Annotated in this window: 63 protein-coding genes; 4 read left to right on the top strand and 59 right to left on the bottom strand. The window is 53.8% G+C overall.

The window, feature by feature from the left end; translation table 11 throughout:
• Positions 1-16: 16 nt before the first annotated feature.
• The 4 genes from G482_RS17925 to G482_RS20295 form a co-directional block, all read right to left on the bottom strand.
• Complete coding sequence (locus G482_RS17925; protein ID WP_034619334.1) at positions 17-361, bottom strand: type II toxin-antitoxin system PemK/MazF family toxin; 345 nt, start codon at positions 359-361, stop codon at positions 17-19.
• A gap of 67 nt (positions 362-428) precedes the next feature.
• Positions 429-812 (bottom strand): AbrB/MazE/SpoVT family DNA-binding domain-containing protein, encoded by a 384-nt coding sequence (locus G482_RS0108795; protein WP_028449729.1) that lies wholly within the window; start codon positions 810-812, stop codon positions 429-431.
• 982 nt (positions 813-1,794) lie between these two features.
• Positions 1,795-2,127, bottom strand: a complete 333-nt coding sequence (locus G482_RS17930) for a DUF7717 family protein (RefSeq protein ID WP_034619335.1) — start codon at positions 2,125-2,127, stop codon at positions 1,795-1,797.
• A 365-nt stretch (positions 2,128-2,492) separates the two neighbouring features.
• Positions 2,493-2,729: a hypothetical protein gene (locus G482_RS20295; RefSeq protein WP_028449730.1), complete on the bottom strand. Its 237-nt coding sequence runs from the start codon at positions 2,727-2,729 to the stop codon at positions 2,493-2,495.
• A 583-nt stretch (positions 2,730-3,312) separates the two neighbouring features.
• Here G482_RS20295 and G482_RS19560 point away from each other — a divergent pair.
• Complete coding sequence (locus tag G482_RS19560; protein WP_051258869.1) at positions 3,313-3,954, top strand: DUF4136 domain-containing protein; 642 nt, start codon at positions 3,313-3,315, stop codon at positions 3,952-3,954.
• A gap of 60 nt (positions 3,955-4,014) precedes the next feature.
• On the opposite strand, the gene G482_RS0108820 is transcribed toward G482_RS19560, so the two are convergent.
• The 30 genes from G482_RS0108820 to G482_RS0108970 form a co-directional block, all read right to left on the bottom strand.
• Complete coding sequence (locus G482_RS0108820; protein ID WP_028449731.1) at positions 4,015-5,355, bottom strand: hypothetical protein; 1,341 nt, start codon at positions 5,353-5,355, stop codon at positions 4,015-4,017.
• Between the two features lie 33 nt (positions 5,356-5,388).
• Positions 5,389-5,685 (bottom strand): hypothetical protein, encoded by a 297-nt coding sequence (locus tag G482_RS0108825; protein ID WP_028449732.1) that lies wholly within the window; start codon positions 5,683-5,685, stop codon positions 5,389-5,391.
• A gap of 10 nt (positions 5,686-5,695) precedes the next feature.
• Positions 5,696-7,120: a hypothetical protein gene (locus tag G482_RS0108830; RefSeq protein WP_028449733.1), complete on the bottom strand. Its 1,425-nt coding sequence runs from the start codon at positions 7,118-7,120 to the stop codon at positions 5,696-5,698.
• A 13-nt stretch (positions 7,121-7,133) separates the two neighbouring features.
• On the bottom strand, positions 7,134-7,658 hold the full coding sequence (locus G482_RS0108835; protein WP_028449734.1) for a hypothetical protein: 525 nt from the start codon (positions 7,656-7,658) through the stop codon (positions 7,134-7,136).
• Positions 7,648-7,890, bottom strand: a complete 243-nt coding sequence (locus G482_RS0108840) for a hypothetical protein (protein WP_028449735.1) — start codon at positions 7,888-7,890, stop codon at positions 7,648-7,650. Before G482_RS0108840 ends, G482_RS0108835 begins: the two co-directional genes overlap by 11 nt.
• Positions 7,891-7,892: 2 nt before the next feature.
• On the bottom strand, positions 7,893-8,300 hold the full coding sequence (locus G482_RS0108845; protein ID WP_028449736.1) for a hypothetical protein: 408 nt from the start codon (positions 8,298-8,300) through the stop codon (positions 7,893-7,895).
• Between the two features lie 135 nt (positions 8,301-8,435).
• A complete protein-coding gene (locus G482_RS0108850; RefSeq protein ID WP_034619336.1) occupies positions 8,436-9,278 on the bottom strand; it encodes a hypothetical protein in 843 nt (280 codons plus the stop codon).
• A gap of 18 nt (positions 9,279-9,296) precedes the next feature.
• Positions 9,297-9,836: a hypothetical protein gene (locus G482_RS0108855; protein ID WP_028449738.1), complete on the bottom strand. Its 540-nt coding sequence runs from the start codon at positions 9,834-9,836 to the stop codon at positions 9,297-9,299.
• Positions 9,837-10,066: 230 nt separating this feature from the next.
• Positions 10,067-10,864: a hypothetical protein gene (locus G482_RS0108860; protein WP_028449739.1), complete on the bottom strand. Its 798-nt coding sequence runs from the start codon at positions 10,862-10,864 to the stop codon at positions 10,067-10,069.
• Between the two features lie 61 nt (positions 10,865-10,925).
• Entirely contained in the window at positions 10,926-11,303 is a 378-nt protein-coding gene (locus tag G482_RS0108865) for a hypothetical protein (RefSeq protein ID WP_156905377.1), read from the bottom strand.
• Between the two features lie 5 nt (positions 11,304-11,308).
• Complete coding sequence (locus G482_RS0108870) at positions 11,309-11,512, bottom strand: hypothetical protein (RefSeq protein WP_028449741.1); 204 nt, start codon at positions 11,510-11,512, stop codon at positions 11,309-11,311.
• Positions 11,513-12,117: 605 nt separating this feature from the next.
• Positions 12,118-12,507 carry a hypothetical protein gene (locus tag G482_RS0108880; protein ID WP_028449742.1) on the bottom strand — a complete coding sequence of 130 codons (390 nt, stop codon included), beginning with the start codon at positions 12,505-12,507 and terminating at the stop codon, positions 12,118-12,120.
• 2 nt (positions 12,508-12,509) lie between these two features.
• Positions 12,510-12,935: a hypothetical protein gene (locus tag G482_RS20495; RefSeq protein ID WP_034619338.1), complete on the bottom strand. Its 426-nt coding sequence runs from the start codon at positions 12,933-12,935 to the stop codon at positions 12,510-12,512.
• Between the two features lie 3 nt (positions 12,936-12,938).
• Positions 12,939-13,391 (bottom strand): DUF6573 family protein, encoded by a 453-nt coding sequence (locus G482_RS0108890; protein ID WP_028449743.1) that lies wholly within the window; start codon positions 13,389-13,391, stop codon positions 12,939-12,941.
• Positions 13,392-13,455: 64 nt separating this feature from the next.
• Positions 13,456-13,719 (bottom strand): hypothetical protein, encoded by a 264-nt coding sequence (locus tag G482_RS0108895; protein WP_028449744.1) that lies wholly within the window; start codon positions 13,717-13,719, stop codon positions 13,456-13,458.
• A gap of 137 nt (positions 13,720-13,856) precedes the next feature.
• Entirely contained in the window at positions 13,857-14,231 is a 375-nt protein-coding gene (locus G482_RS0108900; protein ID WP_028449745.1) for a hypothetical protein, read from the bottom strand.
• Positions 14,232-14,395: 164 nt separating this feature from the next.
• Positions 14,396-14,893: a hypothetical protein gene (locus tag G482_RS20305; protein ID WP_156905378.1), complete on the bottom strand. Its 498-nt coding sequence runs from the start codon at positions 14,891-14,893 to the stop codon at positions 14,396-14,398.
• Positions 14,890-15,201, bottom strand: a complete 312-nt coding sequence (locus G482_RS0108905) for a hypothetical protein (RefSeq protein WP_028449746.1) — start codon at positions 15,199-15,201, stop codon at positions 14,890-14,892. Before G482_RS0108905 ends, G482_RS20305 begins: the two co-directional genes overlap by 4 nt.
• Before the next feature lie 207 nt (positions 15,202-15,408).
• A complete protein-coding gene (locus tag G482_RS0108910; protein ID WP_028449747.1) occupies positions 15,409-15,717 on the bottom strand; it encodes a hypothetical protein in 309 nt (102 codons plus the stop codon).
• Complete coding sequence (locus G482_RS0108915) at positions 15,714-16,271, bottom strand: 3'-5' exonuclease (RefSeq protein ID WP_028449748.1); 558 nt, start codon at positions 16,269-16,271, stop codon at positions 15,714-15,716. The genes G482_RS0108910 and G482_RS0108915 overlap by 4 nt, the downstream gene beginning before the upstream one ends.
• Positions 16,272-16,273: 2 nt before the next feature.
• Complete coding sequence (locus G482_RS0108920; RefSeq protein WP_028449749.1) at positions 16,274-16,750, bottom strand: hypothetical protein; 477 nt, start codon at positions 16,748-16,750, stop codon at positions 16,274-16,276.
• Between the two features lie 36 nt (positions 16,751-16,786).
• Positions 16,787-17,434: an AAA family ATPase gene (locus G482_RS0108925; RefSeq protein WP_028449750.1), complete on the bottom strand. Its 648-nt coding sequence runs from the start codon at positions 17,432-17,434 to the stop codon at positions 16,787-16,789.
• A gap of 83 nt (positions 17,435-17,517) precedes the next feature.
• The gene (locus G482_RS19565) at positions 17,518-18,312 is read right to left on the bottom strand and encodes an SPFH domain-containing protein (protein WP_051258870.1); all 795 of its coding nucleotides are present in this window, start codon (positions 18,310-18,312) and stop codon (positions 17,518-17,520) included.
• Between the two features lie 219 nt (positions 18,313-18,531).
• Entirely contained in the window at positions 18,532-18,813 is a 282-nt protein-coding gene (locus G482_RS0108940) for a hypothetical protein (RefSeq protein ID WP_028449752.1), read from the bottom strand.
• Between the two features lie 51 nt (positions 18,814-18,864).
• The gene (locus tag G482_RS0108945; RefSeq protein WP_028449753.1) at positions 18,865-19,515 is read right to left on the bottom strand and encodes a hypothetical protein; all 651 of its coding nucleotides are present in this window, start codon (positions 19,513-19,515) and stop codon (positions 18,865-18,867) included.
• Between the two features lie 148 nt (positions 19,516-19,663).
• Complete coding sequence (gene thyX, locus G482_RS0108950; RefSeq protein ID WP_084414563.1) at positions 19,664-20,587, bottom strand: FAD-dependent thymidylate synthase; 924 nt, start codon at positions 20,585-20,587, stop codon at positions 19,664-19,666.
• 80 nt (positions 20,588-20,667) lie between these two features.
• Positions 20,668-20,940: an HU family DNA-binding protein gene (locus G482_RS0108955; RefSeq protein WP_028449755.1), complete on the bottom strand. Its 273-nt coding sequence runs from the start codon at positions 20,938-20,940 to the stop codon at positions 20,668-20,670.
• Complete coding sequence (locus G482_RS0108960) at positions 20,937-21,149, bottom strand: hypothetical protein (RefSeq protein WP_028449756.1); 213 nt, start codon at positions 21,147-21,149, stop codon at positions 20,937-20,939. The genes G482_RS0108955 and G482_RS0108960 overlap by 4 nt, the downstream gene beginning before the upstream one ends.
• 101 nt (positions 21,150-21,250) lie before the next feature.
• The gene (locus G482_RS17955; protein ID WP_051258872.1) at positions 21,251-21,589 is read right to left on the bottom strand and encodes a thioredoxin family protein; all 339 of its coding nucleotides are present in this window, start codon (positions 21,587-21,589) and stop codon (positions 21,251-21,253) included.
• A 53-nt stretch (positions 21,590-21,642) separates the two neighbouring features.
• A complete protein-coding gene (locus G482_RS0108970) occupies positions 21,643-22,653 on the bottom strand; it encodes a ribonucleotide-diphosphate reductase subunit beta (protein ID WP_034619340.1) in 1,011 nt (336 codons plus the stop codon).
• Between the two features lie 157 nt (positions 22,654-22,810).
• On the opposite strand from G482_RS0108970, the gene G482_RS19570 reads away from it, so the two are divergent.
• Positions 22,811-23,599, top strand: a complete 789-nt coding sequence (locus G482_RS19570; protein WP_169721064.1) for an Xre family toxin-antitoxin system antitoxin — start codon at positions 22,811-22,813, stop codon at positions 23,597-23,599.
• Positions 23,596-24,030 (top strand): RES family NAD+ phosphorylase, encoded by a 435-nt coding sequence (locus G482_RS0108980; RefSeq protein ID WP_028449759.1) that lies wholly within the window; start codon positions 23,596-23,598, stop codon positions 24,028-24,030. Before G482_RS19570 ends, G482_RS0108980 begins: the two co-directional genes overlap by 4 nt.
• A 27-nt stretch (positions 24,031-24,057) precedes the next feature.
• Here the strand turns inward: G482_RS0108980 and G482_RS0108985 are convergent, their stop codons facing one another.
• The 14 genes from G482_RS0108985 to G482_RS0109055 form a co-directional block, all read right to left on the bottom strand.
• The gene (locus tag G482_RS0108985) at positions 24,058-24,282 is read right to left on the bottom strand and encodes a hypothetical protein (protein WP_156905379.1); all 225 of its coding nucleotides are present in this window, start codon (positions 24,280-24,282) and stop codon (positions 24,058-24,060) included.
• Between the two features lie 132 nt (positions 24,283-24,414).
• Entirely contained in the window at positions 24,415-26,739 is a 2,325-nt protein-coding gene (locus G482_RS0108990) for a ribonucleoside-diphosphate reductase subunit alpha (RefSeq protein WP_028449761.1), read from the bottom strand.
• Positions 26,740-26,777: 38 nt separating this feature from the next.
• Positions 26,778-27,362 carry a RuvC family protein gene (locus tag G482_RS17960; RefSeq protein ID WP_051258874.1) on the bottom strand — a complete coding sequence of 195 codons (585 nt, stop codon included), beginning with the start codon at positions 27,360-27,362 and terminating at the stop codon, positions 26,778-26,780.
• Positions 27,363-27,750: 388 nt separating this feature from the next.
• Positions 27,751-28,398, bottom strand: coding sequence for a hypothetical protein (locus tag G482_RS0109000; protein WP_028449762.1), 648 nt, complete (start codon positions 28,396-28,398; stop codon positions 27,751-27,753).
• Positions 28,398-28,910 carry a hypothetical protein gene (locus G482_RS0109005; RefSeq protein WP_028449763.1) on the bottom strand — a complete coding sequence of 171 codons (513 nt, stop codon included), beginning with the start codon at positions 28,908-28,910 and terminating at the stop codon, positions 28,398-28,400. Before G482_RS0109005 ends, G482_RS0109000 begins: the two co-directional genes overlap by 1 nt.
• A gap of 3 nt (positions 28,911-28,913) precedes the next feature.
• Positions 28,914-30,953, bottom strand: coding sequence for an AAA family ATPase (locus G482_RS0109010; RefSeq protein ID WP_028449764.1), 2,040 nt, complete (start codon positions 30,951-30,953; stop codon positions 28,914-28,916).
• On the bottom strand, positions 30,950-32,014 hold the full coding sequence (locus G482_RS17965; RefSeq protein WP_051258875.1) for a metallophosphoesterase: 1,065 nt from the start codon (positions 32,012-32,014) through the stop codon (positions 30,950-30,952). Before G482_RS17965 ends, G482_RS0109010 begins: the two co-directional genes overlap by 4 nt.
• Positions 32,015-32,016: 2 nt before the next feature.
• Positions 32,017-32,436: a cell wall hydrolase gene (locus G482_RS0109020; RefSeq protein WP_028449765.1), complete on the bottom strand. Its 420-nt coding sequence runs from the start codon at positions 32,434-32,436 to the stop codon at positions 32,017-32,019.
• An 86-nt stretch (positions 32,437-32,522) separates the two neighbouring features.
• Complete coding sequence (locus G482_RS20310; protein WP_156905380.1) at positions 32,523-32,690, bottom strand: hypothetical protein; 168 nt, start codon at positions 32,688-32,690, stop codon at positions 32,523-32,525.
• The gene (locus G482_RS19575) at positions 32,668-33,279 is read right to left on the bottom strand and encodes a MazG nucleotide pyrophosphohydrolase domain-containing protein (protein ID WP_051258877.1); all 612 of its coding nucleotides are present in this window, start codon (positions 33,277-33,279) and stop codon (positions 32,668-32,670) included. The genes G482_RS20310 and G482_RS19575 overlap by 23 nt, the downstream gene beginning before the upstream one ends.
• Positions 33,280-33,374: 95 nt before the next feature.
• Positions 33,375-33,677, bottom strand: a complete 303-nt coding sequence (locus G482_RS0109040; protein WP_028449766.1) for a hypothetical protein — start codon at positions 33,675-33,677, stop codon at positions 33,375-33,377.
• 34 nt (positions 33,678-33,711) lie between these two features.
• Positions 33,712-34,200: a lysozyme gene (locus G482_RS0109045; protein WP_028449767.1), complete on the bottom strand. Its 489-nt coding sequence runs from the start codon at positions 34,198-34,200 to the stop codon at positions 33,712-33,714.
• Positions 34,201-34,260: 60 nt separating this feature from the next.
• Positions 34,261-34,695 carry a hypothetical protein gene (locus G482_RS0109050; RefSeq protein ID WP_028449768.1) on the bottom strand — a complete coding sequence of 145 codons (435 nt, stop codon included), beginning with the start codon at positions 34,693-34,695 and terminating at the stop codon, positions 34,261-34,263.
• Positions 34,692-35,075: a hypothetical protein gene (locus G482_RS0109055; RefSeq protein WP_156905381.1), complete on the bottom strand. Its 384-nt coding sequence runs from the start codon at positions 35,073-35,075 to the stop codon at positions 34,692-34,694. The genes G482_RS0109050 and G482_RS0109055 overlap by 4 nt, the downstream gene beginning before the upstream one ends.
• A gap of 535 nt (positions 35,076-35,610) precedes the next feature.
• Between G482_RS0109055 and G482_RS0109060 the strand changes: the two genes are divergently transcribed.
• Complete coding sequence (locus G482_RS0109060; RefSeq protein WP_028449770.1) at positions 35,611-36,285, top strand: GNAT family N-acetyltransferase; 675 nt, start codon at positions 35,611-35,613, stop codon at positions 36,283-36,285.
• Here G482_RS0109060 and G482_RS0109065 read toward each other — a convergent pair.
• From G482_RS0109065 to G482_RS17980, 11 genes are all read right to left on the bottom strand, one after another.
• Positions 36,278-36,790 (bottom strand): hypothetical protein, encoded by a 513-nt coding sequence (locus G482_RS0109065; RefSeq protein WP_028449771.1) that lies wholly within the window; start codon positions 36,788-36,790, stop codon positions 36,278-36,280. The genes G482_RS0109060 and G482_RS0109065 overlap by 8 nt on opposite strands.
• 128 nt (positions 36,791-36,918) lie before the next feature.
• Complete coding sequence (locus G482_RS0109070) at positions 36,919-37,914, bottom strand: P-loop NTPase family protein (protein ID WP_028449772.1); 996 nt, start codon at positions 37,912-37,914, stop codon at positions 36,919-36,921.
• A 10-nt stretch (positions 37,915-37,924) separates the two neighbouring features.
• Complete coding sequence (locus G482_RS17975) at positions 37,925-38,839, bottom strand: 5'-3' exonuclease (protein WP_051258878.1); 915 nt, start codon at positions 38,837-38,839, stop codon at positions 37,925-37,927.
• 67 nt (positions 38,840-38,906) lie between these two features.
• Positions 38,907-39,860 carry a T4-gp32 family ssDNA-binding protein gene (locus tag G482_RS0109080; RefSeq protein ID WP_028449773.1) on the bottom strand — a complete coding sequence of 318 codons (954 nt, stop codon included), beginning with the start codon at positions 39,858-39,860 and terminating at the stop codon, positions 38,907-38,909.
• Between the two features lie 83 nt (positions 39,861-39,943).
• On the bottom strand, positions 39,944-40,522 hold the full coding sequence (locus G482_RS0109085; protein WP_028449774.1) for a hypothetical protein: 579 nt from the start codon (positions 40,520-40,522) through the stop codon (positions 39,944-39,946).
• An 8-nt stretch (positions 40,523-40,530) separates the two neighbouring features.
• Positions 40,531-41,766: a uracil-DNA glycosylase family protein gene (locus G482_RS0109090; RefSeq protein ID WP_034619342.1), complete on the bottom strand. Its 1,236-nt coding sequence runs from the start codon at positions 41,764-41,766 to the stop codon at positions 40,531-40,533.
• A gap of 2 nt (positions 41,767-41,768) precedes the next feature.
• Positions 41,769-41,939 (bottom strand): hypothetical protein, encoded by a 171-nt coding sequence (locus tag G482_RS20315; protein ID WP_156905382.1) that lies wholly within the window; start codon positions 41,937-41,939, stop codon positions 41,769-41,771.
• 114 nt (positions 41,940-42,053) lie between these two features.
• Positions 42,054-44,420: a DNA polymerase III subunit alpha gene (gene dnaE / locus G482_RS0109100; RefSeq protein WP_028449776.1), complete on the bottom strand. Its 2,367-nt coding sequence runs from the start codon at positions 44,418-44,420 to the stop codon at positions 42,054-42,056.
• Positions 44,417-45,019, bottom strand: a complete 603-nt coding sequence (locus tag G482_RS0109105; protein WP_028449777.1) for a hypothetical protein — start codon at positions 45,017-45,019, stop codon at positions 44,417-44,419. The genes dnaE and G482_RS0109105 overlap by 4 nt, the downstream gene beginning before the upstream one ends.
• 25 nt (positions 45,020-45,044) lie before the next feature.
• Entirely contained in the window at positions 45,045-46,313 is a 1,269-nt protein-coding gene (locus G482_RS0109110; protein WP_034619344.1) for an AAA family ATPase, read from the bottom strand.
• A gap of 107 nt (positions 46,314-46,420) precedes the next feature.
• A partial coding sequence (locus G482_RS17980; protein ID WP_028449779.1) for a cobaltochelatase CobT-related protein occupies positions 46,421-47,764 on the bottom strand: 1,344 nt, incomplete at its 5' end.

A 47,764-nucleotide genomic window follows, 5' to 3' on the forward strand; every position in this document is an offset into this window, starting at 1 on the left:
GCACTGGCCATTGAACTCAAGCGATCAGCATTTTGACGCGGCGGGAGATCTCATTGAATACAGAATTGCCAAGCGTGGCCACTTTCACGCCATTGCGCGCCACAATATCAATCGTGCGGATTTGCAGCGGGTCGATGTAGCCGGAAACTGGCATACCGACAGGGAGTGGAATATCTGTTTTTTGCGGACCATTATTGCGTGTCGTGATGGGAATAACGATCGCATAGTTGGTCGCTTTGAATTCAGGTATGGAAATAATCAGGACTTTGCGCGCGTTCTTGTAGTCCATTTCGCGGCCTAATGAACCAGCATCAGGATGTTGCAGCTCGACAATATCGCCAGGATTGAATGAATGGGACATTCCGGTATTCCTCGTCTTGATGACGATGTTATTATGCGCGCTCCATTGCGGGGCGCGCAGGGGTTGATCAAATCACCACTTCCTCGCCTACAGGTCCGCCAAAGTCAGCGAGCGTGTAGTCAGCCGAGAGTTGGGACAGGCCGGCGAGAAAATCGTCTTGCGCGATACTGGGCAGATTAAAGTTGATGATCGGCGTATTGTCGGCGCCTTGCAGTACCCGAGCCTCACCTTGATCGACCTGCTTGCGGACCAGGAAGAAGGTTTCGCCTTCGATTTCAACCTCATGCCACTCGACCGCATCACCGCGCTCCAGATGCAGGCGTTTACGCACCGGCGCACTGACGATGGCCGAGAGTGAGTTGCCGACGGCGGCGATTTTAGTGGTAGCGAAGGCTGCGGCTTCGCCGCTCACGATTTGGTGGCCGAGCTCTTCGAGTGTGGCGGTTTGCATGTTCGTGTCCTCAGTACGTTATAACGTGATGTTATCACATAAATTTACGCACGCAAGATGGCACTCTGATACAGCCCTGCACCCGCGGCCAGCAGCACGCTAACCGATTATGCTGCCCCGAGCTGAAAAGACAATAGCGATTCCCGACGCAGAAACCCATCAAATTTCGATTTTCTACCCCTCGGGTATATCACGACTCATCTGAGACGGGAAAATCGCTTAAATCGGGTTTATGCGGATTTCTCGGGCAGGCGGTCCAAATTGAGCACCACGGCACCCCTACACAACCACCTCTGCCCTCTCCCTCGACCAGTGACCCGCGCGGCGCATCCCACGGCCAAGCCAACCTCCTGCCTGGGAGTGGACTGCGCGCGCCGGTACCCTATATTGGCCGCCCGCCCCGAAATTTCCGGACAGCCTGGGCGCTGATATTGGCCACCCCGAGCCACCCGCAGTCAGCCTTGGTCAACCACGGCGAGACTGATCTGCCGAGAGTGAGGATGACCAGGCTGCGGGACAGGCCGGATACCCGAGGGCGAGTACCGGAGAGACTGGCGTGCCTAGAGTGGGGATGGCTCGTTCCTGAGCCGTGGGTGGCCGCGGCCAGGCTTTCACTCCCAATCCGGAAGTGGCGGACTGCCTGCGGCTCGTAATCCGGAGGGTGGAGCAACTCGTCTGCTGAGTGGTTGGGAAGTTGGGAAGGTCAGAGTTGGGAAAAAGTGCTCGTCCCAATAGTTTTTATATTAACTACAGTGGATATATTAAATATTGGTGTGAGGAAAAATTCCCAACTTTTAGGCTCTCTCCGGATTACTCAAGAAAATCAATGGTTTGAGACTGGTTTGCCTAGAGTGAGGATGAGGCACTCCGGAAGTGCGTCAAACTGCCATTTTCCCAACTCCAAGGCGCCTCATTCCCAACTGCCTCTGTCATACCCTTCCGACCCATACACGCGCACAGGCCGGGACTCGGGAAAGGCCTTTTAGTGGATGCTGTACTGCCACTGCAGCACGCGCGTCTGGTCCATCAGATCGCCAATCAGTCCGCGCGACGCATTCTTCGCCGGAGACTTCCAAGACGCTGCCTTCCACAAGGTCAGGTCAGACAAACGCACAAACCCCCAAGCGGAACGCGAGTAGATATTGCCGGTCTCACGATCACGACGCACCATCACCAGGCGGGCATAGACCTTGCCATACTCCGCTTCGATGGTCAGCTCTTCATGCTTGTGCAGGCTCGGGTATTCCTTGGCCATGCGCTCACGCAAGATCTCAGTGGCACGAGTGATGGCATTCTGGATGGCTGTTGATGACATGAGGCATTCCTCCGTGTTGTTGACGGACTCATGTTCATGTCTGCCTAGTGGCGCGTGCGCGGTAATCCGGAGTAGCCCGCGGCGAGAGACTGGTGTGACCAGAGTGAGGATGGGCAGGACGTGCCAAGGTAGGGAGAGGAAAGGCACAGCCGAGGGAGCCGGCCCCACTCCCCGCCTCCTGTCCTTCGCCTCTGCGTCCTGTCGCTTGATCTATCTTCCTTACCTGTGTCCTACCCTTAGCCCCTACGTGTCCTACTACTTGCGCCCCTATACCCTACCTGCGCGTCTACTTACCCCTCTCTACCTAACCCTACTCTCTCTCGTACCTGTCTGATCTGTCTCTACCCTATCCGGAGTGTCTGTGTTTACGGGCGATGCTTGTTAGATGAGGTGGTTGCTAGAGGTGTGTATTTGCCTTGTCGTAAATCCATTTTAGAGAGCAGTTCGAGTAGCTCTGGTGTGACTTGGATGACGTACCACACTCCCCCGATGAGCAGATAGCAATTAGGGTATTGCAGATCGTAGGCATCAATCTGTGTGTCGGAAGTGATGGTGATTTCTTCTGTTGAGTTTGGGTCTGTTGATTTGGCGATGAGGGGCATGGATAGGTTCTCTTTGTGAAAATGGATGGCGTACCTCAGTCTGGATGAGGCCTGTCTGTGTGGAAGTATTCTGCCTGAATTGGATGGCGTTTTCTGGTTTGGCCTGTCTCTCTGTCTGTTTCTCTTCCTATCTATCTATCGCTCTATCTCTCTGTCTAGCGGGAATGACGTTTCCCTGCGCTCTGCTGCGTTTTCGTGTGTCCGGATGAGTCGTGATATGTCCGGAGCTTGCCCGCGCGCTCTGTGTGCGATTGTGCGGATTTGTCTGGATGGATGACGAATGTGAGGGAGGATGAATTACCGGAGCAGGCTGATCATGTGTTTTTTGCTGCATTGATGCTGCATTTCTTCGCGAAGGCTTGAAATTATTGGCATTTTGAATAGGCGGAAATCGAAAGCCTATTTGCATTAAACCATTGTGAATACGACATACGAGCGTTGATTTGCGGCAGGATTGCGTCACTTTTACAGCAAACAGCGCTGGTTGAATCTTGGAATGCAGATATATTTGGAGGCATGAATAATTAGGTCTTACCATATTGCCCATATACACACTTAATCATCTACCATTTGGGAGAATCTCATGCGTGGTTTATTGGCAACCCTGGTATTTACGCTCCTGACCGGCTGCGGCACTTTTGTCCGCACTAATGTATCGGTGTTTCACGAGCTGGACTCATCGCTATCTGGTGTCACTTACACGATTGTCCCTTCCAATGAGCAAAAAGAAAGCCTCGAGTTCCGGTCATACGCCAAGCTGATTAAAAACCAGCTGCAAACACGCGGCATGTCGGAGGTTCCATACAAAGAGGCCAAATACGCCATCTTGATGCAGTATGGAATCGATAATGGCCAAGAGGTTGTATCGACCTATCCTATTTTTGGCCAGACAGGGGTTAGCAGCACCTACACAACCGGTTCCGTGAACGTGTACGGCAATACTGCCACCTATAACGAGAGCACCTATGTCACTCCGACCTTCGGAGTTGTTGGTACCGGAACCTCATCAGACACGGTGTTTACCCGCTACTTGAACCTAGACATTGTGGACATTGCGAATTCTGGCGATGGAAAGGTGAGAAAGGTCTACGAAGGCAAGGCGATCAGTAAAGGCTCTAGCAGCCAGCTCGCTCCAGTGATGCCATATATGGTGAAGAGCGTCTTTGAGGACTTCCCTGGCACTAGCGGTTCAACCAAGACGATTGAGTTGCCATTGCAAAAATAAGCTGACGTAAAATTTAGCCAAATAATAAAGGGTGGATTTTCCACCCTTTTATTTTGAGGTTTAGCAGTAGGCAAGCAGCTCGATGAGTGAGTTTGCGATTGCCTCATCTTCAAGCTGCCAACATTCTTTGGCGAGATTAGTGACGATACTTGCCAACTTGAAGTTATCAGGCGATCGCTCCTTGAGCAGTTGAGGCTGTGTGTAAAAGAGCACCAACGCCCAGCGATACAATCCTGCGCTCTTGAGCAAGTGGTTAATCTTGCGCTCTTCTTGAGGCACAGCTGCTGCAGAACAGACGATTTCCTTATAGGGCGCCGTCAGAGGATTAGGCCATGCGCGCTCTTCCGCCACTTTCCACTTGCAAGCATTACCCCAATAGAGCGCGGTAAACACATGATTCGCGCAGCTCAGCGGTCGGCTTTTTGAGTAGGGCTGATAAGGCACTTTGGTCAGCAAGGCAACAATTGCATCACGGTTGACGAGTCCTGCCTCAAATGCACTCACTAGCCTGGCCGTATGATCATCATTTGCTTGATCGGGGAAGAGCGAGCTGATCGTATCGCCGGTCTCTATGAGATAACCCATGTCACACATGCCAAGCTCAGCGAGCTTTTGCATTACATACATGCCGTTTTCGGCGTAATTGCACAGGTAGATACCCATAGCTCGCTTGAGAGAATAGCGAGTTTTTTGGCATCGATAGTCAAACAGCGCAGCCTGCTCTGCCGATAGTTGATACCGGCAATCCTCAAAGAAAACCTCCATGTAATGCCGGAATGCTTGGAAAAGCTGGGCATTTGTCCAATTGGATTGGACAGCGCCGCTGGCCATGAAATCAACCATCTTGGCGTCAAAGACGTAATCAATGCAGCCATAGTCGAGCTCTTCGGCAGACAGCACATTGCCTTTGAGCAGGTTCTCACGCATCGAGTTATGAGTGGTTTCAATGTAATGCCAGGCACTCCCCGGCGATTGCTTAATTGGCCATTCGGTTTCGCCTGCAAACCCTTCCATCTTCATCTGCTGAGCAAAGTCAGTCATGCCATCAGGTGAAAAGAGTCCCGCATTCAGATAGTCAAAAATGATGCGTAGCTTTCCGAGCCTTCTGTAATGGCTGGGGTAAAAAGGGGCGACCGAGTGCGGATTATTGAAAGGGCTGGAGCCATTTTTGATACTGGCGCTCAAGTGCTGCACGATGGCTTTTCCGTTGGGCGCCACTTTCCAAAGATACTCGTTAGCAAGGGTCGTGAATTGTTTTTCTAGCTTTTGAGCTCTCCCCTTTGTCGTACCCAAAAGCTTAGCGATTTCTTCGATGCTAATTTCAGAGTCTTTCGCCGCGACAGCGCGAGCCGCGTCAAAGTAGGATTTGAAGGTGATGTGATCGTTTGTAGAAGCGGCCATATCGGTCTACCTAAAGTCATACGAGATTTAAGGTTATTCAGCTAGCTGCAGATCTTCGGCAAAAGCCGTCATCGAGTCGATGATGTCGCCATTGGCATCAACCAGGTCGGTGATCACGCCTTCACTGGTGTAATTCACGCAGGTTGAGCCCCAATCTTTCCGGCCGACTACAACACGGTCGTCGTGATTGGGCGCGATCTCGATGTTGACATTCTCGCCGTAGCGAATGGCGACCGGTTCGATGATGCGCTGGCGCAGGATTTCGATGATCATCTCGACCTTTTCGGCCAGTTTTTCGTTTTGCTCTTGTATGAGTGTTTCGCGGTTCATTGTTGAATCCTTATCGGTAGTACATCAGTGCTGCCAGCTTGTCGGCGATTTCACAGTCATCCATTTTCCAATGCTCGCTCAGGATTTCCTTGACCAAAGCAGCCAGCTTAAAGTTTTCCGGTGATTGCTTTTCGAGGAACTCGGGCTCGGCGCAGTAAAGCGTCAGCGCCCACTGATGCAATCCGGTGCGAGATAGCAGCTCGGAAATGGTGCGATCTTCTCCTTCCAACTCGAGGGCGAGCTTGATCATTTCCGACTTAGGTGTATTGAGCGGCTCAGGCCAGTTCAGCGGCTTCTGAATCTCCCAGTCGCTATAGTTCGCCCAGTAATGCGCTCTAAAAACAAGTGCGGCGCAATCCAGAGGTCGCTCGATACTCACATGCTCACTGCATTCTTCGGCGATGGCCATTTTGATCATGTTTTCGCGGTCAATGAGTCCGGCTGTGAAAACATCGGCGAGTCGTGCGAGTGCGCCTTCTTTTTTCAAATTGGTAAACAGAGACGTTTGCGGATTGCCATATCGCGGCAGCAAATCAGCGTCGCATAGACCAAGTTCAATCAGCGTTTCCATAACCTTCGTGCCACCGGCTTTGTAATGGCAAAGGAATCTAGCCATTCGCTCTTTGAGGTCGATCAGGGTGGCGTAGCAGCGTTGAGATAGGGCTCGGAGCTCCTCTTCTGGCAGCTCATATTGGCATTTTTCATAAAAATCGATCATGTACTGGCGGAAGCTCTCAGTCAGCTTGTCATCGTGCCAAGAGCTTTGAACGAGACCGCTCGCCATAAAGTCGATGACCTTTGCCTCAAAGGTATAGCGATTGTGAGCAAAGGCGGCTTCATCGGCAGAAAGAACAGCACCTTTGAGCAGATGATCGCGTATCGAGCTGTTCATGCTATCCAAGTAATGCCAGGCGCTCCCTTCATGTTTCTCGATTGGCCATTCTTCTTCACCATCAAAACCGTCACACCTTATTTGTTCCGCGAAATCGAGCATCAGGTCGTGCGAAAACAGACCGGCATCCAGATATTCAAAAATCGTCCGTAACTTAGTCAGCCGATTATTTTTGGGGTAGGGCAACGAAGAAATCCAATGCCTTTTGAAAAAATCAGCTCGAGGCTTTTTGAGGATGCTCAGCAGATGTTCAATAATCTCTTTGCCATTTGGTGCCACTTTCCACAGGTACTCGCCAGCTAGGAAGATGAATTGCTTTTCTTTCTTTTTGGCGCGTCTGACTGTGGTACCCATGATCGCGGCAATTTCATCGATGCTGATATTCTGGTCTTTGGCCGCGACAGTTCGAGCGGCATCAAAGTAGTCTTGGTAGCTCAAACCTTTGCTGCCGATACCGATTCGATTTAGTGCATGTATCGCCTTCTCTTCATTCAAACCAGATTCGATAAGGATTTTCAAAGATTGCTCGTATCGAGTTCCCATTTTTCTCTCCTATTCAACGCATTTGAGGCTTTCTAGCGCTCTCGACAGAATTATTTTGCTGCACTTGATCTGGCATATTCAGGCGCTCTTGCTCGATCTGCTGGATTCCCGCATCGACCAGGCCGATCAGCTCTTCCTCAGTGGCGCCACACTCAAATCCATCCAGAAGCCGGCAGATTAGGCTGGCCAGCTTTGGACTGCGGGCGGTACCGGTGGTGTGACCAATTAGCGCTCGCCAGCGCATTGCATCGGCAGCAAGGTCGCTCACCTTCGGGTCACGCTCTACCTGTAAATGCCAGTCCAGCAATTGAGACACGGCCTCACGCGGCGAGCTGAACGAGTCGGCTGTTGCACCAATTGTCACCAGCTGCTCGTCAACCGCATTGCGCCAGGCGTCCTCTTGGCAGTGTGCGCATTGGAATGGCTCGTACCAGCGCTTGATTGACGGCGACTGCGCCTCGTATTGCTGCTGGGTCATGAATCGCTTGAGGCCTGTCACGCCGATGGTGCGCCAGGCTATTTTGTTTTCAGATGCCATATTTCGCTTTCGCCCTCATCATGCTTGAGAAATCGACGTAGCTTTGCCAGCTGTCGTACCAGAATCGCCACCGGTTATAAGCGTGTGAGGTGTAGGTCCAAGGTTGAACTTCTGGATTTTCCACCTCGATGTAGCGCTTGCTTGGAGGCAGAAAGTCACCGCCAAACTCATTCAGTGGTTTCCTTCTGCGCTCCATTTCAGCAGGGTCTCGGCCAGTCAGATGCAACCCCATACTCACACCTCCCGGGCGATGACCTGATATGCCTGCCAGCACTGCTCGCGCATATCCGGCGTAACCAACATCCGGTCGAGGGTCTGCAGGTATTCTTCCTGTGTTGCGAACTTCGCCGGTCGGAGATCTTCGCGGCCACTGCAGAAGCCCAGCCAGTCGAGCACATGAGCCTTCAAATTGGGCTTATGGACACGCCAGTTTTTCAGGTCGTACCGACCAACATAGGGCTCGGCCTCTGTGAAGCCAGCCTGCTCATGCACGATCTTAAAATCGCACTTGTCGTAGCCGCCGTGCTCGGGTGCGGTACGGCTCCAGCTGGAAAGTAGCTCATCGGCGTGGCCAAAAGTATTGAACTCAGCCGGCTTGGTTGGGGCGCCCTGCCCTTCTGCTCTGATTAAGGTGATTTTCATGGCGTCACTCCTTCGTTTCGATGGAGTAATTGTCACGCTCGCCTACTGGTGCGTGATTGGTGAGTTTGAGCTGGCCTTGGGATTTTCTGGCGCTAAAAATACCCACATTGCTGCGGGTATCTCTGGCGCTATCGCTTATGCTTCGGACGCGGATTTACTCACGCGATTAAGCAGATCTTCGGCAATACGCTCTGCCGACTCCACACCGCGCTGTTCAACGATTCCGATGCGATTTGTGTCATTCAGCAAATCAGCCACCTTTTCCGACCATTCGCGCGTTACCGCAGCCATTTGATCAACAAAGGCGTTCTTGTCAATTTTGCCTTCTGAGGTCGTCTGAGCAATGCAGGCGTCGCGGAAAGTGGCCAGATGCGCTTCAAACATATTCATCAGGCCAATGCACGGCGTCGGTGCGTCGGCATACTCAGCGCTAATACCGTACTGCTCTAGCACCTGAGTTTCATCAGTAATGGTGATGCCGGTCATCGCGCAAGACAGGATGCTCAGTTTTGGGCCAGCAATCCATTTCTGGATTTCGCTCAAGATTTCCGCCAGCTCAGCCAATTCATCAATTGCCTGCTTGTTTTCAGGGTCGATGTTCTTGCGGGCGTTGATTAGCAGCTTGTCACATTCAGCCTTGAATTCATCTTCGACAGCGAGGATGGGGTCGTATTCGGTGGCCAGCGAACTATTTGCAAGGGTCAGACGTGCGTACATTGTGACCGAGCCAAGCATGTCTCCATACGTGGCCTTGTTCATTGCGCCCAAGAAACCTTTGGCGATCGCTTCCGGCAGCTCATTTGCTTTCGCTTTCAAGCCTTCGATCATATCCGCCTTTTGGTTTTGCTCACGAATCGCCAGGAATAACGAACCGAAAGCCGCACTCATATTGGCGTTCATGAGATCGGGAACGTGATGCAAGGCGCGCGATACGCTTTTTTGCTGTTTCATGATTTGATCAGGTGTGAAGGTAGACATTTTTATTCCTTTTGAGGTTTACCAGGTGGCGTAACCTGTATCGGTTACTGCCGATTGAGACGAGAAACGGAAGTTCCGAATTTCGCCAAATGACTCGGCCTCTTTTGGGCGCGGGTCAAATTCTTTTACTGAGCCGAAGTACCACTCGGAAGTCTGATACTCGTAGCGCTTCTCTTTGTGGTTCATGAAAGGCGTGAGCTCATACAGACCGATCTCGATCTCCGGCTCTTCTCGATCACTAACCGCAGGCTTTAGCTGAATGTGCAGCTTCATGGTCATCGCCTCCGCACCGGTCGATAAGCCAACGGAGCAATCCGCTGGCAGCTCGATCTGTTTGATCAGCCAAAAGATCGCTTGGTCATCCGACTGAACGAACAAATCGTCCGGTAGGTCATTCATTTCGATCTTGCTCAGCCCGCCATCTTCGTTGCGGTACCGTGTGACAAACAAATCACTAACCGACTCGCAAATGGCAAAGAGATCGCCGGCTACTTGCAGTGTTACGGGGTGATCGCCAACTGCGATGCTGAGATCAACCAAATGCGCGTTTTCATTCATGACTGGTTACTTCGCGTGAAACTCGATGCGTGTATTGTGCAACTCAATTCGCGGCAAATAATAAGTCAGCGCGGACTGATTAACAAGCCCCAATTTATGCCCTTGGCACTAGGAAAAACCTGAATAAATAGAAAGGCAGAAAGAAAGATAGATAGATAAATGGATAGATAGAAAGAAGGCTAAAAAGATAGGCTGGAGCTATCTATCTCCAGCCTTCCTTGTTTCAGGCATTACGCGGTTTCTTTCTTGTATTTCGCTACGATGGTTGAGTTTTCGAGCAGACGCAAACCACTACGACCGGAACGCTCAGCGATTTTCATTGCAGGGAATAACTGCATAATCTGACCAGTCTGAGAGTTGATTGTGCCTGACTTATAGCCTGCAGCTTCCATTGCGGAACGGATAACGCTTGAATCGCATTCGCCGGTTGCAACCAACTTATCCAGCGCAATCTTGGTATAAACCGAGATAGCCACATCGTCTTGCAGGTAAGCAAAGAGGTTCTTAGCCTTCTCTTTCACCTTGACCGCGAGTTGATCGATGATCGCTGCAGTTTCAGTTGGTCCCTCGCCAGCACTGAGCTCGACAGTGGCAGCGACTTCACGCGCAGCCCGACCCTTACCCGCTGTCGCTTTTGGCGCTTCTTCGTTTGCACTTGCCTTCTTACCGGCAGCGCGGCTGCGAGTGCTGGCTTTCTCGGATGGTGTGGCAGAGGCCTTCTCTTCATCCGGAGCGGCCGACTCTTGCTCGGCGTAGATTTTTTCCCGAGCCTCAATCGAATTGATCACCGCCTCTTCATCTTCGATGGAGACTGACGCAGCAACCGCTTCGGCTTCCGGCTCAACTTCGACTTCACGCTCGTCACTGGCGCTCAGCGCTGTTGGTTCAAGACTGCCGATCAGCGCATCGAGCTCGGCATCAGAAACGATTTGGTTTTCGCCGGCTGCAGCGGTAACTGATGATTCATCCAGACCTTGCAGCAGAGCGTCCAGATCGGCAGAGGTAGCTTGGTTGATTTCTTGACTCATGATTTCATTCCTTGTCGGTTCGTTTTGATGTGTTGTCGCTATCGACAGGACGAATCATCAGTCATGACCTGTGGGAGAGGTCAGGCGCTTTTTCTTGCCCCAAAGCCTCGCCCTTCGCTTCCGCCCGCGCTGCAATTTGGGCTTTTAGCTCTTCGATGTACTTTAAAACCGCGCGCTGGGTGCCCTCCATTGCTTCGGCCATATAGGGTTTGCCAGCCTTGCGGTATGCAGCAATTCTGGCGCCGATGCGCTGGTAATCTAGCTCCACGATTTCCAGCTGGATGGCGAGCGGTCGGTTGTACCAAATGTTGGGTACCAGGTAATACTCGCCAGTGGCAGGGTCGTGATACCGCAAATGAGGATAAAGCCGCGTGTCCGGCGTGAGCAGTACCAGATCATCTGCCGGCTTTGGCAGTGTTTGGCGGAACTCGGGGTTCATGCACGTCACCATGTTTCATACCCCTGTTTGTTGTGGAGACTGACCATTACCTTCACGTCGCCATCAGTCTTGAATTCAACCAGCTGCGCGATCGCCTTGAGCATCGGTAGCATGGCCAGCGCGCCCGCCTCACCGTTGTTGCGAATGAACAGATCGAGCTGCTCTTTGGCCTGCCGCGCGACGGCTGGAAATTCTTGGTTTGTGATCATTGCGCAGTAATTCCTCTGAATCTTGTTTGGTCATGAAGATATGCTCGATGCCACTCCAGACCATGAAGTAGCACGGCACACCCATAAACTTGCCCTTGTGATAGGTCACGCACCGGTCTTGCAGCAGGTGAAGGCCTTTTGCGTGCCGGCCGAATGCGTACCCGAGCATGGAAGAGACCATCTTTAGCGACACCTTCCGGAAGAAGGTCTTGGCCGATATGCCTCTGGCGTTGTCCGTCATGCTGTCGAGCGCCTCGATAGCCCACCACCGCGTAGGCAGATCGCAACAGCGGGTATGCAATACGAGCCTCATTTGCGCTTCTCCCGACATGATGTGCAGTAGCCGTCGTACTCACTGGCGTAACCCTTGCCGCAGCGACAAATCAAGCTGCCTGTGCGTGTGCTGCGCACAATTCGACGCCGATCTGCAGGCGGCACAATTCGATCGCCAGTTCGATCTGAGTACCGCTTGGCCTGCATTTCGTCCTCGAACAGTATTGAGCTCGCCATCCGGCCAGGCTTATCCGAGACGCACTTCCACTTGTAGGGATGCGGCACCCATAAGTCATTCAGCGATGACTGATTTTGCTGTTGATGCCAAGTGCTCATTCATGCACCCCCACTACCACCTCAGTCGCGGGCTGGCCGGTCACTTCATAACCGTGCAGATTGCCCAGCTCGTACAGCTGATCGTCACTGCCCTCTCCCCAAATGTGAGAGCGGCCGCCGTCGCTCATGTAGACCGTCACTGGCTTGATCGGGTTGAGCATGAAGAACCAGCACGTCCAGCCTGATTCGTCACGCTGGCGCATGATCTGCCGGCCAACGTCCGAGCGCGTGAACTTGTAATCACTGTGCCGGAAGCCTTGATAGTGAGCTCGGGTCACGCCAACGTCGGCTTCCTCGATCTCGAAAACCTGCTCGGTGCCTGGTCGCCCGTCATAGTGGGGAACCAAGCTGCCGAGCCGAACCTTCTTCTCTCTCAGCAGCTTCATGGTCAGTCCTCGATCTGGCGCGATTCGGATTCTTCGGACGTGTGCGGCGAAATGTGGCGTGCGCCGCAGCTCGGGCAATCGTCATCCACCTGGCAGCTCCATTCGTCCTGCCATTTGTGGCCGCAGCTCGGGCAATGGTAGTGGTTGATGAACCACGATTCGTCGCTGTCGTTGTGCCAGAGCACGTCCGGCGTCTCGGCGGTGTGCGGCACTTCGGTCATGACGTATTGCATCCGGTTTACCCAATGCAGACCAGGCGTGATGATCATGTTGCCGTCGTTGTCGAGCAGCGTCCAAAGCCGGTTCTCGCGCAGCGCAGCCTCATAGTCGTCAGAGGCAGGGTGAATCTCGCGGAGCGTGCCGTCGTCACGCAGCGCCGGCCGGAAGTTGGCCAAAAATTCATCATCGGTCATCATCTTTACGGTCATGGCTCAATCCTCTGTGTGGTCCATAACAGTCAAAACAGGCTCGAGGTTATCGCCCGGGCCACACACCATTTTCAGCACGGTGCCGGCCAGCTTTTGCTGCTCGACCCATTCCCAGGTGCGGCCGACATGCACCTTATAATCGCCGTTCTCTTCGCGCTCGAGACGGTAATACAGCGTGGTCTCATCACCGGTTGCAGTCTTTTTCGATTCGACGATGCCGTTGCGCAAGGCGATGGCCAAGCAAATCATGTTGCGGTTCTTCTCGCTCTCGCTCAGTTGCGGGTCGTATGCGGCAAAGCCAGGCTTCACGCCGTCGATAAACTCGCTCCAAACGGATGGCGTTACAGCCAAAGGCATGTTGAAGCCGATGTAGCCAGCAATGTGAGAGAGATCTAACAAAACACCATCTTCGATCGCCTGCTTGCGGCTGTATCCATAAACTTCTTCATCGAACATTGCGGTTCCTCCTGTTGTGTTCGTGAGTTGATTTTGCGTGCTCGCCTACGGGGAAATCTGGCGCTCAGTGAACGACCGCATAAGCTTTCCGGACGGCCATGATTTGCCCTTTGCAGGCGGATACGATCAGGTCATCACCAATCAAGACGCTCATGCCTTCGTATTCGTTGGCGATCTCTCGCGCATAGTCTTGGTCGGCAGCCTCAAGGGTCTTGTCCGGCGAGGATTCCATCAGATCAACGATCTTGAGCCGGAACATGACTTCGCGGCTCTTAGCCGGGTCATGTGGCAGGACGTAGGTTCCATATTTCAGGGTGTCGAATTTCATGGTTTATTCCTTGTTCTTTTCGATGATTCAGTGTCCATCGAGCCATAAGGGCGTGCATTCATTGTGAGAAGCACGCCCTTATCTGGCTTTCTTGCTGTCTTTCTATCTATCTATCGCTCTTTCTAGTAAGCGATCTATCAAGGGGTGGATTTCACCGTTACAACTGCCGCGAAGGTCACTCTCTGCTCGCAGCTATCCTCCGGAAGCACAGCGGGCAGGCCGTTGAGGTCATAGCCTTTGTGGTAGTGGTCGTTGAGATCGATGCCGGTGATCATCTGATACAGGTCTCGCACATCGTCCTCGGTGCCGTCGAAGAAGGCCTGCGCAATACCCTCTTCATCCACGCCGTACAGCGTCCAGAAGGTTGAGAGGTATCCATCCAGCAGATGCGGGTCGGCGAGCACCGTTTTGTCGTCGGCATAGAGCGCCAGCGGCTCGACAAAAGGCTCTTGGTTTTCATCGAGCAGCTCAACGCAACGGCGAATGTCATAACTGGTGAAGCGCTTAGTCATGATCGTTCGTCTCCGCGGGCAACCAGGCATTTGGGTTAGTGACGGTTTGCCACCAGCTGACCCACGCATAAAGTGCTAGCTGGCCATAAAGCGGGACACCCCAAGCAGAATGAGGAAATAGGAACATAGCTATCTACCTTTCTATCTATCTATCAATCTGGTTATCAATCGATGGTGTAGCTGGTACTAGAATCGCCAAAGCTGTACTCAACACCGCCAGCAGATCGCGTAGGCTCGTCATGCGCGCTGCTAGAACTCCAGGCGCTTGAGGCAACGGTAGGGCTGGGAGAGAGCCCGCTTAATACGTGCCGGTCTGTGGTTTCACGCTCTGACGAGCGATCAAGGGCATCGGTCTTGTCGAGCAGATCAATTGCCGCTGCGATGGCTGTGAAAGTCACTGCCGGTTCGTCGGTATCCGGCTTGGTCTGGGCAAACCCAAATGAGGTTGATCGACTCGAAACTGTCGGCCGCGGAGTAGGCCGATCAAGGATTTCCAGTAACGCTTTATGCTCGGCATCCGAATCGACCAGTGCTCGGGTTGTGGCTACAGCCGGTTGGCTAGGTCGAGGTGTGGTCGCACGCTTGGGCGGCTGGGTGGCGATCGGCAAATCTGCTTTACGACGGAACAGCCGCTTGAAGAACGCTTTGATTGACAGTCTCATGCCGCCACCCCGCTCACTGAGTCAGGCACCCGCATCCAGCATTGAATCCAGACCGCATCATGGGCTTCACTCACAACGGCATCGTCATCGACGGCGATATGATCTTCTGCCATCAAACGACCGATTTTGATTTCCTTCTCGGTAGCCTGGCGCCGGCCAACTTGGGCGTTGTGTATCTTCACGATATGAATTGCATCGTCGAGGTCCATCGGGCCAGCAACAAGACAACCTTCTTCATCCAGCACAACGCCACGCTTGAAGGGCTCGCCGGTTTTGATTTCGTCATAAGACCAACGTGATTCGTTCATAACTCACCTATTACTAACTTTGGTTAATGGGAAATAGGGCGATATTGGCTGTCTATCTATCTATCGCTCTATCTGTGATTGATATTCTCTAGCTGCTTTTCTGGCTATCGATGGGAGATAGATAGAAAGCCATGCCTATCACCAAGCCAAAAAGAGAGGCTGGGGAACAGCCTCTTAAATCACCACAAGGAAAAATGGTTTGGGCGCTTAATTGCGCAGAGAAAGATGGCCAAATAGGCCGAGCACCGGCAAGAACACAGTGACGGTGACTATGCCGAGTAAGGCACGATATATGCCGTAGCCAAGCAAAGCTGCGCCACCCAAGATTTCACGATGCTGGATAGCGAGCGCAAAGCTCAACAGGCCTGCGGCCACATTCAAAATGACCAGGCGATACAAAGACTCTGGCAAATAGACCAGGTTGAGAAAAATGCCGATGTGCAAACTGCGCGGCCAATTTGTCCGATTGCGCTCCCGATAGGACAGGAATCGGATACGAGACACAAATGGGGTCATACCTTCTTCTCCAAACGAAATGCACCAAGATCAATGCCCTTAAAGAAAGCCTGCATCATCACTTCCACGTCATAGAGCGCGGAGTGGGCCTTGCTCGGGTCATAATCCACGTTCAGGGCATAGCAGAGCTCGCCCAAGTTCGGGTTCTTGCCGGTGGGTGTCGCCCAGCGACCGTTTTCCATCGTGCAGAACACCTCAATGTCCGGCTTGATCGATTGCCCCACACGCAGCAACTCATGCGCGAGGAAGGGCGCATCGAAGTTGGCGTTGTGGATGATTAGCCAGTCGCAGGCGTTGACGATCTTCCCGATCTTTGGCGCCACATCCTCCCAAACCGGCTTGTCGCGCAGGTCATCCAGGCTGATGCCATGAACGCGCTGAGCGTCGGCATCAATGTTGCGCATCGGGTTGATGCGCTGGACGAAGTGACCGCGCGCCTTGCGAGTGTTCGCCACAGGGTCAACGTCATAGAGTAGGGCGGCCACTTCAATGATGCGGTGGCCTTTTTCGTAATCGAGACCGGTGGTTTCGGTATCCAGTCCAGCGATGATCATGGTCAGATCTCCTTGTAACCAGACTCTTTCAGCCGATTGCAGACGCTATCGAATTTGGTTTTGGCGGCTGCGGCCGGCGCCGAGTCACTCGAGGTATCCAGCTGCTTGACGTTTGCCCATTCACCTTCTTTCAGGCCGGTGCAAACCGATACGACGGGCTCGCCGTAATTCCAGCGCACACAGACCAGCGAGTTGTCAGGCTTGGAGAAGAAGCGCACGATTTTCTCGGGCGGGCGCTTGGAGCCGGACTGATCTTGAACCGCCTTAGTCAGCTCATCGATCTTGTCGGCAACCGACATAGGAACGATGCCGCAGATTACGCGAAAGAGCGCCTGTAATGCGGCATAGGTTTGGGCGTCACCGCGATGAGCGCTGTCATACAGCGTGGCGATTTCGATTAAGGCCTGCTCGGTCTTTTCAAGCAGCTGCTCATAAACCTCATTTACTTCCGGATTTGCGGCTTCTGATTGGGTACTCATTGTTCGGCATCCTGTTTGTGTTGCGACAGAAAGAGCTTAATGAAGCTGCAGCGGGGTGCTGTCGGCGCTGTTGAGCATTGCCTGCTCATCCAGCCGGTAGATGAGGCTGCGAACCAGCTGCACGCGCTCATTCAAATCAACCACGTCGGCAGGAATAACGACGCAACGCGGGCCATAGGAATGGGAGTGCCGCAAGGACGCCATCAAACCGTGCAGGATGAGGGTCATGTGATTCATGAACAGCGGGTTGTAGGCCGCAGAGCCTTCGGCTTCCGAATATGGAATGCCCGGCTGCACCAAAAAGCCCAGCGTGAAGTAGCGTCTGAAAACTTCCACGCACTCACTCAGGTACGCTTGTGTTTTGCTCTGCAGCTCATGGGATTGCGCTGTCTCGCGCTGAATATCTGCAATTGTGTATGCGTACAAATCCAAAGGGGTGCGATCTACCAGACAATCTGAGCGGCTCGATACCGGCAGGCTGTCATACAGTTGAATCAGATAGGCCAAGATGTGCTGCTGAACCAGTAGGCGCTGGTCAAACGTCAGCTCTTCCTTTGGAGAAACGCCGAGGTCTTTGAATACTGACGAAACATCGGTCTTGATGAATTTGAAGCCATGCCGCTCCGCAAGGGTGCTGGCCAGAGTCGTTTTGCCTACGCGCTGTGCGCCGCAAAAGCCAATCATGTTGCTCTCCTGTTTGTGAGTCTTTCGATGATGTGAGAGGAACAAAGGGGCGACGAGCGCCCCTTCTTCATTGACGCGGGGCGTTACTTGGCCGGTACGTTGACCATGCCTTTAAAATCAGCCGGCAGGATGATCACGGACGAGCCATCCTTGCGCTCGGCGAACTTATTCAGTGCCTTCACGTATTCCATCTGCAGCAGGTTCGGGGTCAGGGACTTCGCCAGCTGCTCGTTGGCCAGCGCTTGCTCGCGGGCAATATCGACGCGCTTCTGAGCCAGTTCGAGGTCTTTCTGCGCAGCTACAGCTTTGCGGTTCGCGTCCTCGATGGATTGGTCAGTCAGCATGGTGCTGATGACGATTTCCTTGATCTGGAAGGTGTCGGGGTCGCGGGCATTCAGCTCAGCCTGCAGCTTCTCCTGAATGGCTTTGCGGATTTCGTCACGCTTTTGATGTGCGGTCAGCGAGTCGAAGCGCGAAACCACATCCATCGCAGCGGTGCTGGCCAGTCGAGCAACCAGTTTTGAGCCAGGGATGCACTCGCCATCCACGCAGTCATATTGGTTGCGGTACTTCACCTTGAGCTCGGCAATCGTCTCCGGCTTCACCGAGTAGATCACGGCAATGTCGAAGTCCTTGAAGGCCAGCTTGTCGCTACCCTGCACCTTGAGGTCAGGCAGTTCGAGGGTCACGTCCTTCGCCGTGAACTTCTCCACGTCATTGAACGGCTCGAAGTACATGCCGACCGGCATTTCAGCCATGACGACGTTACCGTTGAAGGAGTTGGTTTTTACACCGACCTCACCGGTCGAGATCTTGCCGCAGGCCGTTAAGGCAACTGCGAAGCAGATGGTGAGCAAGCTGGTGATGATGCGTTTCATACTTAAAGTACCCATGTGAAGGTTTTGAACAAATCGATAGCGACAATGAGCGCTATCACTACAGCGGCAGTCGCCAGTAGAGCCAGAGCTAGGTTTTTCAGGACACTCAGGCTCTTATTGGCCACGCCTTTGCGCTTAAAGCTGCTGGCGACAATCCAGCCCAGGCTCAAAAGCACAATGAGAACGAGGAAGCCTCTAATCATGTCATCACTGACTTACTTATGCGGCGATGCTTTCAGACTTCTTTTTCGGGCCGCGCGGCGCACCAAAAGTCACTTTCAGCGCTTCCTGCAGCTCGTCGCCAATGGCAGCGAGACGAGTGGCCAACACTTCCGGAGTGATTGCGCCTGTGTCAGAGTCGGCAAACACCTTTTCAGCCAGTAGGCCTTGCAGGTTTTCAGTGCGCTTCACCTTCTTGCTGTGCTTCACAGCTTCGGCATGTGATGGGTGGTGTGAGCCATCGATGGCTTTGAACATTTGAACTTTAGCGATACCGGTCATGGTTTACTCCATAGGTTGATAAAGCCGGCCGAAGCCGGCGACAGGTTGAAATCAAGCAGGCTGAGCCAGCTTGGAAAAGAAATCTGTTACTTCTGCAGGTTTGATGGCGGGCAGGTTGGATACTGCAACCACTTCTTTTGGCACGTACTTGAGAACGTCCGGCCAGAGTTCCGCGGCACGCTCGACCGTTGGCATGGCCAGTACGGAATGCAACATTTCATGTGTTTCCGCCCATAGCGTGATCAAGCCTTCCTCGCGGGCGTACAGATCGCCATAGAGCGCCAGCTCTTCGTCGCTGATTGGGTTGTCGCTGATTGCAACGCTGTGGTGCGGGATGTAGGCAGTGCTGCACTCGCAGCGAATCAGGCTGGTACCGGCTTCAACGTGCTCGGCGTTGCGTTTGCCGCTGAATGTGTCGTAGGACGACCAGTTCTTCGGAGTGACGAAGGTTAGGCCGCAGAGGTTGGTCAGCGATTGGCCGTCGTACCCCTTGCAAAAGCCGGTGCGGTAGCAAGTCTGGAAATACTTGGCGTGACCGTTCTTGTAGAGCGACAGAATCTCAGCCGGCAGGTGAGATTCGTGAATTTTGAGGTTCAAGGCCAATCGTTCTTCGATCAACGCATTCAGTTTCGGTAACAGCAATTGCACCAAAACATTCTTGCGAGTTTCAGCAGCGACGCCTTTAGTGAGTTTGCGAGCCATCTTTTCAGTTCCTTGTTTGAGTTAGTCAGTAATTAGATGATGCGTTTTATTGTCCGGCGTATGTCATCTATGACTTACTTATTGACGGGCTACCATGCAGCCAGCCATAACTTGATCGGCTGCATGGTAATTCAGTTATGACTTACTATCAAGAGGCAAATAAAAGCGCATCGATAATTTCTTTGCGCTCGCGTTTGCCCAAGCCATTGTCGGCCAATCGAGCCTCGAGCATTTCGTAAAGGTCGTTCTCGGCCAAAATTTCGTGCAGGGTATTCCGCGCGGTACGCGACAGCTGAATCGAGTGCAGGCGGTATTCCTCGAAGGCCGCATAGGTCTCCGGTACCCACAGCTTCACGAAGTCGGCAATGGCGTTCGCATAGACGCGCACCTCGTATTGAGCGTGCGAGTGCATCCGGAGGCGCAGGAAGTGCAGCAGGTTGTGCAGATCGCACTTCCAGTACCATTCCGTGTAAATGTTGATTGGCAGAACGGTACGAGCCAATTCACGCGCCACGCCGTCGGCAAGCGTTTTCTCATAAGCCTGGTAGGCCTCGTCGCTCAGGTGCGCCGCAACTTGCAGGAACTCGTGCGCCTTTTCCAGCGGCAGGCTGTCACCGCGACCCTGCTTGTTGTCGGTGGACTGCAGGCAGATCTGCTCCGGCTCGGGCAGGTAGAACTCGTCACGCAGGACGGAGTAGCGGGCGCTGTATTCATTCAGGCTGGCAGTGCGATGCCGGATGACCTGGCGTGCAACGAAGATCGGCAGCTTCATGTGCAGCTTGATTTCGCAGCCCTCGAAAGGCGAGGTGTGGGCATGGCGCATCAGGTAGCGCAGCAAGTTCCGGTCGTCATTCACAGCTTTCGTGCCTTCACCGTAACTGGTCCGCGCCATCTGGACGACAGAGGCATCGTTACCCATGTAGTCGATCACGCGCACGAAGCCTTTATCGAGGCACCGCGTCGGCGTCAGCAGTACGTCCTCCAGCGCCGGCACGGTCGGGCGAAGCGTCGGTGATGTGGGGGCTTGGCGAGCTGCAAGGATTTGAGCAGTCTGTTCGGGAGTCATAAACATGATGAGGTTCTCGATGGTTGAATAAAAAGGGCGACCTAAGCCGCCCCGTATGAAAGTGCAGAAAGCACTTTGGCCAGAAATTAAGCAGGCAGCTTCTTGATCGAAGGCACTGGCTTAAATTTGAAGGCGCGGTGAGCTGGAATGTTCACATTTTCACCATTCGCAGGATTGCGCTTCACAGCTGCCGCCTTATCAACCGCTTGGAAAGTACCGAAGTCAGCGATAGTCACTTTATCGCCGGCTTTGACCTGGGCAGCGATGGTATCGAACAGGTCTTTGACGATCTGTTCTGCTAAGGCTTTGGTGATGTTATGGTCAGCTGCGATCTTTGCAGCCAGCTCTTTACGAGTCATACGACAAGCTCCTTTTTAGAGGTTGAATTGTGAGACGTTGGTGCTTTTGCGCCGGTCTCGGAATTGATTTCTGCAAGCACTTCGCCTGCCAGTACATGCCCAATCATCGCTACCATATCTGCTGCCCCAAGATAGCCAGCAGCACGAAGCTCTGCTGAGAATTTTGAGGCGATGCGCATGGATAACTCTTCTGCCGATAAGATGCTCATATCTGCTCCTTGATTGATAACACTGACAGGATAAAGCGCATTCAGTGGGCATTATGTCAGCCGTGACTTAATAACACAATGCCCACAAAATTGCCCAATGATTAGCCGATAGCGTCGAAAATGGCGTCACGTACTAGCTGCCCCAACTGAGGCGCCGCAACGATGCCCGTCCGGCGTTCGGTCTCTTGGCCGTCGGCATAAATGATCAGCGCAGGCACATTGCGCACACCGGCCATTTCAGTGATTGGCTCGGGCAGGGTATCTACCTCAACCTCGCCAAAACGCACCGAACCATCTTCGCGCGCCAGCTCTGCCGCTACTTGGTCAAAGATCGGCTTGAACTGCTTGCAGGGGCCGCAGAAGGTGGCAGAAACCTTGAGTACGGCAACGCCAGCGGTTTTTGCGAACTGATCGAAGTCCGCCTGATTCTTGATTTGCATGGGTTTTCCTTCTTTCTCGCTTTCTATCTATCTATCTTGCTATTTAGCTAGCCTTAATCATCATCGCCCCAATCCAGCGCACCGCTCTTATACGAAACCACTTTGGTCTCGAAGAAGTTACGCAGGTTGCCGTTGATGGAGCTGTAATCCAAGAACCAAGGAATCGGATTGCTCACCATATAGATTGGCTCCATACCAAGCATTACCGCACGGTCATCAACCAGCCACTTCACAAAGTCGGTAATGATGGCCGGCGTCAGGCCCATTACACCCTTCTCGACGATGTGGCAGCCCCAGGTGATTTCCAGATTGCCGGCGTTGATCAGAAGTTGGCGAGCGTCGCGCCAGAAGTCGGCATCAAAGATCTCGGGGTTCTCTTCGCGCAGTGTCCGGAACATCGACAGGAAGAGCGCCAAATGCGACTCCTCGTCCCTCTGTATGAGCTTAATTCCTTCGGCAGTACCAGGCATCTTGGAATTGCGCGCCAGCGCGTAGAAGGTGGCAAAGGCCGAGTAGAAGTAGATGCCCTCCAGCGCGATATTCGAGACCACTGCGAGCGCGAAATTGCGCGGGCTATAGTCGTTACCCAAGATCGCGGACTGCGCCAGAATGTGCTCGTTCTTGGCTGCGAGAATGTCGTCGCGCATGAACAGGGTGTAAATGCTGCTCGGGTCGTCGGTGATCGCTTCGATGATGGTTGAGTAGGCCTTCACATGCAGCGCTTCTTCCCAAGTCTGCCGGCTGATGGCCATGCGGACTTCCGGACTGGTGATGTAGGGCGCAATGTTGTCCGCTAGGTTGTGGAACTGGATACCGTCGAGATTGGATACGAAGGCTAGTGCGCTGTCGAAAGCGTGACGCTCACCGGTGGTCAGATCACCACCCTTGTACTGCATAACGTCGCGGCCAAGTGCCATCTCCTTGACCGTCCAGTTATTGCTTTCCATTGTTTCGATTAACTCCCAAGCCCATTTGTGCTTGAGTGGTGATACGCACATCAGACGATCGTGGGAGCCGCCGATGAGCCGGCGATTGTTGACTGATTCGATGATGGCTTGTTGCATGTTGTGTTTTCCTCTACGTTAGTCATCGATGACTGACTAATGATAACGGAAACTTAATGGCGCGTCTGTCGTCTGTAGAGTGTCACCGGTAGTATTTTATTGCTGGTATGATGCAAAATGCCGACAATAGACTGGCATTTTGCAAATGGAGGTTCTGATGAATGTGAAATCGCTATTTTGGTCTCGTAGAAGGGTCAAAGAGCGCAATGCCAGGGCGCTTTCTCTACAGCCAAGCAGGAATCAGTCCGACACTTTGGTTGTGAATGTGATTGCCGATCTGTCACAGGCTGATCTTTGCGGTCAAAATATTGCTCAGCAGGATTCGACAAGTAAAGCGCCAAAAAGATTGCACATGTCTAGGGTTATTGGAAAAAGAGGCGATGGTCGTCAGCGCAGCTCAGTTGTAAATAAATTGAGCTATGCCTCTCCCTTTGATGCTACAAGCTTTTCGGTAGAGCTGGATTCAAACGGCGAGCTGAAAATATACCATCCAAAGAAAGCGCATCCGGTACGTCCTTCAAACGATGAACTCTTGTACTACAAGGGGCGCCCAATCTCATTAGACCATGCAGGCGACATCAAGCAGAGCATCGCTTTTGCCAAGATGATTGAAGAAGGGCTCGACACGAAAACCATAAGGGCTCTTTTGGATGTAGGATTTACGCAGACTGAGCTCGATGTGGTCATACCTGCACGCACTCTGAAACGCAGGCTTGTATCTGATCAACAGCTGACCCGTGAAGAGTCGGCAAAATTGGTGCGATACGTTCGCACCTTCTCATCGGCTCTTGAGATCTTTGGCGATAAGGAAAAAGCGCTGGCATGGTTAAGAGCCCCCAAGAAGAAGCTGGATGGCAAAACGCCGCTCGATCTTCTGTCAAACGAAATAGCGGCTCAAGTAGTTGAGGATTACCTTGGACAAATTCAGTCAGGGTACTTCGCATGAAGCTATATCGCATCAGTAATTATGCCGATTTGCAAGGGGAGGGAGGCCGGCGTTTTTCTGCTCGGTGGCATCACAAAGGCGAGCCGATTGTTTATCTTGGTGAGTCTGTGACTGGCTGTATGCTTGAGGTGATGGTTCACATAGAGGCGGATGTACCGGATACCTTCAAGCTAAGTACCGTAGAAACGAACGATGCGTCCGTACAAGCGCTCGACGTTTCCTCACTGCCAACAAACTGGCGGGACGATCAGGGTGTAACCAAGCAGATTGGAACGGAGTGGCTGGCCGATCAGTCCTCGGCCTTGCTGAGAGTGCCTAGCGCTATCGCGCCTGAAACATGGAACTACCTACTCAATCCAAAGCATCCGGATGCGGCCAAGTGTGAGATTGTGGACGTGGATGATTACCCTTGGGACAAGCGCCTATTTTAAACCCGGCTTTCGCCGGGTTTATTTTTACTACTGACTAAAGACGACCTCCGCCACCGCCTCTCGGTGCTCGCCATTAAGCCTGTACGCTACTGCACCTTTAGCCCTTCCCGCGATGTAGTAGCCTATCGCTGGATTGTCCGACTTGCCTTCTGGAAAGACAATGAGCGGTTTGATGTGTGTGGCGCCCGATGGCAAGCCTGTGACCTTAAATGGCGTATCTGATGTTGCGTTGATGATAATTTGAACTGGCATATTGGAATCCTCCTGTATTGTGCCTTGTGGATAGAGCAGAGAAGCAAACCGATGCTTCAAGCTCGTCATAGTTATTTATTGCCGCAGAAAAAAAACAGCCCAAAATGGGCTGTTTTTCTGCTCTGCAAGGCCTTACTGGCAGGATTCGCAGTCTGGATTATCCACTGCGCACATTTTGCCAAGCTCGGGCGCTGGCGATTCGGCCTTTGCCTTCACTTCGCTAGATGGAGTGCGCAAGTAGTAGGTGGTCTTGCAGCCCAACTCCCAAGCCAGTTCGTACCAGCCGGACAGTGTTGGGCCATCGATGCCGCCGTCCTTGTCAACGAAAATGTTGAGGGACTGCGACTGGTCAATCCACTTGCCGCGGACTGCAGCCGCCTTGATCAGCCAGGTCTGCGCAATTTCAAACGCAGTCTTGATGATCTTGCGGCCGTAGCGCAGAGTCGGGTCAATCACGCGATAGTCGCCGCCCAAGTTGGATGCGGTGTATTCGCGCTGATAAACCGGCTCGATGCAAGGCGTGGTACCGACGATATTGCTGATCGTTGCCGTTGGCGCAATGGCCATGCAGTTAGAGTTGCGCATACCGAAGGTCATCACCAGTTCACGAACACCTTCCCAATCGCACGTAGACCACTCGCCATCATGCAGTGCGGCTACTGCATCCTTATTGATCACAGTGTCGATCGGTAGAATGCCCTTCGACCACTTCGAGCCGGCAAAGCTAGGATACGCACCGCGCTCCTGCGCCAGCTCGCATGAGGCGATGATTGCGCAATAGCTGACCCATTCCATCATGCGGTCAGCGGCCTCTAAATGCTCGCGGCTATCCCATTCGTAGCCGGCAGCGGCCAGCCACTCGGTATAGCCCATGATGCCTAAACCAACAGGGCGATGACGCAGATTGGATGCGCGCGCTCGCTCAGATGGGTAGAAGTTAATGTCGATCACGTTGTCGAGCATACGCATTGCCGTTGATACCGTGCGCTTGAGCTTGGCTGAGTCCAGCGTGATGTACTTCTCGCCGTTCTCTTCCACTTCGATCAAGTGGCGCGACAGGTTTACCGAGCCCAGGTTGCAGACTGCCGTTTCGTCATCGCTGGTGTTCAGCGTGATCTCGGTGCAGAGGTTGGAGTTATGCACCACGCCAACGTGATCTTGCGGGCTGCGCAGATTGCAAGCGTCTTTGAAGTTCACCCAAGGATGACCGGTCTCGAACAGCATGGTCAGCATTTTGCGCCACAGCTTGCGTGCCGGCATTTGGCTGTGAATCTTCTCAGGCTCATTTTCGACGATTTCGTTGTAGCGCTTGCTGAACGCCTCGCCATACAGATCGTGCAGCTCTGGTGCCACGCTCGGGTCGATGAAGAACCACTCAGCCTTCGCCTTGACGCGCTTCATGAACTCGTCCGGAATCCAGCTGGCAGGGAAAATGTCGTGCGCGCGGCGGCGCTCGTCACCAGTGTTTTTCTTGAGCTCGCAGAAGGCAGGGAAGTCCGGATGCCAGGGCTCCATGTATGCAGCGAATGCGCCATTGCGCTTGCCGCCCTGATTAACCGCTACCGCAGTATCGTTGAACACTTTGAGATAAGGAATGGTGCCGGCCGATTTGCCTTGTGTACCCTTGATCAACGCACCTTCACCACGAACGCGAGTCCAGTCAGTACCGATACCACCGGCCCACTTCGACAGCATGGCGCACTCTTCAATCGTGCCGTAAATAGAGGCATGGCGCGCATTGATCGGGTCGTCCGAAGTCAGCGTATCGGCTACCGTGTTCAGATAACAGCTCGACAATTGGCTGCGCGGCGTGCCGGCGTTGAACAGGGTAGGGGTGCTGCTCATGAAGTCGAAGGTCGAGAGCACATTGTAAAATTCGATGGCGCGCAGAGTCGGGTGCGGCTCATTGATTGCCAGGCCCATCGCAACACGCATAAAGAAATGCTGCGGCATTTCGATGATCTTGCCCTTGCGCTCTTTACCTACGGGGTCAAGACGAATCAGGTAGCGATCAGCAACCGCACTGATGCCTTGATAATCGAACAACAAGTCACGGCTTGGGTCGATGGCATCATTGAGCTGCTTGAAATTGAATAGGCCAGAATCCAACACTGGATTGAGTCGGCCAATCTTTACGCCTTTGGCGATATAGCTTTCCAATGAAGGGTATTCAACATCACCACCGGTCACTTCCTTGATGATGCGCTGATACATCAGACGCGCAGCAAAGAAACGGTAGTCCTGTTTATCCAACGCAATAAAGCCAGCGGCCGTCCGAATCGCCGCCTCTTGGATTTCGTGTGTGCTAATGCCCTCATACAGTTGCGGAATTACTGCATCAAGAACCAGCTTAGCGTCAACATCAAGCCCCTTTCCGGCAATAACAAGGGCATTAAGTAGTTTGTCGCTATTAAATTGAACTTGAGAACCGGAGCGTTTTTGTACGTTTTTCAGCATAAATAACAGCCTTTCTTATTAAATAACGTGTGACTTACCTACTTTTTATTAAAAAAAGAGGTAGCCATCGCCGTTGCGCTCTTGAACTGTTCGGTTATAACACCTGCGTTAATAACCCCCACCGAATCGGCCAAATGCTCGTTTTTGCCGAGCAATTCGATCTGCCCCTTGTACTTCCGCGTGAGCCAGGGAAGCGAAGGGTACCGATCAACGGCCCAATCGATGATCTCCTTTTTCGTTGCGTTTCGTTTTCCAACCGTGACCATTTTGACCTCTTCCTCTTTCACTTCGATTAGAGGCAAATCTAGTCCGGCCAGAATGCCGACCACAATCCCGAATGACTTGGCAGCAGACGCGCTTTGCCCTCCGGTTGGCACTTCTGCGATCAGCATTGACGCTTGGGTGTGTTGAATGTACTGACGCACACCCTGCACAATCTCCCGAGCGCACCGCAAATCATCGCTATTACGGCGCACCTTTTTGCTGTTATCACGCTCGGTTTCAATCAAGCGTAGATCATGTAATGTAAGTTGCCCGTTACTTAGGTCGTAACTGGCATGACTCAATCCTACATTGCGAAAAGCTGCATCGATTCCAACGATGCTTAACTGGTGATGAAACATGGCGATATTATTCTGTAACAATCAAATGTAAGCAAACCTGCCTGGCAAATATTATGTCATTGATGACTTACTTATGCAGGCAAAGATTTGAAGTCAATAGTAAAAGTAAACAACAAAGAGCAGGCGGGCCGGTCAGGTGACGCTTCACTTCATTCATTTTTAACCTCCAGTTTAACTGCCAGCTGATGTTCTCTAAGCTGGCTTTTGATTGAAAATAAAAGAGATTTCTCTTTCATTTCATATTGTTATGTCATTGTTACGGGTCAGCAACAATCACTATTTGAGGCCAGCAGGGGATGTAATATGGTTGCCAAAGTCATAAATTCAATCCCTAAGAAAGTGGCCTCAAGTTAAATCAAACGTATGACCAAAAGCCGACGAACGGTAGCTACCAAGAGCCGTATCCTGCCTCAAAACGTTGCTCTTTGAGCACTGCCTTTTGGCGAAAACTTTCAAGTAACTTCTGGCATTCTTGATCAATTGCGTCAGCAACAATCCAATACTCACCCTGATCGAGCCGAACAAGGCTAAGCTCGGAAGTCACGGCATAAGTCTTGTCGGCGTCGAGCTCCGGAATCACAAAGTTGAAGGTATTTGTGCAAGAGCCAAATTGGCCAATTTTCGTATCCGCATTGATCAAGCGAGCAGTGGAGCCACTCGTGACCAAGTAGCTGTTGACCTTATCAATCACTCTGTTGATCAAATTGCTAGGGTCATATTCTTTTTCGATCAATGCGCCTCTGAACTTGTCCATGATTTTCTCAGCCACACTCTCCGGCGTAATTGGCTCTGATATAAGCATCGAATCCGCATAGCTTAGGGACAGTCTTAGGCACAATTGATGACCCTCTATGTCCGCCACAATCCTAAAAACAGATGACTCATTAGGCACATCGTCGTAACAGTCGAGCTTGAACTCTTCCGGCTTCAAGCCATAGGTTGTCATCCGGAGAATCAAGCTGTCGTTTACCAGCTTGGTAAATTCCGATGAGCCAATTTTTGGCGCCTCTTTAGGTCTTTTCATAAACTTAAACATCACCAACTCCCATACCCTAGATCGTTACGCTCTGCTTGAAGCGCGGCTTTCGCTTCTTTTTCCTTCCTTAATGCTTCCAGCTGAGCGCGCGCAGCTTGAGGGGTAACGACGGAACTGATCACCCAAGCGATCAACTCTTCCAGCGTCCTAGCGCTTCCGAATTGATCTTTGGGGCGACCGGTCACAATCCATCGTCCGAAGTTGACCACAATGCGGCCAAGCTCCAGCTCATCAGTGGCGGTATTGCGGACGAAATTACCCTTCTCGTCGCGCATAGCCACATGAAAATGCAGATCACGGCCTGAATTGACCGCCTCAACGCTGAGCACCTCCCACTCGCTGTCAGGCTTTGCAACCCTTGATTGGATGCCGCCAACCGAATAGATCGTTTCGCCTGGTGCGATGGGACTTAGAACGAGCCGCTCGGCGCCGCTCGTTCTTTCGCTGATGATGCCGTTGAGTGCGATTTCAACCTGACGATTCAGGCTGGCAACGTCAGCAAGTCCAGCCATGATTTAGACCTCCACTCGACTAATGCCGCCTTCTTTGACGACGGTAACGTGCTGATCAACCCATGCGTTCAGATCGTTATGGCTAATCACGATGACTGAGCCGCGCTCGCGTGCTTTCTCTTCCAGCAGAACCATCAAACGCTCAAGACCGGAGGTGTCCAGCGCGTGATCGACCTCATCGGCAATGAAGAGATCGACCGGCTTGGTCGCACGGCTGGCAACCAGGTCTTGCAGCGCCATTGCGCACGCCAGTCGCACCTTCCGCTTCTCGCCGCCCGACAGACCGGCGAAGTTGGCCGCACCCTTCTCATTGGTGACGTGGATTGTGAATTTCTCGCGCAGCTCGCCCTTGCTGGTAGTCGAGAGCGTGCTCCATTGCGCCGTGATGTTGCCGTCAGACAAGCCGCCCAAGTAGTGCGAAGTACGGTCGTTCAGATAGGGCGTAACCGTGTCCAGAATGTGCGCCCGCACGCCAGCCGGCGAATAAACACGCTTCACTTCTTCCGCCACTTCCAACTCGACGGTCGCTTTCTCGATCTCGGCAATCACAATGGCGATTGTCTCTTCGAGCTCCCCGCGTCGCTCTTCGGCAGCAGCCATACGCGGAACAACTGGATTGGCGGCGTGACGCTCTCGGTCGAGCTCGGCTTGCAGTCGCTTGAGCTCAGCTTCTTTGTTAGCCAGGTCATTGATCAACGTGCGCAAGGTCGTGACCCCAGCATTGAGCTTGCCAAGACGCTCCAGCAGCTCGGTCGGCTTCACAACAGCCGCTTTCTCGGCCGCAATGGTCGCCTCTAGCGCTGCGCGCTTCGATTCGTGCGCAGCAATCGCATCAGCCTGTCGCTGCTTGGCTGCATTCAAATCGGTCGTCAGTACGGCCAACTCGTTCTTGATGGTCGTCGCCTCGCCTGCAGTGGCTTTGGTCTTTTCCAGCAGATGCGACTTGAGCGTTTCCAGCTCTTCCGGCGTGTGGGGCTTGCCGCATTCCGTGCAAGGCTTGGCCAACTCCGCTTCCGCATTGTCATAGCGGCTCTTGAGTGACTTAGCCTCACTCACCTTGCGGTCCATATCGGCCTGTTTAATTGCAATCTGCCGATTCAGACGGTCGATTTCCGGCTGGTCTGCCGCGCTCGGATTGATCTTGCGCAGCTCGGCGAGCTCCGTTTCCGCTTTCACCAGTGCGGCGCCCGGGCGGCTCGCATCCTCGATAGCCTTATTGACTCGCTCGATCTCGCCATTGAGTTTGGCCAAGCTCCCATGCGCGTCCTTCGCTTTAAGCGCATCCACTTCGCCGGATAGCTCTTTCTCTCGCTCTTCCAGCCGTTTGATTGTCGCAGCGCTGTTGTCCAGCCACAGCTTGCTTTGCTCTTCCAGTTCGCCCTCTAGCTGCTTGCAGCCGTCGAGCTCGATGCCCAGCTTGGACTGACGCACCTGCAGCGCAGAAAGCGCCTCTTTCCGATCTTGCACGCAGCCGCTCGCGCGCTTGTAGGCTTCTTCCAGACGAGTAATGCCGGCAGCTTCCTCAACCAGCAGTTTGAGCTGCTTGTCCGTCATGCTAGGCAGATCTGGCATCGCTTCCTGTCCGGAGTACACCGCGGACTTGAACACCTCATACGGGCAGCCCAAAACACGCTCGATTTCAGCCTGAGTTTCGCGCTCTGTGCCGCGCGTTAGGTCAAGGATGACTGTTACCCCGTCCGCCTGCACTTGCTCGAAATACAGGGCGTTTTTGTGCTCTTTCGACTTGCGATAGCGGCGCACACGGTAGATCTCACCACCTGGCTCGGAAAAGTGAACAGAGCCGAAGCATTCCTTCTTGGCGCGGTTGTTGATCACATCATCACCGGTCACGCCCTTCGCAGTCGTGCCATACACGACCCATGACAAGCCTTCGAGCAGCGAGGATTTGCCGGCGCCGTTGGAATCGGTCGAGGAATCGTCGCGGTTTTCGCCCTGTACTAGCAGCAGTCCGCGATCAGCTAGCGAGATTTCTGCCTCACCCAGCGTCATGAAGTTTTGCAGGAACAGTTTGCCGAATTTCATTTTGCGGTCTCCACCAGCATGTCAGCTGCAAGACGCTGTACCGCCTCCTGCAGATCAGGTTTCACAGTCTTGGTCACGTAGTCGCCAATGGTCGCTTCAAGCGTGGCGCCAGTTTTGACGGTCGCTCCAGTGCGCGAGACTGCGGCGGACTTCTTGATCGGATGCACGACAACGCCAGCGGCACCGGAATCCATCAGAAAACGCCGGATTTCCTGCACTTCGGCGTCGTTCTCGAACTCGGCTTTCACGCGGACATAGTTGCCATCGACCACCAGTGGGACTTCCTCTTCGGATAGGGATACGTCCAAATCCATGAATGAAGGGGCGTTGCTTGCGCGGTAGGTAACACCGCTATCGGAGACCAGCAGAAAGCCGGCCGATGAGCCTACGTCGCTCCAGCTGTGATGCGTCAGCGCGCCCACCGAGATCACATTCCCCTCGAAGCGTTTGTGATGGTGGTAGTGGCCCGAGAACACGTACCGGAAGCCAAGCTCGGCAAGGAATTCAGGGGTGACGCCGTGATCGGGTAGCCCTTTGATTACGCCGTCGATAGGCGCGTGAATGAACAGATCGCAGTCTGGTGCAGCGTGCTTGTCAGCCAGCTCGATGAGCTTTTCTTTCAGCTCTGCAACCGACTCAAACCAGGGAATCATGACGCACTTATGGTCGCCAAAGTCATAGAAGCCTGACTCGCTGGCGATGATCACGCCAGGCATACGCAGCGCTTCGACTGCAGACCCGAGCCGGATGGCTGTCTTGAACTCCAGATCATGATTGCCAGGCAGGATGACGATTTCCATGCCGTTGCCAGCTGTCTCGTGCTCGACCGCATCACGTACCGGATTAAGTACCGATGGAGCAATCTGGCCGCGAACGTGGAACACATCGCCGGTCACATAGACGCGATTGCCACCAATCTCGCGCAGCTCCGTGCAAAGACGGTGAAATTCTTCGATTTGATTGTGCAGTCGGCTGTTGATGCCATGCTCGTTGACCGACGAGAATGCCGACCAGTTGTGCATGTGCATGTCAGAGCCGATGCCAAATGGCTTGAAACTCACAATTAGCTCTCCTTGTTACGGGTTTCGGTTTGTGCGTAGAAGATATGTCGCCCAATGCGGGCGGTGGGTCTGAATGCGTGGCGCCATTCAGGGCTGACATACGTTGCGTGGTAGAAGCGAGCTCCACCCGTCACGTCCAGCATGTACGGAGCTAATGAAGCAACGAGTTTCGCGGTCATCCAAGCTTCTTTTTCTCGGGGGATTGGGGCGAAGAAGGCATCGCCGGAAGCGTGCTTGATTACCCCTGTCGTCCACGAAAACTGATTGGGGCGCTTCACTTCTTGGCATACAGAAGTGCCGTTGTCGCGCGCCCGATTGAGGGTAACTTGGGCAACTGCCAGCTGGCCTGCAAACGGCTCGCTGCGCGCCTCGTTGTAGACGTTCAGCGCAAGACACATGGCTAAGGTTTTTGCGATGATCATTAGTCAGTCAGTCCTGAGTTAATAACGGAGTCAGTATCACGCTCAATGACAGGGGTGTTACTGACTCCGGAAGGGCTACCAGACGGTTAAGAAATGCCGAAAATCAGGCGTAGCGCGCTGGGCGCAAAGTGCTGCTCATAGAGCCAGCTGAAAACATCCACCATCAGGTAGGTGTAAAAGCCAATCCATAGACCGACCCAAGCCGTACTCGGCAAACGGCCATATTGGCGCTCAAGCTTGCTTTGCAGTTTCATGGATACCTGCCTCCAGAGTGGCGCGCTCAGCTTGGAGATTCCGCTCGATGGCGGCTTCACTGGTAAACCGGTCTGGATAGCGCTGTTTGAGCTTGTTAATTACGGTAGTGCGAATTTGCTCTTCACTCAGGCCGGTGGCATCGTGGAAGATGGCCTTGTACCAATCAATGTCGCCGATCTCTTCGGCCACATTCACCACATCAAGGGACTGCTTGCGCTCAACAACGCCAAGCACTGCATCGGCCAGCTCTCCGGCCTCCGTTGCAATCCCGATCATGGCGTGGAACACACGCGGGTCGATGTTGATCTTCGCTTTGCGCTCAATCTGACCCTCACGATCAATGCCGTGCTCTTCTCCATCGATGACTTTCTCCGCATACATCAGATGGCCCCAGGCATCGTTCAGCTTGATGGCTAAATCGCCCGATTTCACCGGCTTACCGTAGTAGATGTTCTTCTTGATGGCGTCGAGCAGCTCAGCGCCGGCAGAGAACAAGGTTAGTGCGGCAATCAGCAGCTCCTCATTGGTGGCGGGCAAGCCCTCCAGTCGAGATTCGGTACGTACCGCATCGGTAATGAAGCTATTCATGTGAGGCTCCTAAGTTGGTTGAGTAAGAAGTCCCAATCAAGGGAGAAGAAGAGGGCGAGCCCCAGCCCGCCCATAACTTTGAAGAGGGCGCACATTTAGAAACGCGCCTTGATCAGCTTGATCTCGGTAGCAATGCGCTCAAAAGGATGAATGTCATCGGTGGCGCGATCGATCGCCTGCCAGATCTCCACGATGACAACGGCGCCAATCAGCAGGACTGCGCTGGCCCATTCTGTTTTCAGCCAATCATTGAGGAAGGTGAGGTGTAGACCGGTACCGAGTGCCGAGACCAGTACATAGAGGGCGATGGTCGTGGCCAGCGCCGGCAAAATGCTGAACAGAATCAGTACCACTGAGATCAGCAGTAAACGGCCAATTTCGACTAAATGTGATTTCATGGTTCTCTCCTTTGCTAATTCACCACTTACTTACTTAAACGGGCAATAAAAATAGCTGACGCTCGGCGGTACGACGGCGCACCAGTCCAGGCTGACGCTTACCCATTGCAAAAACCCACTTGTTAAACTCCTCCGCGGCCTTGTAGTAGTTACCGGAATTGAGGTGACGGAGCAGGGTGCTATCGCCCAATCCTTCCGCGATGTTGTCCTGATCAATATCCGGACCCACATTGAAGGTGAAGGATACGATGGCGTCGAACTGGTTCTGATTCAGAGGAACGCGAACCAGCTTGAGTACCGCCTTCTCAATTCTCAACAAGTCCTTGTCGAAGATTTCTTCGGCTTGAGCGGCGGTTATCCCTTTCATCATCCACTCGTCGCCAGCTTCAATCTTGTGGCCCCAGCCTATCGTCCAGTATCCGGCCGGACACTTATAAGGCTTTAAGGCCACCTGATCGGATTGCTCAAATTTCTTAATGATCGCTCGGCCGCGCTGACCGGTTCTCATCGCAGTGCTTGCCATTAAATCCTCCTGCTTATCTATAGTCACTGATGACTTACTTTAACAGGGGAATAATATCAGCTATGCGGCTTTTTTGGGACGTTCCGCCTTCTGCTTTGCTCGCTCGATCATGATGTTAGTCGTCACCTGCTCGATCTGGAGCGGACTCGCCTTTGTGAAGGCCTCTTCCGCAAGAACCAGTCCGCGATGGACGTTGAACACGGTGGTTTCGGTGATGGTCACGACGCGCTCCATAGCAACAGTCATATCCATGAGCCGGACTGCTTCATCGTAAGCTTTCTTTAATGCCGGAGGCACTTTTCCTTCCCGAAGCTCAGCCAGGCGCATTCCAATGCAAAGGGTGGCGTAGAGCTGACCAAGCATCGTTGCGTTCCCTGTACCGGTACTCAGGCATTCGAGAGCAATGCGTCCCTTGATGACGCGATTGACGACCTCTGCTCGGGAGAGCGTTCTTAGGTTCTCCATTCGTTTGATGAGTGATAGGGCGTGTTTCATGATTTCACCAATTTAACCTTGAGCCTGGCGCGGCGGAACTCGGAGACCGGCAGCATCCGTTGCAACTGATAGCCGGCGTGTTTTGCTCGACGATAAATCGAGGGGTCAAGCGCCTTTGCGAGCTGAGTGAGGTGCAGTTCATTCTCGGTCTTGTCCCAGACGCCAAGTAGCGTCGCGCCTTTCCGTTCTGCCTTGTAGATGAGGTCCTGATCGAAGCCCCACATGGCGTCGCCGGACCGCAGTGCTTCACTGATCGAGCTCAGACCATTGGTGTAAATGTGCGCGGTTTTCTTGTAGGAAATGAAAGCCAGGTTCTCTCCTATGAGATAGAAGGCTCCTAATTGCTTCCTTCCCTTGCGCACGACTTCAATTTTCTCCACACATACCTCCTGCAAGGGCGCAAATAATATGTCAGCGCTGACTATTAAACAAGCCTCTGTTTGTATTTGCTGACAGAACATATTTTATTGAAGGAAATAAGGTGTGAAACGGTAGAAACTTGATTACAAAAACAAAACGGACATGGCTGGAAAATTTGCGTCGTTTTGTAGACACCACTCGGTAAAAATCACTTGCTCTTGCGAAAGTCCCGTAAATGGCTCAAGATGATACATATACGCTACATAAGCGCCCCCCACTGTTACTTTTACGCCTCTATGCTCGCTCGACACAGGACTACCCATCCGTTCATGCTTATGAGGTGACTAATTATGGCCATCACAACCCTGAAAAAAATACCTCGGCAGTTTATGTACGCCGGTGTGAATCGTTCTTGCGCTTCTGATAGAATGTTCCTCGTCTCCCGAGAGGACTTTGATCGTTTGATCGGGCCAAATCACGAGCGTCTCTCCCAAGATAGAGTTAGGGAGATCGCTACATTCATGGTTCGTAAGATCAATAGTCGCGGCAAAATAAATGGAAGAATCAAAAAAGTCGGTTAGTGAAGAACCAAACTTTGATGCCGACGAGATCGGCCCATTGAAGCCTGAACATGATTGTTCGGGCTTCGTTGTTTCTGCGCCCGCAGACGCGAGCGGCGACGAGCAGATTCGCTTTGCCGATCTGCAAAACTACCTAACCTCCGGTCAGGCACTCGCAGAGCACACTGCAGGCTATACCAAAGTCACCGTCGTCTACAACGGTAAAACGCAAGAAGTTCACGGCTACTATACCTGCAACGTCACTACGCTCAACGTGATGGATAGCCGTAGCACCGTATGCCCCGGCGCAACCGATCACTTCGACGTTCAAGTGCCGACTTACGGAGTGCCGGCGCTCATGCTTAGCAGGCTTGCCGTTCGCTCGGATGTGCAAGGTTTCGGCTATGGTAGTGAGATGATGCAAGACCTCTTCCAGCATTTTGAAGAGGTCGCACAAGTGACGCCATTGACCGGCATTGCTCTGGACTATCTCGACGCCAAAGCCATGAGTTTTTATGGCAAATTCGGCTTCTCGGCATTCAACAACAAGAACACCAAGCACCGCATGTTCCTTTCGAGAGCAGACGTGATCGCGCTGAATGCCACCGTTGTCGATGAAATCGCCGATGCCGAAGAGGCGCTCGACGAAGCGACGGACAAGACTAGCTGACCCGCTTCATGTAGATGGCCGTGGCGTATTTGTTCTGCATCGCCAGGTTGCCGTAGCAGTTCCGCAGGACGCGCCAGATCGCCTTGCCTGGCTCGTCTACTTCCTTGCCGAGCAGGGTGTGATTGTCAGCGCCAAAGTTGTCACACACATCCTGCAGCTCGCCGGCATAGACCGCATCCACCTCGCCATACCCGAAGATCTGACCGGTCTTTGTGCTGACCAGACCAACCCGAGTACCGATCTTCACACGTTCCGCCCAGGCTTTCCCCACTCGAATCGTATTAAAGCGCGCCGTCATACCGGCATCTGACTGGAAGGCAATGACAGGCAGGAAGTCGCTACATTCCGTGATGCGCTGTGCGCTGGAGTACGGAGCAAGCACGGCACGCTCGCACGCCAGCTGATTGCCGCAGTGCGCGCAAAGTGACTTGTCCGCTTGCTTGGAAGTCGTGATGTAGCCGGCAGGAGTGAGCCGGACGTACCGATAGTTGGTGTCCAAAGTCATGAGGTTCGGGTTCCTGTTCTTGTTTTGCTGGAATCCTAGCGCCCCTTGCTTTGGATAGCAAGAAAGATAGATAGATAGAAAGACAGAGCAACAGAAAACCCCGCGCAGGGCGGGGTTCTTGGTTAGGCTTAGAGCATGGCGAAGAGCAGTTCTTCCTGCTTTTCTTCCTCGATGGTCTTGATCGCCTGGTTGAAGGTCAGCATCTTGCCTTGCCAGTTGATGCGCTTCTTGTCGGCACTGATTTCCAGCTTGCCCAGCGACTTGAGGTGTTCCAGCGTGGAGCCGATGGTGTCGAAGTAGGCGAGGCCATTGTCTGCGAACTTCAAATCCCAATCGACGGTCTGGAACGGACGAGTCACCCTGTTTTTCACGGTCTTGGCACTGATCGTCTGCCCAAGGAAAGTCTTGGTCGCTTTATCTACCAGCTTCGTGCGAGAGATCGAGAGCCGTACTGTCGCGTAGAACTCCATCGCTTGACCGCCTGGCGTGGTAGAAGCATCGCCGTAGAGAACACCTGGCTTCAATCTAATTTGATTAAGGTACAGGACGGTCAGCTTGAGCTTAGCCACCGTCTTTTCGATGGATTGCATGGTCTGTGAGATTGCTCGCGCCTGCGCCGTGTAGTCGTTCATCGTGTACTCGGTCAGCTTCTTGTCCATCTTCGACTGCGGCATCATAGCTGCAATTGAATCGAACACCAGTACGATCGGTGGCTCGAAGCCCACAATTGAGCGCATCTTGTCCGCAATCTCGAACGCCTCATCGTGCGAGGACTCCCACGTTTCCGGCTGCAGATAGGTCAGCAGCGGCGAATCTGTGTTTACCCCGAGCGAACGGGCGTGATTGAGGTTGAAGCTGCGCTCATGGTCCATGAACATTGCCAAGCCGTCATTCTGCTGCGCGGCCTTCATGACTGCGGTTGCAATTGTGGTCTTGCCGCATGAGCTCGGGCCAAAGATTTCGACGATCTGGCCTTCTGGAACGCCGCCATTGTGATAGTCGCCGGACATGATGAAGTTCAGCGGCTTGAAGCCGGTGTCCAGATAGCGCCGGATTTCCAGCTGATCTTGGTTTTTTGAGACGCCCTTGAGAGCGCCTTCCAGTGCTTTGAGATCGAGAGGCATGGTGAACTCCTTAGACCGCGCTCAGGCGGGCAAATGGCTGGGTGTACTCAGCCAGCTTGGAAAGAATGGACATGAAGAGGTGGTCTTGGCAGAAGCGCGCAAACTGGTCGTAGTCGTATGCGCCCTGCGTTGTAACGCGCTCGGCAAGCAGCTCGCGCGGGTACTTGCGCAAATCCATCAGCTTGAGGTTGCGGAAGTAGTCGGCGCGGTTATCCATGAGTGCCTGCAGACGCTTGCCAGGCTTCTTGATCTCGCCGGCATCCAGTGCAGACAGCAGCGCATCGACCGAGCCGTATTCAGCAAGCAGCTTCGAGGCGGTACCGGCACCAATGCCTTCGATGCCCTCGATGTTGTCGGAGGTATCGCCGACCAGTGCCTTACCCTGCAGGAACGCGGCGGGTGACTCGTAACCGGTGAAGTCGAGGAAGTTGGTCAGGTTGCAGTGACGGTCACGGATTGGGTCGAACCATTCGACCTGTTCGCCAACCAGCTGCAGCCAGTCCTTGTCGGCACTGACCAACTGAACGTGCATACCGCGCGCAACAGCGCTCTCGGTGAGCAGTCCGGCCAGGTCGTCGGCCTCGCCATGCAGCGGCTTGATCTGGTAGACGCCCAAGTGCTGAACAACCTCTTGGATGCGCGGCAGCTGGAGCTTGAAGTCAGCCTCGTCCTTCTCCTTCTCGGGGGTCGAGTCCTTGTCGCGGTTCGCCTTGTAAAGCGGGTATTCGTCGTAGCGCCATTGCGCACGGCCGTCCCACAGAATCATTGGCTTCGAGTGCGGAAAGCGACTTACCGCCGTCGAGAGCATCTGCAGGAAGTGATAAATTGCCTGCGTCGGAAAGCCCCCGACACTTAATGGCGTACCGGCGTGATGTGATGCGCGGGCAAGGTTATTGCCATCAATAAACATCATGCTTTTCATCATGGGAAAATCCTCTTGAGAGAAAAGTGCCGGCGCTTGGCCGGCACTATGTCACCTATGACTTACTTACTTAACCCAAAGCAGCAAGCAGGGCATCCACATCCTCATCAGAAGGAATGGCAGTTGCAGCTGGAGCTGCGGTAGCCGTTACAGCTGGAGTCGGAGTTGCCGCTGGTGCGGTCTCTACCGCAGCGGGTGCGGGTGGAGTCGCTTCAATCTCTTTCGTACCGCCGTCTTGAAACGCCGCCTCAAGCGCTGCCAGCTCTGCGTCTTGCTCAGCATCGAGCGCATCGTTGTGCGCCAGCAGACCCGCGTTGCTAGTGCCACCCAAGCGAGCAATGCCGCCTGTTGCGCCGCCAGTGATCTGCGACAGCAGCATCATCGATTTGCTGCGGCCTTGATCGTTGGCGCCTTCCAGCTTCACCCATTCGTCGATATTGACGACCTTCTGCATCAACTCAGCCGGCAGGGGTTTGGCAGGTACCGGAATCACCACAGCGCGATACTCGGTATTCTTGCCGGTACCCGACTTCTCGATCTCAATCTCGAAGCCTTTATCCAGAGAGGCCAGGTCGAGCCCGTTCTCAATGTAGGTAATCATGGTCGGCAGAATGTCGTTCTCGAAGAGACCCTTCGGCAGCTCAAACAGCTTCGGACGACGCTCACTTTCCGGTGCGTCCACCTGAATCATGTTCATCAGGACGCGACCACTGGAACGAGCTTCCTCCAGCAGCTTTTTGGTATCTTCATTGCCCGCAGCTGCAAATAGGCCAGCTGCGATTGCCTCGCAGACCTCGCAGTGCTCGCCGTAAGTCTTGGCACGGCACAGATAAGCACCGGTTTGGCCAGCGTGCTTAACGTAGTGCATACCAAAATCGTGGAAGTTCACGTCAGTCGAATCAGGACGCCAAGTAGGCAAGATGCGATACTTGTGTTTGCCATCGGCCAGCTTTGCGGTTTTGTCGCGCTTGCTCGCGTCGGCTTGTTGTTTGCGTTGTTGCAGTTTTTCCAGAAGTGATGCCATTTTCAGATTCTCCGATTTAAAAAGTGCGCTATGCGCAAAGGTTTAAAAGTGTGATTGCTCACGTTTAAATTATAAGTCACCTGTTACTTATTTTGTGCGGGCAAAAACGTATCCCCGTCGATTTCCCGCTGCGCATCTTCCCGCACCTGGGCAGCAGCCATCGCTGCGGAATACGCGCTTGCAGACCCACCCGCGCCACCGGTAAACGCTAGGTTTCTCTGCATTTCCGTGATCTTCTGGCGAGCCAGAACATCCAGAAGGCTTCGTCGTCCTTGGAAGGTAAAGGCAGACGACTTGATCATTTCCGCGGCCGTTTCCGCGTCATTGAAGAGCTTGCGCGCCAAGATGACCTTCGCATCGAGGCTCACTTCTGATTCGATGCGCTTGTCGGTCGGCTTCTCGCCCCGAGCGATGATGCCGGCGCGGATTTCGCGGTAAGCGCGCGCTTCGACCAGTTCGAGGTTGTGCTTTGCGGCTCGGGCGATCTGGTCGCCATCCCTCGCTAATGAGAAGAAGTAAATGGTGTCGGCGGTGTGTGATGTGATCACATCGTTCAGCCGCACCTCGTCAATGACGGCTCGCGCCTCCATTTCCTTGACCTTGCCGATCAGCTCGGTGAGCTTTTCGCGCAGGACGGTTTCGAGTGATTTGGGTTCAGACATGGCTCTTCCTAGTTCACAGCTTCCGCCACACGGCGGAATACTTCATTGAGCGTGGCTTGCTTGCTGTCATCGAACAGCACTTGACCAGGCGAAATGCCGACGATGATCGTGGCGTTGTACTTGGCCGAGAAAATGGCGGTACCAGGCTCGGGCTTGCGCGCATCCGGCAGGAAGTAGCGGGTCGCGGCAGAGCCCAGCGTGACGATCACTGGCGGCGCCAGAATCTCGATCTCCCGCTCGATGTACTGCGAGCAGGCGGCGATCTGTGCGTCGGCAAGGAACTTCTCGTCCTTCGGCTTGGGCGACTTCACCAGCGCAGTCCAATACCCGTTATCGAAGGTCAGATAGTTCACGCCCAGCGCGGTGCGGGTTACATCCTCCATCGAGTCGGTCAGCACCTTGCCATTGCGCTCGTCACGGAAGCTTGGCGCGTCGATCACTGCCATGAACTTCGGCTGCCGACCGATGCGGGGCGACGGATGCACACCGCCCGCCAGTGAGCAGGCGGTGCATTGCTTGGCGTCGCGCAGAGTGATCATCAGCTTTTCCTTCACGAACTTGCCGGCTTCGATGTTGCGATCAGCCTTCACCACGCCGGAGATCAGGCCAGGCAACAGCTCGATCTGATCTTTCAGGCGCTCGTTGTGAAGTGCTGGAAGCTGTGAGGGTTCGATGCCGGCAAAGGCGCCGACACGATCAAGGCAGTCGCGCACTTTGACGTTGACCTTCGACTTGTTCACGCGCGCCTCGAAGTTCTCTTTCGAGGTGAATGGGCCAGCAGGCAACGCCTCGCATACCAGATTGCCCTTCTTGTCGAACTCTTCGACCTTTGCCGAATTGCGCGCCTGCACGATCAGCTCTGCAGTGGTGGTCGAGATACCCTTCACGCGATTGAAGGGCATAACCAGCGTGACTTTGCTGCGCGCCACGTCATAGCCGATCTCGAAGCGGTCAGCGCTGGAGAGGTTCACATCGGGCGGAACCAGCAGCAGACCGGCGTTCTCAGCGTCACGCACCAGACCAGGCAGCTTGTCCTCGTCCAGAACAGACAGACAGGCAGCGTAGAACTCAGCCGGATAGTTCACTTTCAGCCACATGGACTGATAGCTGATCAGCGAGTAGGCAACGGCATGACTTTTGTTAAAACCATAGGCGCCGAAGGCCATAATCTGACTCCAGAGAGCCTCTGCGTCCGCTTTGCTCATGCCGTTTTCGAGTACGCGGCTTGATACGATCTTGGCCATAGTCAGTTACTCCACCAGCCCTCGCGTTCGAGCGTCTCTTTGGCAATCTTGAGTGCTTCGGTGCGGGTCATTGTTGGATTCTCGCGCTGCAGCTGATTAGCCAATCGGGCTTCTTCCTGAATGACAGCTTCGCTGCGGCGGTTCAGTTTGTTGGTAAAGGTGTCCGTGTTCATCGTGCGTTTCCTTTGTTTTCCTGATTCTCACTTGGAATACTCGGGTCGCTGCGGGGCGTTAGTATGCGCTGACTTACTTTCAAGAGCAAGACCAAACGCCCGCAGGGCGTCCAGTTACAGGGCGAGCTCAACCCCGCGCGCAATCGCTTCCTCGACAGTCAGCAGTTCATCGCTATCCACCGCCTTGTACCGCGTTGCACGATGGACTGTGAGCGTCCTGCCGTCATCGAGCGTGACTTCAATCTGACCGAGTTCAGCGCCGGAAATGAATGACGCGCCAATCTTGGCCATCTTGTCCATATCCTTCTTACCTATGGCCTTGCGGAGCCCGTCTGCGCCCGCCATCGTGAAGCCGCACAGATCTCGGGCGACCTGCATGACTTCCTCTTGGTACACGATGACGCCATAGGTATCCTTGAGCGCGTCCTCGCAGAGCGGGTGCGGATAGCTGACCGGCTCCAACCCTTGCTTGCGGGCGACAAACTGATCGAGCAGACCGGAATCCAGCGGGCCAGGACGATAAAGCGCCGTCGCTGCCGCAATATCCTCGAAGGTCAGCGCCTCGTAGCTCGCCAGATCTTTGAGCAGCTTCATCATGCCGCCCGACTCGAACTGGAACACGCCGATGGTCTTGCCTTGCCCGAAGCCCTCCAGCGTGATCGTGTCATCGAGGGGCAGATCGAGCAGATCGGGCGTTTTGCCGTGCCGCTCCTTGATGTAGTCCAGAACCAGCGAAGTCAGATCGAGCGTGGTCAGCCCGAGAATATCCATCTTCACCAAGCCCATGTCCTCGACGGTGCGCTTGTCCCAATTCGTTGTCGGTTGGCCAGAGCGCATTTCCACGACCGCGCGCTCGTTGATCGGTACGCCGGCAATCACAATGCCTGCAGCGTGACGACCCAGCGACCGGTTGTGATCTTCCAGCGCCAGGGAATGCTGCCAGAGCTCCGGATAGCGCTCGGAATAGGTCTTAATTGCCCCGACTTGCTCAGCGGCTTCTGCCATCGGGGCGACCATGCCATGCTCTTTCGGGTAGAGCTTCGTGCATTCCAGATCGCCATTTGGTACCTCGAACACGCGACCCACATCACGGATTGCAGAGGCGCCGGCCAGCGTCGTGAAGTTGGAGATGCCCGCCACGTAATCAGCACCGAATTTCTCGGTAATGTGGTTGATGACGAGCTCGCGGCGAGTGGCCTGAAAATCCAAGTCCGCGTCAGGCAAGTCCAGACGTTCTGGATTGATGAAGCGCTCGAAAATCAGACCGTGCCGGATAGGGTCAACATCCGTGATACCGAGCAGGAAAGCGACCAGAGAACCACCCACGGAACCCCGACCTGGCCCGACAGCGACGCCGTTTTGTTTCGCCCAGCGGGTGATGTAGCGCGCCAGCAGGAAGTAGCCGCAGAAGCCCAGCTTGGACAGCACGCCAAGCTCGTATTTGAGCCGCTCCATGTAATGCGGGAGATCTGCCTTGCTCGGCTTGTAGCCGAAGGAGGAGCCCTCAACCAGACGCTCGACAAAGGCGCGCTTACATAGCTCAACCAGCGCCAACTCTTCCTTCTCGACGAGTTTGGGTAATGACACTGGCCATTTTGACCAGGTGTAATCACACATACTCTCGACAACCGCCATGTTCCTGATTGCACCCTTGAGCCGCTCCATATCAAGCGCCTCATCGAACAGCTTGAGATAGGTCTCGCCAAAGGCTTTGCATTCCGCGGCGAACTCCGCAGGACTGAGGATGCTCAGGTTGCCGGAGATCTGCGAAGGCGCAATCCGCCAGCCATCCTTCATCTTGTTGTTGCTGCACACAGCCGCGTACACATCGAGGGAGTTACTTTGTGACGGGTCTGCTAGCAGCGCAGGGCGCGTCGCTACGACCGGTATACCCGTTGCGTGGGCATATCCGAGCACATCGCGGCCAATGCGCGCAAACAGCGGATTATTGACGACAGGAAGCTCAATAAAGAGCGCGTGGGGCTGCGCAGCCCGCAGTTTGTCCAGACGCTCATAAGCTGTCGCTTGATCGACTTTGTAGAGCGCGCCCAGCAGATCACCAGTCATCACGACCAGACCATCCGGTGCAGACGCGATATGCTCCAGCACCTCGTCGAAACTGAGGCGCGGGAAGTAGTAGAAGTGGCTTTCCGAGTTAGCGAGGCTCAGCAGCTTGAAGATCGCCTTGAGCCCGCTTTCGTTACGTACCAACAACCGCAAAGTGAATGAGCGCGGACGCTTCACCTCTGCAGATTTCTCGGTCGGGTCACACAGCACGACCTCAACTGTCACGCCGATGATTGGCTTGATGCCGGCGTCCTTCGCTGCAGTCATCAGCGCCGGCATTCCTGAGACGGTCATCTTGTCCGTAATGGCAATGGCCGTCAGTCCCTTCTCGACCGCCTGCGCCACCGCTTTCTTTACTGATAGCAGTGAGCCGCCAATCGTGAAGTCACTACGCACACCAAGAGCAACTTTCATCGCAGATAAATCCCATTTTTTTGTTTGATACCGAAGAAACGCAGCAAGGCACAGGCAATACTTGCACTCGATTTCGCCGAGTTTTCTGTCATGCCCTGCTGAATGAGTGCCTGATTGAGTTCGGCCTGGCGGAAGCCGCCATTGCCGATCAGTAATGCGCAGGCGATACGCATAAATTTCGGACCTTCACCCTCAAAAGGGTTTTTTGACTGTGACAAGTCACCTATTACGTCAATACCGCGTCGCAGGATGGCTCGAGCTTCACGCTGAGCCTTGACCGGTAATGAGCTAATCAAGCGCTCTTCCTCAATGGTGAGCTTGTAGTCAAAACGAAGCGGCATCTGTCCGGCCGCACGAATTTCCGGCACATGCACCGCGCCCAGCTCTCCAGATGACTCAGGCCGCATTGGCGCAAAACCCTCTCTGCGATGCGACTTGTTGGCTCGATCAATCAACGCTTGGACAGGCGCACCTTCGAGCACAATCTTGCTACCCACCTCTAATGCAATGCCGGCGCATTCAGCCCGCAGAGCGCAGCTTTGACAGCGAGCACCCTGCGGGTCATAGGTGACAATCGAACCAAAACAACCTGGCTTCATTATTACTAGCTCACCTATGACTTACTTACTCACCGAAATAGCGCTGAGCAACAGCAGTTGCAACCTCAGAATCAACGCCACCCAAGCGGTTGATGTACGTCTGACGCGCAGCAAGCATGAATGAACCGCGCTTTTTGCCAATGTCGGCAAGCTCTTGAACTACCCGCGTTGAGATTGGGGCGCCAATTTTGCCCTTCGTGTATGAGTCACGAATATCGTTGGCGAAATCCACGATCTTGGTTGCATCTTCTTTGGTTACGCCGATGCGTGACACCACCAGCGCAACTTCGGCCTGCTTCTCCATATACGGCACATTTTCGACGATAGCAAAGCGCTCCATACTGGCTGCGTTCTGAATCTTCGTGCCGGCATACAGACCAGACTCATCGCCAGAGCCGTTGGTGTTGCCAGTAGCAACAAAGCGGAAATTTGGATGAGGGCGAACAACACGCCAACCGGAAGTCTCAGGCGCTTCCTTGATGATCAGAGGTTTGCCCTCGAGCACTGCCTGGTACGTGGCGATAATGTCGGACTGCGCAAAGTCATACTCGTCGGCGCAGTAAACCCAACCGTGCTTCATCGCCAACGGCAAGAGGCCTGGCTCAAAGTAGGTTCCGCTTTCGTTAGCGAGCAGCTGACCGACAATCGCAGCAGACTCGGTATCGCCAGCGTGCTGCACGCGAATGTAGGGGCGATTGGTGCGAGCGCAGACTTGCTCGTATAGGGATGACTTGCCGACGCCCGAGTGGCCCCACAAGTAAATGCGCTTGTTGTTTTCCAGCGCGAAGAGCACCGTTTTCAGCAGGTCAATTGAGTACACGTAGTCGTGGTCAATGAAAGGGATGTGCTCTTCATATTCGGCCTGGCGAGCCTGCACAGTCACCTTGATAGGTTCGCCCCGTCCATTCATTGCGGCCTTTACACGCCCCAACTCAAACAACTCATGCAGATTCGCGGTAGTCTCCCGACCAAATGGCAAGACTTTCGCTGAGCTCTTTTCGACCGCTGCACCTGCCATTTCAACGCTGAGTGGCGCTGCAGCGGGTTTTGATGATTCGGTCGAGGCCGCAGCTGGAGCAGCACGACGAGCAAGCGCTTCTTTTGCCATTTCGGACAGCGTTGGCGCGTCCGGATAGGCAGAGGTATACGCTGCTTCTGCCGCGACAGTATCGCCACCGACGATCTTGTGAGCATCCATTGCAGTTTGATCGCCAGCTTTTGCAATTTCGCGCAGGTGCAAACGGATAGAGTGAACTTCTGCGCCGCATACGCGGCAGGTGATTTTGTCAGACATAGCGGTTCCTTGTGCGTGATTGATAGTAAGTCATAACTGACTTTTGCGAATGATAAGAGATTGGAGCAGGGAAAGTCGAGGGGTCGATCGCTAACCCCTCGAAGCATTTAGTCTTTCAGTAGCAGCTGGGACAGCTCGCTCACGACGCGCTCGGGCAGCTCTTCCAGCTTGTTCACAACCACGCTTCGGTTGTAGAACCGCTGCACGGCATTACTCATGATGCCGATGCCGATCACTTCCACGAATTTTTCGATTTCCTGCACCTTAGATGCCAGATGCGCATTCGCCACCGCATACTTGCAAGAAGGGATATGAAATGCTGGCGCCCCGTCAGACAGCACGATCAAGATGTGTCGGGTCGCTTTTTGCCGCACCAAACGTCGCGCGCCAATCATGACCGATTCCCCATCGATGTTATTGAGCAGCGGAATGTCATGACTGGCCGCCGCGATCATGTTGATCTTGTGCTCACGGTTGAAGCGCTCATCAAAGGTCTTGAAGATTGGCATGTTGATCGGCTCAATCCGGTCGAAGTAATCTTTATTTGGCTCCGCATCCCAGCCTTCAACCAACTCTTTAGGCAGTTCGCTCGTTGTAAAGCCGATAACCTCATTCGGAATCCGAAGGCGATCAAGCGTCTCAGCCAATGCCCACGCGGCCTGCATTGCCAGCAAGACTTTGGAGCCACTCATTGAGCCCGACATATCAACCATGAGCTGCACAGCCACAGAGCGCGCTGTAGCCTGCACCTTCTCGCGGAATACCCGCGTATCACCGGTTTTCAGACGATGGAGTGCTGCGCCATGAATGCGCCCTTTCTTCTGTCCTCCATACCAAAACACCTGATCGCGCGCCGACACTGCCCGTTCAAGACGCTTTTGCATTTGACCGGCCATGTGCCTGATCTGCTCTTCCATGCCATGAATTTCATTTTCGGCCGACTCTGCCGCACGACTACTGATGCGGACGGGCTCAATGCGGTCATACTCCGTACTAAACACCTGGTACGGCGAATCTTTGATTTCATCTAGCGCCATCGAGCCGATCAGATTAGCCATTGACTCGTCGAACTCGGGAATTTCCTCTTTGCTCATGTCCAGATCGCGGGGCAGACCGACCTTTGAAGAACGATCTTCCTCTTCTTCGGTCTCTGTCGGTGTCGGCACAGTCGCGTTTTCATCTTCGGACTCTTCTGGCGCCTCGCTCGGTTCTGGAGCCGGTTCTTCTGAGCCTGTGAAATCGCCCTCTCCTGATTCTGGCGCGGACTCGTTTGGCTCAGGCTCTTCTGGCGATTCGGGCTCAAGATCTCCCTCCGATGATTCTGGCTCCTCCGGATGCGGTTCTTCGCTCTCAGGTTCCGGTTCCGCCTCTGGTTCAACCTCAGACTCCGGTTCGGAAGGCTGTTCTTCGGACTCGGGTTCGGACTCGGGTTCGGACTCGGGTTCGGACTC

The sequence above is a fragment of the Chitinibacter tainanensis DSM 15459 genome (genome assembly GCF_000429785.1).
Classification (GTDB): domain Bacteria; phylum Pseudomonadota; class Gammaproteobacteria; order Burkholderiales; family Chitinibacteraceae; genus Chitinibacter; species Chitinibacter tainanensis.

Excerpts from the sequence above, each read along its gene's own strand:
- G482_RS17925 (WP_034619334.1), bottom strand. The coding sequence starts at position 361 with ATGTCCCATTCATTCAATCCTGGCGATATTGTCGAGCTGCAACATCCT.
- G482_RS0108795 (WP_028449729.1), bottom strand. The coding sequence starts at position 812 with ATGCAAACCGCCACACTCGAAGAGCTCGGCCACCAAATCGTGAGCGGC.
- G482_RS17930 (WP_034619335.1), bottom strand. The coding sequence starts at position 2,127 with ATGTCATCAACAGCCATCCAGAATGCCATCACTCGTGCCACTGAGATC.
- G482_RS20295 (WP_028449730.1), bottom strand. The coding sequence starts at position 2,729 with ATGCCCCTCATCGCCAAATCAACAGACCCAAACTCAACAGAAGAAATC.
- G482_RS19560 (WP_051258869.1), top strand. The coding sequence starts at position 3,313 with ATGCGTGGTTTATTGGCAACCCTGGTATTTACGCTCCTGACCGGCTGC.
- G482_RS0108820 (WP_028449731.1), bottom strand. The coding sequence starts at position 5,355 with ATGGCCGCTTCTACAAACGATCACATCACCTTCAAATCCTACTTTGAC.
- G482_RS0108825 (WP_028449732.1), bottom strand. The coding sequence starts at position 5,685 with ATGAACCGCGAAACACTCATACAAGAGCAAAACGAAAAACTGGCCGAA.
- G482_RS0108830 (WP_028449733.1), bottom strand. The coding sequence starts at position 7,120 with ATGGGAACTCGATACGAGCAATCTTTGAAAATCCTTATCGAATCTGGT.
- G482_RS0108835 (WP_028449734.1), bottom strand. The coding sequence starts at position 7,658 with ATGGCATCTGAAAACAAAATAGCCTGGCGCACCATCGGCGTGACAGGC.
- G482_RS0108840 (WP_028449735.1), bottom strand. The coding sequence starts at position 7,890 with ATGGGGTTGCATCTGACTGGCCGAGACCCTGCTGAAATGGAGCGCAGA.
- G482_RS0108845 (WP_028449736.1), bottom strand. The coding sequence starts at position 8,300 with ATGAAAATCACCTTAATCAGAGCAGAAGGGCAGGGCGCCCCAACCAAG.
- G482_RS0108850 (WP_034619336.1), bottom strand. The coding sequence starts at position 9,278 with ATGTCTACCTTCACACCTGATCAAATCATGAAACAGCAAAAAAGCGTA.
- G482_RS0108855 (WP_028449738.1), bottom strand. The coding sequence starts at position 9,836 with ATGAATGAAAACGCGCATTTGGTTGATCTCAGCATCGCAGTTGGCGAT.
- G482_RS0108860 (WP_028449739.1), bottom strand. The coding sequence starts at position 10,864 with ATGAGTCAAGAAATCAACCAAGCTACCTCTGCCGATCTGGACGCTCTG.
- G482_RS0108865 (WP_156905377.1), bottom strand. The coding sequence starts at position 11,303 with ATGAACCCCGAGTTCCGCCAAACACTGCCAAAGCCGGCAGATGATCTG.
- G482_RS0108870 (WP_028449741.1), bottom strand. The coding sequence starts at position 11,512 with ATGATCACAAACCAAGAATTTCCAGCCGTCGCGCGGCAGGCCAAAGAG.
- G482_RS0108880 (WP_028449742.1), bottom strand. The coding sequence starts at position 12,507 with ATGAAGCTGCTGAGAGAGAAGAAGGTTCGGCTCGGCAGCTTGGTTCCC.
- G482_RS20495 (WP_034619338.1), bottom strand. The coding sequence starts at position 12,935 with ATGACCGTAAAGATGATGACCGATGATGAATTTTTGGCCAACTTCCGG.
- G482_RS0108890 (WP_028449743.1), bottom strand. The coding sequence starts at position 13,391 with ATGTTCGATGAAGAAGTTTATGGATACAGCCGCAAGCAGGCGATCGAA.
- G482_RS0108895 (WP_028449744.1), bottom strand. The coding sequence starts at position 13,719 with ATGAAATTCGACACCCTGAAATATGGAACCTACGTCCTGCCACATGAC.
- G482_RS0108900 (WP_028449745.1), bottom strand. The coding sequence starts at position 14,231 with ATGACTAAGCGCTTCACCAGTTATGACATTCGCCGTTGCGTTGAGCTG.
- G482_RS20305 (WP_156905378.1), bottom strand. The coding sequence starts at position 14,893 with ATGAGACTGTCAATCAAAGCGTTCTTCAAGCGGCTGTTCCGTCGTAAA.
- G482_RS0108905 (WP_028449746.1), bottom strand. The coding sequence starts at position 15,201 with ATGAACGAATCACGTTGGTCTTATGACGAAATCAAAACCGGCGAGCCC.
- G482_RS0108910 (WP_028449747.1), bottom strand. The coding sequence starts at position 15,717 with ATGACCCCATTTGTGTCTCGTATCCGATTCCTGTCCTATCGGGAGCGC.
- G482_RS0108915 (WP_028449748.1), bottom strand. The coding sequence starts at position 16,271 with ATGATCATCGCTGGACTGGATACCGAAACCACCGGTCTCGATTACGAA.
- G482_RS0108920 (WP_028449749.1), bottom strand. The coding sequence starts at position 16,750 with ATGAGTACCCAATCAGAAGCCGCAAATCCGGAAGTAAATGAGGTTTAT.
- G482_RS0108925 (WP_028449750.1), bottom strand. The coding sequence starts at position 17,434 with ATGATTGGCTTTTGCGGCGCACAGCGCGTAGGCAAAACGACTCTGGCC.
- G482_RS19565 (WP_051258870.1), bottom strand. The coding sequence starts at position 18,312 with ATGAAACGCATCATCACCAGCTTGCTCACCATCTGCTTCGCAGTTGCC.
- G482_RS0108940 (WP_028449752.1), bottom strand. The coding sequence starts at position 18,813 with ATGACCGGTATCGCTAAAGTTCAAATGTTCAAAGCCATCGATGGCTCA.
- G482_RS0108945 (WP_028449753.1), bottom strand. The coding sequence starts at position 19,515 with ATGGCTCGCAAACTCACTAAAGGCGTCGCTGCTGAAACTCGCAAGAAT.
- thyX (WP_084414563.1), bottom strand. The coding sequence starts at position 20,587 with ATGTTTATGACTCCCGAACAGACTGCTCAAATCCTTGCAGCTCGCCAA.
- G482_RS0108955 (WP_028449755.1), bottom strand. The coding sequence starts at position 20,940 with ATGACTCGTAAAGAGCTGGCTGCAAAGATCGCAGCTGACCATAACATC.
- G482_RS0108960 (WP_028449756.1), bottom strand. The coding sequence starts at position 21,149 with ATGAGCATCTTATCGGCAGAAGAGTTATCCATGCGCATCGCCTCAAAA.
- G482_RS17955 (WP_051258872.1), bottom strand. The coding sequence starts at position 21,589 with ATGCAAATCAAGAATCAGGCGGACTTCGATCAGTTCGCAAAAACCGCT.
- G482_RS0108970 (WP_034619340.1), bottom strand. The coding sequence starts at position 22,653 with ATGCAACAAGCCATCATCGAATCAGTCAACAATCGCCGGCTCATCGGC.
- G482_RS19570 (WP_169721064.1), top strand. The coding sequence starts at position 22,811 with ATGAATGTGAAATCGCTATTTTGGTCTCGTAGAAGGGTCAAAGAGCGC.
- G482_RS0108980 (WP_028449759.1), top strand. The coding sequence starts at position 23,596 with ATGAAGCTATATCGCATCAGTAATTATGCCGATTTGCAAGGGGAGGGA.
- G482_RS0108985 (WP_156905379.1), bottom strand. The coding sequence starts at position 24,282 with ATGCCAGTTCAAATTATCATCAACGCAACATCAGATACGCCATTTAAG.
- G482_RS0108990 (WP_028449761.1), bottom strand. The coding sequence starts at position 26,739 with ATGCTGAAAAACGTACAAAAACGCTCCGGTTCTCAAGTTCAATTTAAT.
- G482_RS17960 (WP_051258874.1), bottom strand. The coding sequence starts at position 27,362 with ATGTTTCATCACCAGTTAAGCATCGTTGGAATCGATGCAGCTTTTCGC.
- G482_RS0109000 (WP_028449762.1), bottom strand. The coding sequence starts at position 28,398 with ATGTTTAAGTTTATGAAAAGACCTAAAGAGGCGCCAAAAATTGGCTCA.
- G482_RS0109005 (WP_028449763.1), bottom strand. The coding sequence starts at position 28,910 with ATGGCTGGACTTGCTGACGTTGCCAGCCTGAATCGTCAGGTTGAAATC.
- G482_RS0109010 (WP_028449764.1), bottom strand. The coding sequence starts at position 30,953 with ATGAAATTCGGCAAACTGTTCCTGCAAAACTTCATGACGCTGGGTGAG.
- G482_RS0109020 (WP_028449765.1), bottom strand. The coding sequence starts at position 32,436 with ATGATCATCGCAAAAACCTTAGCCATGTGTCTTGCGCTGAACGTCTAC.
- G482_RS20310 (WP_156905380.1), bottom strand. The coding sequence starts at position 32,690 with ATGAAACTGCAAAGCAAGCTTGAGCGCCAATATGGCCGTTTGCCGAGT.
- G482_RS19575 (WP_051258877.1), bottom strand. The coding sequence starts at position 33,279 with ATGAATAGCTTCATTACCGATGCGGTACGTACCGAATCTCGACTGGAG.
- G482_RS0109040 (WP_028449766.1), bottom strand. The coding sequence starts at position 33,677 with ATGAAATCACATTTAGTCGAAATTGGCCGTTTACTGCTGATCTCAGTG.
- G482_RS0109045 (WP_028449767.1), bottom strand. The coding sequence starts at position 34,200 with ATGGCAAGCACTGCGATGAGAACCGGTCAGCGCGGCCGAGCGATCATT.
- G482_RS0109050 (WP_028449768.1), bottom strand. The coding sequence starts at position 34,695 with ATGAAACACGCCCTATCACTCATCAAACGAATGGAGAACCTAAGAACG.
- G482_RS0109060 (WP_028449770.1), top strand. The coding sequence starts at position 35,611 with ATGGAAGAATCAAAAAAGTCGGTTAGTGAAGAACCAAACTTTGATGCC.
- G482_RS0109065 (WP_028449771.1), bottom strand. The coding sequence starts at position 36,790 with ATGACTTTGGACACCAACTATCGGTACGTCCGGCTCACTCCTGCCGGC.
- G482_RS0109070 (WP_028449772.1), bottom strand. The coding sequence starts at position 37,914 with ATGCCTCTCGATCTCAAAGCACTGGAAGGCGCTCTCAAGGGCGTCTCA.
- G482_RS17975 (WP_051258878.1), bottom strand. The coding sequence starts at position 38,839 with ATGATGAAAAGCATGATGTTTATTGATGGCAATAACCTTGCCCGCGCA.
- G482_RS0109080 (WP_028449773.1), bottom strand. The coding sequence starts at position 39,860 with ATGGCATCACTTCTGGAAAAACTGCAACAACGCAAACAACAAGCCGAC.
- G482_RS0109085 (WP_028449774.1), bottom strand. The coding sequence starts at position 40,522 with ATGTCTGAACCCAAATCACTCGAAACCGTCCTGCGCGAAAAGCTCACC.
- G482_RS0109090 (WP_034619342.1), bottom strand. The coding sequence starts at position 41,766 with ATGGCCAAGATCGTATCAAGCCGCGTACTCGAAAACGGCATGAGCAAA.
- G482_RS20315 (WP_156905382.1), bottom strand. The coding sequence starts at position 41,939 with ATGAACACGGACACCTTTACCAACAAACTGAACCGCCGCAGCGAAGCT.
- dnaE (WP_028449776.1), bottom strand. The coding sequence starts at position 44,420 with ATGAAAGTTGCTCTTGGTGTGCGTAGTGACTTCACGATTGGCGGCTCA.
- G482_RS0109105 (WP_028449777.1), bottom strand. The coding sequence starts at position 45,019 with ATGAAGCCAGGTTGTTTTGGTTCGATTGTCACCTATGACCCGCAGGGT.
- G482_RS0109110 (WP_034619344.1), bottom strand. The coding sequence starts at position 46,313 with ATGTCTGACAAAATCACCTGCCGCGTATGCGGCGCAGAAGTTCACTCT.